At 55.1% G+C, this 57,671-nt stretch carries 48 protein-coding genes (1 of these 48 cut by a window edge); 21 read left to right on the top strand and 27 right to left on the bottom strand.

Annotation, left to right across the window (positions count from 1 at the left end):
- On the top strand, window positions 1–3,284 hold the 3' portion of the coding sequence (nifJ, locus tag K5Y32_RS06015; RefSeq protein WP_222182206.1) for a pyruvate:ferredoxin (flavodoxin) oxidoreductase. The gene continues 244 nt to the left of window position 1, outside the view; the window shows 3,284 of its 3,528 coding nt (coding positions 245–3,528); its start codon lies beyond the left edge, outside the window; the stop codon is at window positions 3,282–3,284.
- A 56-nt stretch (window positions 3,285–3,340) separates the two neighbouring features.
- On the opposite strand, the gene K5Y32_RS06020 is transcribed toward nifJ, so the two are convergent.
- Window positions 3,341–3,541: a DUF2767 family protein gene (locus K5Y32_RS06020; RefSeq protein WP_008106442.1), complete on the bottom strand. Its 201-nt coding sequence runs from the start codon at window positions 3,539–3,541 to the stop codon at window positions 3,341–3,343.
- A gap of 281 nt (window positions 3,542–3,822) precedes the next feature.
- Between K5Y32_RS06020 and ttcA the strand changes: the two genes are divergently transcribed.
- Window positions 3,823–4,758 carry a tRNA 2-thiocytidine(32) synthetase TtcA gene (gene ttcA, locus K5Y32_RS06025; protein WP_101764303.1) on the top strand — a complete coding sequence of 312 codons (936 nt, stop codon included), beginning with the start codon at window positions 3,823–3,825 and terminating at the stop codon, window positions 4,756–4,758.
- Window positions 4,759–4,808: 50 nt separating this feature from the next.
- Here ttcA and K5Y32_RS06030 read toward each other — a convergent pair whose 3' ends face one another.
- The 3 genes from K5Y32_RS06030 to K5Y32_RS06040 all read right to left on the bottom strand — a co-directional run bounded on the left by K5Y32_RS06030 (window position 4,809) and on the right by K5Y32_RS06040 (window position 7,935).
- The gene (locus K5Y32_RS06030; protein ID WP_167391210.1) at window positions 4,809–4,955 is read right to left on the bottom strand and encodes a hypothetical protein; all 147 of its coding nucleotides are present in this window, start codon (window positions 4,953–4,955) and stop codon (window positions 4,809–4,811) included.
- A 255-nt stretch (window positions 4,956–5,210) separates the two neighbouring features.
- Window positions 5,211–6,194 carry a zinc transporter ZntB gene (gene zntB / locus K5Y32_RS06035; protein ID WP_137385861.1) on the bottom strand — a complete coding sequence of 328 codons (984 nt, stop codon included), beginning with the start codon at window positions 6,192–6,194 and terminating at the stop codon, window positions 5,211–5,213.
- A gap of 121 nt (window positions 6,195–6,315) precedes the next feature.
- On the bottom strand, window positions 6,316–7,935 hold the full coding sequence (locus tag K5Y32_RS06040) for an ABC transporter substrate-binding protein (protein WP_222182208.1): 1,620 nt from the start codon (window positions 7,933–7,935) through the stop codon (window positions 6,316–6,318).
- 209 nt (window positions 7,936–8,144) lie between these two features.
- Here K5Y32_RS06040 and mpaA point away from each other — a divergent pair, with 209 nt between their 5' ends.
- Window positions 8,145–8,858: a murein tripeptide amidase MpaA gene (gene mpaA, locus K5Y32_RS06045; RefSeq protein ID WP_222182210.1), complete on the top strand. Its 714-nt coding sequence runs from the start codon at window positions 8,145–8,147 to the stop codon at window positions 8,856–8,858.
- Here mpaA and ycjG read toward each other — a convergent pair.
- Window positions 8,827–9,813: an L-Ala-D/L-Glu epimerase gene (gene ycjG, locus K5Y32_RS06050; RefSeq protein WP_222182212.1), complete on the bottom strand. Its 987-nt coding sequence runs from the start codon at window positions 9,811–9,813 to the stop codon at window positions 8,827–8,829. The genes mpaA and ycjG overlap by 32 nt on opposite strands.
- A 154-nt stretch (window positions 9,814–9,967) precedes the next feature.
- Between ycjG and tpx the strand changes: the two genes are divergently transcribed.
- The 3 genes from tpx (at window position 9,968) to K5Y32_RS06065 (ending at window position 14,169) form a co-directional block, all read left to right on the top strand.
- A complete protein-coding gene (tpx, locus tag K5Y32_RS06055; protein WP_101764298.1) occupies window positions 9,968–10,471 on the top strand; it encodes a thiol peroxidase in 504 nt (167 codons plus the stop codon).
- Window positions 10,472–10,756: 285 nt separating this feature from the next.
- Entirely contained in the window at window positions 10,757–12,136 is a 1,380-nt protein-coding gene (locus tag K5Y32_RS06060) for a glycoside-pentoside-hexuronide (GPH):cation symporter (RefSeq protein ID WP_222182214.1), read from the top strand.
- Window positions 12,133–14,169, top strand: coding sequence for a glycoside hydrolase family 31 protein (locus tag K5Y32_RS06065; protein ID WP_222182216.1), 2,037 nt, complete (start codon window positions 12,133–12,135; stop codon window positions 14,167–14,169). The genes K5Y32_RS06060 and K5Y32_RS06065 overlap by 4 nt, the downstream gene beginning before the upstream one ends.
- A 407-nt stretch (window positions 14,170–14,576) precedes the next feature.
- Here K5Y32_RS06065 and tyrR read toward each other — a convergent pair whose 3' ends face one another.
- The 7 genes from tyrR to pspA all read right to left on the bottom strand — a co-directional run bounded on the left by tyrR (window position 14,577) and on the right by pspA (window position 20,397).
- On the bottom strand, window positions 14,577–16,142 hold the full coding sequence (gene tyrR, locus K5Y32_RS06070; protein WP_222182218.1) for a transcriptional regulator TyrR: 1,566 nt from the start codon (window positions 16,140–16,142) through the stop codon (window positions 14,577–14,579).
- A 213-nt stretch (window positions 16,143–16,355) separates the two neighbouring features.
- Window positions 16,356–17,429 (bottom strand): YcjF family protein, encoded by a 1,074-nt coding sequence (locus tag K5Y32_RS06075; RefSeq protein WP_101764294.1) that lies wholly within the window; start codon window positions 17,427–17,429, stop codon window positions 16,356–16,358.
- The gene (locus tag K5Y32_RS06080; protein WP_222182220.1) at window positions 17,426–18,823 is read right to left on the bottom strand and encodes a YcjX family protein; all 1,398 of its coding nucleotides are present in this window, start codon (window positions 18,821–18,823) and stop codon (window positions 17,426–17,428) included. Before K5Y32_RS06080 ends, K5Y32_RS06075 begins: the two co-directional genes overlap by 4 nt.
- Window positions 18,804–19,052 carry a phage shock protein PspD gene (pspD, locus tag K5Y32_RS06085; protein ID WP_007888070.1) on the bottom strand — a complete coding sequence of 83 codons (249 nt, stop codon included), beginning with the start codon at window positions 19,050–19,052 and terminating at the stop codon, window positions 18,804–18,806. The genes K5Y32_RS06080 and pspD overlap by 20 nt, the downstream gene beginning before the upstream one ends.
- Window positions 19,053–19,099: 47 nt before the next feature.
- Entirely contained in the window at window positions 19,100–19,447 is a 348-nt protein-coding gene (pspC, locus tag K5Y32_RS06090; protein WP_222182222.1) for an envelope stress response membrane protein PspC, read from the bottom strand.
- A complete protein-coding gene (gene pspB, locus K5Y32_RS06095) occupies window positions 19,444–19,671 on the bottom strand; it encodes an envelope stress response membrane protein PspB (RefSeq protein WP_007888081.1) in 228 nt (75 codons plus the stop codon). The genes pspC and pspB overlap by 4 nt, the downstream gene beginning before the upstream one ends.
- A gap of 60 nt (window positions 19,672–19,731) precedes the next feature.
- Window positions 19,732–20,397, bottom strand: coding sequence for a phage shock protein PspA (pspA, locus tag K5Y32_RS06100; RefSeq protein WP_008106471.1), 666 nt, complete (start codon window positions 20,395–20,397; stop codon window positions 19,732–19,734).
- Window positions 20,398–20,561: 164 nt separating this feature from the next.
- On the opposite strand from pspA, the gene pspF reads away from it, so the two are divergent.
- The 8 genes from pspF to K5Y32_RS06140 all read left to right on the top strand — a co-directional run bounded on the left by pspF (window position 20,562) and on the right by K5Y32_RS06140 (window position 29,530).
- Window positions 20,562–21,560, top strand: a complete 999-nt coding sequence (gene pspF, locus K5Y32_RS06105) for a phage shock protein operon transcriptional activator (protein WP_222182223.1) — start codon at window positions 20,562–20,564, stop codon at window positions 21,558–21,560.
- A 464-nt stretch (window positions 21,561–22,024) separates the two neighbouring features.
- Complete coding sequence (gene sapA / locus K5Y32_RS06110; RefSeq protein WP_110866234.1) at window positions 22,025–23,647, top strand: ABC transporter substrate-binding protein SapA; 1,623 nt, start codon at window positions 22,025–22,027, stop codon at window positions 23,645–23,647.
- A gap of 2 nt (window positions 23,648–23,649) precedes the next feature.
- On the top strand, window positions 23,650–24,615 hold the full coding sequence (sapB, locus tag K5Y32_RS06115) for a putrescine export ABC transporter permease SapB (protein WP_101764290.1): 966 nt from the start codon (window positions 23,650–23,652) through the stop codon (window positions 24,613–24,615).
- On the top strand, window positions 24,602–25,492 hold the full coding sequence (gene sapC / locus K5Y32_RS06120; protein WP_101764289.1) for a putrescine export ABC transporter permease SapC: 891 nt from the start codon (window positions 24,602–24,604) through the stop codon (window positions 25,490–25,492). Before sapB ends, sapC begins: the two co-directional genes overlap by 14 nt.
- A complete protein-coding gene (gene sapD / locus K5Y32_RS06125; protein ID WP_222182225.1) occupies window positions 25,492–26,487 on the top strand; it encodes a putrescine export ABC transporter ATP-binding protein SapD in 996 nt (331 codons plus the stop codon). Before sapC ends, sapD begins: the two co-directional genes overlap by 1 nt.
- Window positions 26,488–26,489: 2 nt before the next feature.
- Complete coding sequence (gene sapF / locus K5Y32_RS06130) at window positions 26,490–27,293, top strand: putrescine export ABC transporter ATP-binding protein SapF (protein ID WP_110866235.1); 804 nt, start codon at window positions 26,490–26,492, stop codon at window positions 27,291–27,293.
- A 128-nt stretch (window positions 27,294–27,421) separates the two neighbouring features.
- Window positions 27,422–28,210, top strand: a complete 789-nt coding sequence (gene fabI / locus K5Y32_RS06135; RefSeq protein ID WP_007892455.1) for an enoyl-ACP reductase FabI — start codon at window positions 27,422–27,424, stop codon at window positions 28,208–28,210.
- Window positions 28,211–28,408: 198 nt separating this feature from the next.
- A complete protein-coding gene (locus tag K5Y32_RS06140) occupies window positions 28,409–29,530 on the top strand; it encodes an oxidoreductase (RefSeq protein WP_222182227.1) in 1,122 nt (373 codons plus the stop codon).
- On the opposite strand, the gene K5Y32_RS06145 is transcribed toward K5Y32_RS06140, so the two are convergent.
- Both K5Y32_RS06145 and K5Y32_RS06150 read right to left on the bottom strand, forming a co-directional pair.
- Window positions 29,527–30,423, bottom strand: a complete 897-nt coding sequence (locus tag K5Y32_RS06145) for a LysR family transcriptional regulator (RefSeq protein ID WP_110866237.1) — start codon at window positions 30,421–30,423, stop codon at window positions 29,527–29,529. The two genes, K5Y32_RS06140 and K5Y32_RS06145, sit on opposite strands and share 4 nt — an antisense overlap.
- A gap of 80 nt (window positions 30,424–30,503) precedes the next feature.
- Window positions 30,504–32,093 (bottom strand): PTS transporter subunit EIIC, encoded by a 1,590-nt coding sequence (locus tag K5Y32_RS06150; protein WP_222182229.1) that lies wholly within the window; start codon window positions 32,091–32,093, stop codon window positions 30,504–30,506.
- Between the two features lie 244 nt (window positions 32,094–32,337).
- On the opposite strand from K5Y32_RS06150, the gene K5Y32_RS06155 reads away from it, so the two are divergent.
- The 5 genes from K5Y32_RS06155 (at window position 32,338) to pdeR (ending at window position 41,385) form a co-directional block, all read left to right on the top strand.
- Window positions 32,338–34,644, top strand: coding sequence for an FdhF/YdeP family oxidoreductase (locus K5Y32_RS06155; protein WP_222182230.1), 2,307 nt, complete (start codon window positions 32,338–32,340; stop codon window positions 34,642–34,644).
- 124 nt (window positions 34,645–34,768) lie between these two features.
- A complete protein-coding gene (locus K5Y32_RS06160) occupies window positions 34,769–36,703 on the top strand; it encodes an exoribonuclease II (RefSeq protein ID WP_222182232.1) in 1,935 nt (644 codons plus the stop codon).
- A 184-nt stretch (window positions 36,704–36,887) separates the two neighbouring features.
- A complete protein-coding gene (locus K5Y32_RS06165; protein WP_110866240.1) occupies window positions 36,888–38,954 on the top strand; it encodes a carbon starvation CstA family protein in 2,067 nt (688 codons plus the stop codon).
- Window positions 38,947–39,243, top strand: a complete 297-nt coding sequence (locus K5Y32_RS06170) for a YbdD/YjiX family protein (protein WP_222182234.1) — start codon at window positions 38,947–38,949, stop codon at window positions 39,241–39,243. Before K5Y32_RS06165 ends, K5Y32_RS06170 begins: the two co-directional genes overlap by 8 nt.
- A gap of 156 nt (window positions 39,244–39,399) precedes the next feature.
- Window positions 39,400–41,385 carry a cyclic di-GMP phosphodiesterase gene (pdeR, locus tag K5Y32_RS06175; protein WP_222182236.1) on the top strand — a complete coding sequence of 662 codons (1,986 nt, stop codon included), beginning with the start codon at window positions 39,400–39,402 and terminating at the stop codon, window positions 41,383–41,385.
- Between the two features lie 15 nt (window positions 41,386–41,400).
- Here pdeR and K5Y32_RS06180 read toward each other — a convergent pair whose 3' ends face one another.
- The 3 genes from K5Y32_RS06180 to araD form a co-directional block, all read right to left on the bottom strand.
- A complete protein-coding gene (locus tag K5Y32_RS06180) occupies window positions 41,401–42,267 on the bottom strand; it encodes a crotonase/enoyl-CoA hydratase family protein (RefSeq protein WP_007892438.1) in 867 nt (288 codons plus the stop codon).
- Window positions 42,268–42,412: 145 nt separating this feature from the next.
- Window positions 42,413–43,396, bottom strand: coding sequence for a 2-keto-3-deoxygluconate transporter (gene kdgT / locus K5Y32_RS06185; protein ID WP_007892437.1), 984 nt, complete (start codon window positions 43,394–43,396; stop codon window positions 42,413–42,415).
- 553 nt (window positions 43,397–43,949) lie between these two features.
- Complete coding sequence (araD, locus tag K5Y32_RS06190; protein WP_222182237.1) at window positions 43,950–44,648, bottom strand: L-ribulose-5-phosphate 4-epimerase; 699 nt, start codon at window positions 44,646–44,648, stop codon at window positions 43,950–43,952.
- 246 nt (window positions 44,649–44,894) lie between these two features.
- Here araD and osmB point away from each other — a divergent pair, with 246 nt between their 5' ends.
- Window positions 44,895–45,113: an osmotically-inducible lipoprotein OsmB gene (osmB, locus tag K5Y32_RS06195; RefSeq protein WP_008106509.1), complete on the top strand. Its 219-nt coding sequence runs from the start codon at window positions 44,895–44,897 to the stop codon at window positions 45,111–45,113.
- A gap of 68 nt (window positions 45,114–45,181) precedes the next feature.
- On the opposite strand, the gene yciH is transcribed toward osmB, so the two are convergent.
- The 5 genes from yciH to pgpB all read right to left on the bottom strand — a co-directional run bounded on the left by yciH (window position 45,182) and on the right by pgpB (window position 48,789).
- Window positions 45,182–45,505 (bottom strand): stress response translation initiation inhibitor YciH, encoded by a 324-nt coding sequence (gene yciH, locus K5Y32_RS06200; RefSeq protein WP_110866244.1) that lies wholly within the window; start codon window positions 45,503–45,505, stop codon window positions 45,182–45,184.
- Window positions 45,505–46,212 carry an orotidine-5'-phosphate decarboxylase gene (gene pyrF, locus K5Y32_RS06205; protein ID WP_222182239.1) on the bottom strand — a complete coding sequence of 236 codons (708 nt, stop codon included), beginning with the start codon at window positions 46,210–46,212 and terminating at the stop codon, window positions 45,505–45,507. The genes yciH and pyrF overlap by 1 nt, the downstream gene beginning before the upstream one ends.
- 202 nt (window positions 46,213–46,414) lie before the next feature.
- Entirely contained in the window at window positions 46,415–47,584 is a 1,170-nt protein-coding gene (lapB, locus tag K5Y32_RS06210) for a lipopolysaccharide assembly protein LapB (protein ID WP_110866246.1), read from the bottom strand.
- A gap of 6 nt (window positions 47,585–47,590) precedes the next feature.
- Complete coding sequence (locus tag K5Y32_RS06215) at window positions 47,591–47,896, bottom strand: LapA family protein (RefSeq protein WP_222182241.1); 306 nt, start codon at window positions 47,894–47,896, stop codon at window positions 47,591–47,593.
- Window positions 47,897–48,024: 128 nt separating this feature from the next.
- Entirely contained in the window at window positions 48,025–48,789 is a 765-nt protein-coding gene (pgpB, locus tag K5Y32_RS06220; protein ID WP_222182243.1) for a phosphatidylglycerophosphatase B, read from the bottom strand.
- 228 nt (window positions 48,790–49,017) lie between these two features.
- On the opposite strand from pgpB, the gene ribA reads away from it, so the two are divergent.
- Complete coding sequence (gene ribA, locus K5Y32_RS06225) at window positions 49,018–49,611, top strand: GTP cyclohydrolase II (RefSeq protein WP_097097212.1); 594 nt, start codon at window positions 49,018–49,020, stop codon at window positions 49,609–49,611.
- 49 nt (window positions 49,612–49,660) lie between these two features.
- Here the strand turns inward: ribA and acnA are convergent, their stop codons facing one another.
- The 5 genes from acnA to topA all read right to left on the bottom strand — a co-directional run bounded on the left by acnA (window position 49,661) and on the right by topA (window position 57,388).
- Window positions 49,661–52,342, bottom strand: a complete 2,682-nt coding sequence (acnA, locus tag K5Y32_RS06230; RefSeq protein ID WP_222182245.1) for an aconitate hydratase AcnA — start codon at window positions 52,340–52,342, stop codon at window positions 49,661–49,663.
- Between the two features lie 445 nt (window positions 52,343–52,787).
- Window positions 52,788–52,967, bottom strand: coding sequence for a hypothetical protein (locus tag K5Y32_RS06235; RefSeq protein WP_064738813.1), 180 nt, complete (start codon window positions 52,965–52,967; stop codon window positions 52,788–52,790).
- Between the two features lie 3 nt (window positions 52,968–52,970).
- A complete protein-coding gene (locus K5Y32_RS06240; protein WP_071531660.1) occupies window positions 52,971–53,129 on the bottom strand; it encodes a YmiA family putative membrane protein in 159 nt (52 codons plus the stop codon).
- Between the two features lie 493 nt (window positions 53,130–53,622).
- Window positions 53,623–54,597, bottom strand: coding sequence for an HTH-type transcriptional regulator CysB (gene cysB / locus K5Y32_RS06245; protein ID WP_222182246.1), 975 nt, complete (start codon window positions 54,595–54,597; stop codon window positions 53,623–53,625).
- Window positions 54,598–54,790: 193 nt separating this feature from the next.
- Window positions 54,791–57,388 carry a type I DNA topoisomerase gene (gene topA / locus K5Y32_RS06250; RefSeq protein ID WP_222182248.1) on the bottom strand — a complete coding sequence of 866 codons (2,598 nt, stop codon included), beginning with the start codon at window positions 57,386–57,388 and terminating at the stop codon, window positions 54,791–54,793.
- Window positions 57,389–57,671: the final 283 nt, after the last annotated feature.

Genomic DNA, 57,671 nt, shown 5'->3' on the forward strand with positions numbered 1-57,671 from the left:
CTTCGCAGGGATTGCTGTTGATGATCCCGACGCTCTACAAACTGGCGGGCCAGCTGACGCCGTTTGTGCTGCACGTCGCGGCGCGGACCGTGGCGACGCACGCGCTGTCGATATTTGGCGATCACTCCGATGTCATGGCAGTACGACAAACCGGCTGCGCGCAGCTCTGCGCCTCCAGCGTGCAGGAAGCGCAGGATTTTGCCCTGATTGCCCAAATCGCCTCACTGAATAGCCGCATCCCGTTTATCCACTTCTTCGATGGCTTCCGCACCTCGCACGAGATCAACAAGATCGTGCCGATCAGCGATGAAACCTTGCAGGCGCTGATGCCCGCCGAGGCAATTAACGCCCATCGCGCTCGTGCATTAACGCCAGATCGACCAACGATTCGCGGCACATCCGCCAACCCTGATACCTATTTTCAGTCACGCGAAGCCACCAACCGCTGGTACGACGATTGCACGCAGCACGTTGAGGCTGCAATGACCGCGTTTGGCGAAAATACCGGCCGCCATTATCAGCCGTTTGAGTTTTACGGCCATCCGCAGGCCGAGCGCGTAATGGTGATGATGGGCTCCGGCTGCGGCACGGCTGAAGAGGCGATTGATGAAATGCTGCAGCGTGGCGAGAAAGTCGGGCTGTTGAAAGTGCGCCTCTATCGCCCGTTTTCGGCGGCGCATTTGCTGCAAAAGATCCCCGCTTCCGCCCAGCGGATTGCGGTGCTCGATCGCACCAAAGAGCCCGGCGCGCTCGGCGAACCGCTATTCCTGGATGTGATGACCGCGCTGGCTGAAGCTTACAGCCGTGGCGAGCGTGGGTCGCTGCCGAAGGTAATCGGCGGTCGCTATGGTTTGTCGTCGAAAGAGTTCGCACCCGATGCGGTGCTGGCGGTTTTTCGTGCCTTGCTGCGCGAAACACCGCCAGCGCGTTTTACCGTCGGCATTTACGACGACGTCACCCATCTTTCGCTGCCACTGGAAGCCAATATCGTGCCGAATCGCGCACGGCTTGAAGCGCTGTTTTATGGTTTGGGCAGCGACGGCAGCGTCAGCGCCAGTAAAAACAACCTGAAGATAATCGGTAACGCCACGCCGTGGCAGGTGCAGGGCTATTTCGTCTACGACTCGAAGAAAGCCGGCGGCCTGACGGTTTCCCATCTGCGCGTCAGTGAATATCCGATTCAATCCGCCTATTTGATTCAGCAAGCCGATTTCATTGGCTGCCATCAGCTGCAGTTTATCGATAAGTATTCGATGCTCGATCAGCTTAAACCGGGCGGGATTTTTCTACTCAATACGCCCTACAGCGCTGAGGAAGTGTGGCCGCGCCTGCCGCAGGAAGTGCAGAGCCAGCTCAACGACAAACAGGCGCGCTTCTATGTGATCAACGCTGCGCGTATCGCGCGCGAATGCCAGCTGGGTGCGCGTATCAACACCGTGATGCAGATGGCCTTTTTCCAGCTGACCCAGATTTTGCCAGGCGATAGCGCATTAACTGAACTGCAAAACGCCATTGCGCGCAGCTACAGCAGCAAAGGCGAAGAGCTGGTGCAGCGAAACTGGCAAGCGCTGGCGATGGCACAACAAGCGCTGCAGAGGGTGCCGCTGCAGCCGGTAGACGATCGCAGTCCGCATCGCCCGCCGGTGGTGTCCGATAGCGCACCCGATTTCGTCAAAACCGTCACCGCAGCGATGCTGGCCGGCCTTGGCGATAAACTGCCGGTTTCGGCACTGCCGCCTGATGGAACCTGGCCAGTTGGCACCACGCAATGGGAAAAGCGCAATATCGCCGAAGCCGTGCCGATCTGGCAGCCCGATCTCTGTACGCAGTGCAACCATTGCGTCGCCGCCTGCCCGCACTCAGCCATTCGCGCCAAAGTGGTCGATCCTGGAGCGCTGGACGATGCGCCACCTTCGCTCGCTTCACTCGATGTGAAATCGCGCGATATGCGCGGACAGAAATACGTGCTGCAGGTAGCGCCGGAAGATTGCACCGGCTGCAATCTTTGCGTGGAAGTGTGCCCGGCCAGCGATCGCCAGCATCCGGAAATCAAAGCCATCAACATGAAATCACGCCTGGAGCATGTTGAGACGGAAAAGGTCAATTACGCTGCCTTCCTCGCGCTGCCGGAGATCACCGCCGAGCAGCTGGAACGTATTGATATCCGCACATCTCAGCTGATCACGCCGCTATTTGAATATTCCGGTGCCTGCTCGGGCTGCGGGGAAACGCCCTATATCAAACTACTGACGCAGCTGTATGGCGATCGCCTGCTAATTGCTAACGCCACCGGCTGCTCCTCCATTTATGGCGGCAATCTGCCTTCCACGCCTTACACCACCAATGCAGAAGGTCGCGGTCCGGCGTGGGCGAATTCGCTGTTTGAAGATAACGCCGAATTTGGTCTGGGCTTCCGCTTGAGCGTCGACCAGCAGAAACAGCGCGCACTGAGGTTACTGGAGCAATGTGCTGCGCAGCTACCGGCGGCATTGGTTAATGAACTAAAAGGTGACAATGTCACCACATCGCAGCGACGCGAGCAGATTACACAGCTGCGCGCCCTGCTCGCGGCTTTACCGCAGCCTGAAGCCAAAGCGTTAAACGATGCAGCCGATGCGCTGGTGGAGAAATCGGTCTGGCTGATTGGTGGCGATGGCTGGGCGTACGACATTGGCTACGGCGGCCTCGATCACGTGATGAGCCTGAGCGAAAACGTCAACGTGCTGGTGCTGGATACGCAGTGCTACTCGAACACGGGCGGCCAGGCATCAAAAGCGACGCCGCTCGGCGCGGTGACCAAGTTTGGCGAACAGGGGAAACGCAAGGCGCGCAAGGATCTCGGCATGTCGACGCTGCTGTATGGGCATGTGTATGTGGCGCAGATTTCGCTGGGCGCGCAGCTCAATCAAACCGTGAAAGCGATTCAGGAAGCGGAAGCCTGGCCGGGACCCTCGCTGATCATCGCTTACAGCCCGTGTGAAGAGCATGGTTACGATCTGGCTTATAGCCACGAGCAGATGCGCCTGTTGACCACCAGCGGTTTCTGGCCGCTTTATCGTTTTGATCCTCGACGCGCCCAGCAAGGTAAAGCCGCGCTGGCGCTGGATTCGCGTTCGCCGACCTCGGAACTCGAACAAGCATTAATGAACGAGCAGCGTTTCCGCCAGTTGCAAACTCAGCGGCCAGAAGAAGCGTCGCAGCTGTGGCGTGATGCAACGGAAGCCGCCAGTCAGCGTTATCAGCGGCTGGCCGAGTTAGCCGGGAAAACCGAGAAAAGTGAGTAGATGAAAAAGCCCGGCGCGATGGCCGGGCGTTTCTTTGCTGGGTTAATGTTGATGGATTAACAAGGCTTGAGCTGAACGATGGCCATCTCTACCGCCCGATTCGGTGAGCCGGTGAGTTCACGATAGCGCAACTGTAGATTGCGCAACTCGCTGGCTAACACCTCTTTTTCGGTTGCTGCGCCACGCTGTGCCAGCTCCAGATAACATTGCCCCACCAGCCGACATGCCTCTTCAAAAACCATATCGTACGTTTGCATTTGCCGCTCCTCACCTAAAGAAAGTAAAAAAAGCACTTCGGCCATCCTGTCAGGCCCAGATGAGGTAAATATTTGCCCAGATCAATAAATAGCCAGATTGTTCTGACAAAGTGTGCGTCTATGTCTCAAGCGCAATGAGTTATCATCAGAAAGAGATCACTTCAGGCTAGCATTCGCGCCCGCAATCCGTACCATACGCAGTCATGTTTATAGGGTTTATTGCCGTTGAAGATTGCTTCAGCCGCTAACGGCCCTCGCCTTCACTCTCAAGCGTGAAAATAATGTCAGAAAATCAAGAAGTAACAAAAAAAGAGCAGTACAACCTCAACAAACTGCAGAAGCGTTTGCGTCGCAACGTTGGCGAAGCCATTGCTGACTTCAACATGATTGAAGAAGGCGATCGCATCATGGTTTGTCTGTCTGGTGGTAAAGACAGCTACACCATGCTGGAGATCCTGCGTAATTTGCAGCAGAGCGCACCGGTGAATTTCTCGCTGGTAGCAGTGAATCTCGACCAGAAACAGCCCGGTTTCCCGGAGCATATTCTGCCAGCCTATCTGGAACAACAGGGCGTTGAGTATCACATCGTTAACGAAGACACTTATTCCATCGTTAAAGATAAGATTCCTGAAGGCAAAACTACCTGCTCGCTCTGTTCGCGTCTGCGCCGCGGTATTCTGTATCGCACCGCCACCGAGTTGGGTTGTAGCAAAATCGCCTTAGGTCATCATCGCGACGATATTCTGCAGACCATGTTCCTCAACATGTTCTACGGCGGCAAGATGAAAGGCATGCCACCAAAACTGATGAGCGATGACGGTAAACATATTGTGATTCGTCCGCTGGCATACTGCCGCGAGAAAGACATCATTCGTTTTGCGGAAGCGCGCCAGTTCCCGATCATTCCGTGCAACCTGTGCGGTTCGCAGCCGAATCTGCAACGTCAGGTGGTTGCCGACATGCTGCGTGACTGGGATAAACGTTATCCAGGCCGTATCGAAACCATGTTTACCGCGATGCAGAATGTGGTGCCATCACACATGGCCGACATTAATCTGTTCGATTTCAAAGGCATCAAACACGGTGATGCCGTGGTGGATGGCGGTGATTTGGCGTTTGATCGCGAAAGCTTGCCGGTGCAGCCCGCGGGCTGGCAGCCAGAAGAGGATGATGCGCCGAATCTCAGCGTACGTCTTGATGTGCTGGAAATTAAGTAATAGGTTTTGCTGTGAAAAAGGCGCGTCGCTTCGGCTACGCGCCTTTTTTATTAACGGTGCGGCGGTGGATCCTGGATCGGTGGGAATTCGGGATCGTGCGGTGGCTGTGCGGGTGGTATCGGCTGCGGTTGTGGAATCGGTTCGGGAATCGGTGGTGGATCGGTAGGAATCGGTTCGCTGGCAATGATCTCTTGCATGCCCTTCTCCTTGTCGCTGAATGTCCTTTAAGCATAGGAAAGGTTGGCCGAGCAAGCCAGGCGGGCAAAAAAAAGCCGGCGGATAAGCCGGCGTCGTACGAATCAAATGTGCTATGCAGTAATTCAAAAAAGGAAGTAAGACAATATGGAGCGCAACGCCCATCGCTTGACGTTGCATTCACCTGCGGGAAAGAGTTTGCCCCGATTGCGCTGGCGGGATATTGATATCGATCAGGTTTAATCCGCTTTTCTGCCTTACAACCATTTCCGCCGTTTCAGCCATATTGCCACGCCGCCAACCATTACCAATAGCAGCACGCAGAACGCGGTAAAGCCCAGCGCCCAATTGCCGCCCGGAATGCCGCCGAGGTTGACGCCGAATAAGCCGGTAAGGAACGTGGCCGGTAAAAAAATCATCGCCATCAACGACATGGTGTAAGTGCGGCGGTTCATCGATTCCGCAAGGATTGACGCCACTTCATCCGCCAGAATCGAAGTACGCGCCACGCCCGCATTAAGATCGTCCAATCCGCGACCTAAGCGATCGGCAACTTCTTGCATACGGCGACGATCGTCGTCGTTCATCCACGCCATCTTCTCGATAGCCAGCCGCGCATACACATCGCGCTGTGGTGCCATATAACGACGCATCACAATCAGCTGCTTACGCAGCAGCGCCAAATCGCCGCGCGCTGGTACTTCCTGATTCATCAGCGCATCTTCCAGCTCGATAATTTTATCGTGCATCTCTTCGATAAATTCGCTGGCGTGATCGGTTAACGCATCGCACACATCCACCAGCCAGCTGCCGCCATCAACCGGACCGTTACCTTGTTGTAGATCGGTCAGCACGGCATCAATGGCGTACACTTTGCGCCGGCGCGTCGAGACAATCAGCTTATCGTTGATAAATACGCGCATCGCCACCAGCTGATCGGGACGTGAATCGGCGTTATGGTTAACGCTGCGCAATACAATCATGAAGCCGTCGCCGAGCCTTGTCACGCGCGGCCGCATGCTGTCGCCCGCCAGCGCATCACGCACCGAATCGGGGATCAGCGGCGTGTTTTGCAGCCATTCCGCACTTTGTCGTTGGGTGTAATTGAGGTGCAACCAGCAGGGACGTTCGCAGTTGATGACGTCTTTATCTTCGATGGGGATCATGCCGCCTGCGCCATCCAGCTGACAGGACACAATGGCATCGGATACTTGTAACGCTTTTCCTTCAATGACGTTCACGAACTCGCCTCACTATCAAAATCAATACGATACAGTCTAGCGTGGCGCAGACCAGTTGCAATCATCAGGCTGTGAGCAAAGATGACAGGCGGTGACAATCACCGCCTGCGGATGTGCGGGGTTAATGCTTCTCAATCCAAAGCTCGCGGCTGTACGCCACGTCTTCAGGATTGGTGATCGGATAACCTTTCACCCACGGCTTGATTAAGCGGCCGTTGGTGTATTGGTAGATCGGCGCGATCGGCGCCTGATCGGCGATGATCTGCTCGGCTTTGTTGTAATCGGTGTTACGCGCCGCCACGCTGGTTTCAGTGCTGGCTTTGGTGATCACCGCATCGTAATCGGCACTGCGGAAGCGCGCGATATTGCCGGTGTGGGTCGAGGTCAGCAGACTGAGGAAGGTTGAAGGCTCATTATAATCGCCGATCCATGACGCGCGGATCACATCGAAATTGCCGCTGTTACGGCTGTCGATATAGGTTTTCCACTCCTGATTTTGCAAGGTGACATCCACGCCAAGATTCTTCTTCCACATTGACGCCACCGCGATAGCAATTTTCTGATGGCTTTCCGAGGTGTTGTAGAGCAGCGTCAAATGCAGCGGTTTGCCCGGTCCATAACCTGCCGCTGTCAGCAATGCTTTGGCCTGCGCGTTCAGCTCCTGCTGGCTATGTTGCTGCAGATAGCTCTTCATCGGGGTGAAACCGGCGGTAACGTCCGGCGTGAAGTGCCAGGCCGGTTTTTCGCCGGTGCCCAATACTTTCTCCGCAATGATGCGACGATCGATGCTCCACGACAGCGCCTTGCGTACGCGTACATCAGCGGTTGGCCCTTTCTCGGTATTGAACGCGTAGTAATAGGTGCCAAGCTGATCCGGCGTATACACCTGACCAGGCAACTCTTTTTTCAGCAGCGCGTACATGTTTTTCGGGAAGGATTCGGTGATATCGATATCGTTGGCACGATAGCGTTTGGTAGCACTGGATTCTTCATTAATCGGAATAAACGTGACTTTCGTCAGCACCGATTTTTGGTCATCCCAATAGTTAGCGTTGCGCACCAATACAATTTTTTCGTTCACCACGCGATCCTGCAGCTGATAAGCGCCATTGCCCACCAGCTTGCCCGGTGACGTCCAGCTATCGCCCTCTTTTTCAATTACTTGCTTCGATACCGGATACATAGCGGCGTTGGCGACCATGCTCGGGAACCACGGCACAGGACGTGACAACGTCACCTTAAGGTGGGTCGCATCGGTTGCCGTCACGCCCAGCTTATCGGCGCTCATCTGCCCTTTAGTGATCGCTTCGGCGTTTTCAATGCCGCTCAAGGCGGCGAACCAGGCAAACGGCGAGCTGTTCTTCGGCTCAACTAAACGTTGCCAGCTATAGACAAAATCCTGCGCAGTAACCGGCTCGCCATTTGACCAGCGCGCATATTTGCGCAGGGTAAACATCCAGGTTTTGTTGTCGTTGCTGCTCCAGCTTAGCGCCACGCCCGGCACGATTTTTCCGTGGGCGTCCTGATTGGTCAGCCCTTCAAACAGATCGCGCATCACCTGAATTTCTGGCAAGCCAACCGCCTTCATCGGATCGAGTGAAGCGGGTTCATCTTTAATATGGCGAACAATTTCCTGGGTGCTGGCCAGCTGTGCGCCCGGCGGCACGTTGGCGGCGAATGCGGGTGAGGCTGCACTGGCTACAATTAAGGCAGTCAGCGTTTTGCGGAACGTTAGTTTCATCACCACTCCTTTACGCGAAAAAAATGGCGACCGCGAAGAGATTGTGTCGCCAGCAACTTTTGGCACTTTATCGCAAATTGCTGATTGATATATAGCTATTTCCCCGCAGGCTATTTACCGTTATGTTGAGGCTGGATTCCCGGTCACATTTTTACCTTGAGCGCCAGAAAGCTTTTGGCGGTGTTGGAAGCATTTCATAGAGGAACGTCATGTCGTCATACCATCCACGTCCGCTGCGCGGCAAGCTGGACGCTGTCTGGCAACAATACGGGCAATCGGTGCTGGGTGCACCGCTGCTGTGGTTTCCGGCACCCGCCGCCGATGCCGAAAGCGGGCTGATTATTGCTGGCACGCACGGCGACGAGAATGCCGCGATTGCCACCTTATCGGGCGCGATGCGCACCTTGCCGGACGGGCTGCGGCGTCATCACGTTGTTCTGGCGGTCAATCCCGATGGTTGTCAGTTGGGGCTGCGCGCCAACGCCAATGGCGTCGATCTCAACCGTAACTTCCCCGCCGCTAACTGGCAGCATGGCGACACGGTGTATCGCTGGAACAGCGAAGCGGATGAGCGTGATGTGGTGCTTTCAACCGGATCAGCGCCCTCTTCCGAACCAGAAACCCGCGCGCTGTGCCAGCTGATTCATCAGATCAAACCGCGTTGGGTGGTTTCGTGGCATGAACCGCTGGCCTGTATTGATGATCCGCACCACAGCGATTTAGCGCAGTGGCTGGCGCAGCAGACCGCGCTGCCGGTGGTGAGCAGCGTGGGTTATGCTACGCCGGGTTCGTTTGGCAGCTGGTGCGACGATCTCGGCCTGTTATGCATTACCGCCGAGATGCCGCCGATTTCGGTGGACGAAGCCACCGAAGTCTATCTGGAAGCGATGATCAATCTGCTGCGCTGGCAGCCAGCGGCTTGAGTACGCCGTGAGAGAAATGCAGCGACGGTTCAACATCGGCCGCAAGCCAAGTTGGACCGTCGAGATCCGCGAAGGTCGCGCGCGCCGTCAGCGGTAATGCCGCACGAATCGCCCGCGACGTGCAGAGCATGCAGCCGAGCATAATCGCGAATCCCTGCTGCTGCGCCGCCTCTGCCAGCGCCAGCGCTTCCGTTAATCCGCCGGTTTTATCCAGCTTGATATTCACCATCTCATAGCGCCCTTTCAGCTGCGGCAGGCTTTCACGCGTATGGCAGCTTTCATCGGCGCAGATTGGCAGCGGATGGATAAAGTTGCCCAGCGCGCTGTCTTCTGCGGCCGGTAGCGGCTGTTCCAGCATCGCGACATTGAGGTCGGCCAGCAGCTGACAGCGTGCCGCCAGGCCTTCGGCATGCCAGGATTCGTTGGCATCGACAATCAAAGTCGCGTCCGGTACCGCGCTGCGTATCGCCACCAAACGTTCGCTGATCAGGTGATCGTCCATTTTAATCTTCAATAAACGCGCGCCATGTTGCCACAGCGCCTGCGCGCTGCTGGCCATCGCATCTGGCGTATCGATGCTGATGGTATGTGCGGTGACAATCTCTTCAGCCAGTGGTACCGCGCACAATTGCACCAGACTTTCGCCCTGCTGCTGTCGTGCCAGATCCCACATTGCGCAGTCAATCGCGTTGCGTGCCGCGCCTGCCGGTAACGCCTGTTGCAGCGCTTCTCGCGTCATGCCGCTTTGCAACGCGCTTAGCTGCGAGGCGATCTGCTTGAGCACCGACTCCTCACTTTCACCGTAGCGCGCGTAAGGCGTCGCTTCGCCAACACCTTTAACGCCATCCTGCTCGATTTCCACTACCACAACATGCGCCTCGGTGCGGCTGCCGCGCGAAATAACAAAAGGCGAATGTAACGGCCAGGCTTCCGGATAACTCTTCACTGTTCTCATTATTTCTCCTTAAATCCGTCGCTTTAATGCGAGCCGGCTCGATTATCGGCAGGAAATGCGCTCGTAAACCCTTAAAAATTATGTCATAAACAAGCGCTATACCTGTTCTGACGTTCCAAAAGTCAGATATTTCATCGTTAAAAAAGGAAATCGCATGTCTCAGACTGTTCACTTTCAGGGCAATCCGGTGCCGGTTGCAGGCCAGTTCCCACAAGTTGGCGAGCAAGCTAAACCTTTCAACCTGGTCGCAAAAGATCTTACTGACGTATCCCTGGCTAATTATGCAGGCAAACGCAAAGTTCTGAACATTTTCCCAAGCATTGATACTGGCGTGTGTGCGGCATCGGTGCGTAAGTTTAACGAGCGTTCAGGTGAAGCGAACAACACGGTTGTGCTGTGCATCTCCTCCGACCTGCCTTTCGCTCAGTCACGATTCTGTGGCGCAGAGAACGTCAGCAACGTGATCACGCTCTCTTCCCTGCGCGGCGCTGAGTTCAAAGAAAACTATGGCGTGGCGATTGCTGATGGCCCGCTGAAAGGCCTGACCGCACGTGCGGTTGTGGTGCTGGATGAAAACGATAAAGTGATTTACAGCGAGCTGGTGAATGAAATCACCGAAGAGCCAAACTACGATGCCGCGCTGGCTGCGCTGAAGTAAATCTCTCGCCTGCCAGGCGAAACAGAAAGCACCGAATGATTAACGCGTCGGTGCTTTTTTTATGCTCACCTTCAGGATGGCTCAATTTTCAACCTGTTGATTTATCGCGATACGTAGCACTTCTTCCCGCCATGTTGCATTTTTACTGTGATTCTTGTTACCCGTATCACATTAATTAAAAAACATAAAACCCGTAACAAATCCCGCAATTGTTCCCATCAGCATCGCTACCTATAACTAACCGTCAATTGCACTTAAGCGATTCAAAGACAGGCGGGAATCTTTATGCAAGCAAGCTTATCCATTAAAGAAAAGTTCAGTTACGGCCTCGGTGATATGGCCAGCCATATCGCCATCGATAACGTCATTATTTTTCTCACCTTTTACTACACCGATGTGGTGGGTTTGCCCGCAATCTTTGTTGGCACGCTGTTTTTACTGGCGCGCGTCGCCGATGCGGTGATCGACCCGGCGATGGGGATGGTGGCTGACCGAACCCGTTCACGCTGGGGCAAATTCCGTCCCTGGCTATTGATGCTCGCGGTACCGTTCGGCGTCAGCTGTATGTTGATTTATGCGGTGCCGGAAAGCCTGTCGCTGACTGGCAAGATGATTTACGCCGCCGTGACCTACAGCCTGATGATGCTGATGTACACCGCCATCAATATTCCTTACTGCTCGATGGGGGCGATTATCACCGCCGATGATAATCAGCGCATCTCCCTGCAATCATGGCGTTTCTTCCTCGCCACGCTGGGCGGCGCGATGTCCACTTTCCTGATGATCCCGCTCGCCACCTGGCTAGGCGGCGGTAACAAACTGGACGGTTACTTCGCAGCAATGTCGATAATGGCGACGCTGGCAACCCTGCTGTTTTTTATCTGTTTTCTCAATACACGCGAACGCATCAATGCTCCCGCAAACCACGGCAACTTTCTTGCCGATCTGCGCGATTTGCTGCGTAACGATCAGTGGCGCGTGGTCGCGTTGCTGGTGTTCTGCAATATCTCATTCGGCGTGGTGCGGCTCGGCGCGATGATGTACTACGTCACCTATTTTCTGGGTGATGCCAGCCTCTTCATGTGGCTGCTGGCCGCGCATATTGTCGGCAAAAGCGTCGGTAGCGTGCTGGCGAAACTGCTGACGCGCCGCCTGAACAAAATCACCGCCTTTACGCTCAGCGCCATTACTGCTGGCGTGCTAAGCATCAGCATCGTGTTCCTGCCCGGCTCGCTGGCGCTGTTGGTTGGCATGACATTCATCGTCTCCAGCTTCTATCAAGTCACCACCACGCTGATGTGGGTGATGATGGCCGATGTGGTGGATTACGGTGAATATCGTCAGGGAAAACGCCTCGATGGCACCGTCTTCTCGACTCTGCTCGCCGTATTGAAAATGGGCATGGCCATTAGCGGCGCGATTGTCGGCTGGACGCTTGGCCTGAGCGGTTACGTCGCTCAGGCACCGCATCAGCAACCCGCCGCCATGATGGCCATCGTGGCACTGTTTTCGGTAGTTCCCGGCCTGCTGTCGCTGTTAAGCGCGCTGGCGATGCGCGGCTACAAACTAAACGATGCCACCATGCGCACCATCAATCAGCACAAAGTGTCAGCCCAACCGACTGCCACTGCTTCCCCCCTTTTACAACCACAGGAGTTGTCATGAGTGAATTACGCGCCGAATCCCAGCGTATTATCTGGACATTTGACCGTCAGACGCTGGTTATCGAACCCTGGGGCGCGCATAGCCTGCGAGTACGAGCCACCTGTCAGCCCGAACTGATCGACCATGACTGGGCGTTGTTATCGCCTGCGGCTTGCGAGGTGGAGATCCAGCGCGAGCATGAATCTCTCAGCCTGCGTAACGGCAATATCACCGCCACGCTGAATATTCGCGGCCAGCTGGCTTTCTATAATCAGCACGGCGAATTGCTGCTCGAGGAGTTCTGGCGTCAGCGCAGCACCGTGGGCATCGGTGCCAGCGAAAAGAGCCAGGACAAATACATCAGCGCCCTGAAGCTGGATGCGCGCGCCTTTCGACCGATTCCGGGAGGGAAATATCAGCTGAGCGTGCGCTTTGAAGCGCGTGCCGAAGAGAAAATCTATGGCATGGGCCAGTATCAGCAGGATTGTCTCGATCTGAAAGGCTGCACGCTTGAGCTGGCACAGCGCAATTCGCAGGCAAGCGTGCCGTTTATGGTATCCAATCTGGGCTACGGCTTGCTGTGGCATAACCCGGCCATCGGCGAGGTGACCTTTGGTAAAAACGGCACGCGCTGGCAAGCCGAAGTAACCGATCAGATGGATTACTGGATCACCGCAGGCGACACACCCGCTGAGATCGTGCGTCAGTATGGCCGCGCCACCGGCACAGCTCCGATGATGCCCAGCTTCGCGACCGGTTTCTGGCAATGCAAACTGCGCTATCGCACTCAGCAGGAAGTGCTGGAGGTCGCGCGCGAATATCGCCGCCTGCAGCTACCGCTCTCGGTGATCGTCATCGACTTTTTCCACTGGCCAAATCAGGGAACCTGGTGTTTCGATGCGCGCGACTGGCCGGATCCGCGTGCCATGGTGCAGGAGCTGAAAGAGATGGGCATCGAAACCATGGTGTCGGTGTGGCCCACGGTGGATAGCCGCAGTGATAACTATCGTCTGATGAAATCCAAAGGCTTGCTGGTTAACAGCGAGCGCGGCGTATCGGTGAACCTTGATTTTATGGGCAATACCACCTTTTTTGACGCCACGCATCCCGCCGCACGCGAGTTCGTCTGGCAGGAAGTTAAGCGCAACTATTATGACCACGGCATCCGCACTTTCTGGCTCGACGAAGCAGAGCCAGAATACCGCGCCTACGATTTTGATAATTACCGCTATCATCTCGGTCCGGTACAGGAAGTGGGCAATATCTATCCGCAGCTGTTTGCCCGCGGATTTTATGAAGGTCTGCAACAACAGGGCGAGAGCGAGATCGTCAATCTGGTGCGCTGCGCCTGGGCGGGCAGCCAGCGTTACGGCGTGCTTGCCTGGTCGGGCGACGTTCACTCCTCGTTCCATGCCTTACGTAATCAGTTCACTGCCGGGCTGAATATGGCGATGGCAGGTATTCCATGGTGGACCACCGACATCGGCGGTTTTCAGGGCGGGAACATTCATGATCCGGCGTTTCATGAACTGTTGATCCGTTGGTTCCAGTGGGCGGTATTCTGTCCGGTGATGCGTCTGCATGGTTACCGCGAGCCACAAATTGCACCTGACGAAGCCTGGCGCGATGGCATTGCGCAGTGCAATAGCGGCTCACCCAATGAAGTATGGAGTTACGGTGAGGAGAATTACGCGCTGATGAAAAGCTGCCTGCTGCAACGTGAGCAGATTCGCCCCTATATTGATGGCCTGATGCGCGAAGCGCATGAGCTCGGTGATCCGGTGATGCGCCCGCTGTTCTATCACTACCCGCAGCAGCCAGAGAGCTGGCAAGTGGAAGATCAGTATCTGCTGGGCCGCGACCTTCTGGTCGCGCCGGTACTGCACGCCGGGCAGCGTGAACGTGAAGTGTGGTTACCTGCTGGTGAACAATGGATTACCCGCAATGGTGAGTGCTATCAAGGCGGCCAACGCATCAGCGTCGCCGCGCCACTGAGGGAAATTCCGGTGTTTACGAGAGCAGGAAGTCAGGTAGACATCCGCGTGCCAGAGTAGATGCAGATTTACGAAAGGTCGCCATGAATGGCGTAATGCTTGTCAGTTAAGCCCACGATGAATCTTCAGTGAGTGCTGCTGAAAAGGGCTCATTTGCCAGAGGCGCTGGCGCGTCTGCTGCGGCAAAAGGGCCATTCGCAGCGCTGAGGCTTTTACGTTGGGCCAGGAGCCTCGCGCATGGATGCGCGAGGCAGTTCGGGGCCGGCCAGGACGGCCGATCCGCGAACGGTCCGTTTCGCACAACGTGAAAGCCGAAGGTACCGCGCTAGCGGCGCGAGGACGGCCCGTGACGCAGCAGATGTGTCAGAGCCCGCACCGAATTTAAAGCAAAATGCTTCCTTAACTGACAGGCAACGCCATAAATGGCGACCGCATGCAGAACGGCGTTGCGGGATGCACGCGCTCTATTACTCGCTCTCGTTGCGCTTCTGCCCTAACCCATATTCACGCAGCTTATTGGCAATCGCGGTATGCGACACGCCGAGGCGTTTCGCCAGTTTGCGCGTGCTGGGATAAGAGAGATAGAGACGCGTCAGCACCGAACGTTCGAAACGGCTGGTGATATCGTCCAGCGAACCTTCCATCGCCTCTTCGCCCAATGACACATCCAGCGCCTGCTCTGGCAACACAATATCTTGTGGTCCCAGCTCGTAACCTTCCAGCTGCGTCAGCGCGCGGTACAGCGCATTCTTTAACTGGCGTACGTTACCGGGCCAGTTATAACGCGTCAGGAATGGCGTCAGCTGCGATGAGAGTCGCGGACGCGGCAAGCCTTGTTCATCGGCGAAACGCGCGACAAACATTTCGGTGAGCGGCAGAATATCCAGTGGACGTTCACGCAGCGGCGGCAGATTGAGCGTCAGCACATTCAAGCGATAAAACAGATCTTCGCGGAACTCACCACGCTGCACCAGCTCAATCAAATTCTTCTGCGTGGCGCAAATCACGCGCACATCAACGTGGACTTCATGCTCTTCACCCACGCGGCGGAACGTGCCGTCGTTGAGGAAACGCAATAGTTTGGTCTGCATGCGTGGCGACATTTCGCCAATCTCATCCAGCAATACCGAACCGCCGTTAGCCTGCTCGAAGAAGCCTTTCTTGCCTTCCAGCGCATTGGGATAAGCACCGGCAGCGTGACCAAATAGCTCGCTCTCCGCCACATCATCCGGCAATGAGGCGCAGTTCAGCGCCAGGAACGGTTTTTTGCCGCGCGCGCTACGCAAATGACAGGCGCGCGCCAGCATATCTTTGCCGGTGCCGGTATCACCCACGATCAACAGCGGCGCATCGTGCATCGCCAGCTTGCGCGCCTGATCCATCACCTGACGCATTTTTGGCGTAACCGCCACGATATGATCGAACTCCGATTCATCGGTAACGGTAAGATTCTGCAACTGTCGGCCCATACGCGCCGTCGATTTCAGGGTGATCATCGCGCCGACCGGCAGGTCGCTCTGGCCCTCTTCTTCTGCCAGATAAATCGGTCGCGCTTCCATCAGGAAATCGCGCCCCTGAATCACCACATGCTGCGCCTGTGCGTCAACGCGATCATTCTCCAGCCAGCGCTGGAAATTGAAGCCGGTGATTAAAGTGCCAACGTTTTGATTGCGCAGCTTCTGTTCATCAAGGGTAAACAGATTTTGCGCTGCCGGATTGGCCAGCTCGACTTTGCATTTCAGATCGATGGATAACACCGGTTCTGGCATCGCCACCAGCAGCGCGCTCAATGCGCGATGCTCGCGTTCAGATGGCATAAACGAAACGGTACGCACATCTGTCACGCCAGGTGTACGGCGGATTTCCGCCATCAGATTGCTGAAGGGTTCAAACTCCAGCGCGGTAAAATTGAGGTAAATGCGACCGAGTGGCGCAATTTCGATGCCGCGCAGGTCGATATTGCGGGCAACCAGCAGGTCGAGCAACTCGCGCGCCAGACCGATTCGGTCCTGGCAGAAAACTTCCAAACGCATTGCGATGAGCCTTAGTCAGGTTTTGATTTTAGTGATAATACGCTAACTTGCAGCGCCTCAGAAGAGGCCTGTCAGGAAAAGTTGACAGCCAGAGGCAGGTGATAAAGGGAAGTGTAACGGAGCGACCAACAAAAATCCCGCCGAATATGCGTGGTAACACAGATAATTTTACCTTTCACGCCAGTTCCAGCGTGAAAGGTACGCAAGTGCTGATTATTTAGCAGCCTGCCCTGCTTTATCCCCACTTTTTACCAGGGATTCTTTCAGCTGACCAATTAACTCGCGACGGAAATCCCCCAGACGCGGCTTATCATCTTCCAGCCACGGTAATGGGCGACACAGCTCCATGGCTTTAATGCCGAGACGTGCGGTGAGCAAACCGGCACCGATCCCTTGCGCAGCGCGGGTTGACAGCCGCGCGGCAAGATCCTGTGACATCCAATCCATCCCGACTTCGCGCACCAGTTCGGAAGCGCCCGCAAACGCCATATTGAGCAGCACTAAGCGGAACAGGCGGATGCGGCTAAAGTAACCCAGCTCAATGCCATAGATCGCCGCGATGCGATTGACCAGCCGCAGATTGCGCCAGGCGATAAACGCCATGTCGACCAAAGCCAGCGGGCTAACGGCGATCATTAACGTCGATTCGGCGGCGTGACGGCTTATTTCCCGGCGCGCCTGACGATCCAGCACCGGCTGCACCAGTTGGGCATATAAGGTGACAATTTCACGATCGTTGTGGGTTTCATGCAGCGCCGCATGCCAGCGCTGCAGTGCAGGATGCGCCTGATCAAGCTGCGCCTGTTGCGCCAGCTTTTCACAGAACGCACGACCTTTGCCGACGCCGTGACTGTGCAGCAATTCGCGGCCAATATCGCGCTCTTCGGCCCGCTGACGCAGACGATATAAACGCCGCCATTCGCCAATCAGCGCACCCGCCCCCGCGGCGACAATCAATGTGCCCGCCACGCCGGTGCCGAGGGTAAACCAGTCGCGCAGCAGCCACGCATCGTGCAGCGTTTGCGCGCCCTGCGCCACCACGCTGACGCCGAAAATAGCGAGGCCAACGCCCACCATTTTACGCCACAGGCTGCGCTTCGGCCGAAGCGCGGCTTCCACCACTTTTTCGCCTTCGCCCTCTTCCAACGGCTCGGCTTCCGCCGTGGCGAGAAAGGCTTTCTCGCTGTCCGCGCTAAAGGTTTGTGCGGCGCGCAGCGGTTTTTCCGCTTCCACCGTCAGCGGACGGGCAAAATCAATGCGTCCTTTCAAAGGTGTTTCGTCGCTCATCGCAATTTATCTCCCAGTAAAAATTCCAGCGCGGCATCCATGCGAATATGCGGCAGCGGGCGATCAACATCCAGCTGCTGCGGCCGGAACTGTTCAAACTGAAATCCCTGCTGCTGCCAGAAATTGTGGCCAGGCAAGCGCGGCGGCACTTCGCCAGGATAGAACGTCAGCGCTTCATTATCGGCAAGACGATGACCGCGCAACGCCGGTAATTTCTCGCCACGATGATCAACCAGCCCACTTTCTGTGGCCTGCACCGAGGCTAAACCGAGGCAATCCATATTGATGCCTTCGAACGCAGCATTCTGCCACGCGTCCTGCACCAGTTGCTGCAGCAGCGACACCATATTGGCGTGCTGATCCGAAGTCACATGATCGGCTTTGGTGGCGGCAAACAGCAGCTTATCGATCACCGGAGAGAACAGACGGCGGAACAGCGTGCGCTGACCGTAGTGGAAACTCTGCATCAGTTGCGTCAAGGCGAGACGCATATCGTTGAACGCTTGCGGCCCGCTGTTAAGCGGTTGCAGACAATCGACCAGCACGATTTGGCGATCGAAACGCAGGAAATGATTTTTATAGAATCCTTTCACCACGTGCTGGCAGTAATAGTTGAAACGCTGCTGCAGCATGGCGAAGTTGCTGCCTGCTGGCGCTTGCGCCAGCTTGCTAACCTGCATCTCGTCGACCTGCGGCCACGGGAAGAACTGCAGCGCCGGCGCGCCGGCCATATCGCCCGGCAATACAAAGCGGCCCGGCTGGATAAAGTGCAAGCCTTCGCTTTTGCATTGGTGCAGATAATCGGTCCAGGCAGCGGCAATGGCTGCCAGACGATTTTCATCGGCGGGCGCAAAAGGATCGAGATCGGCGCACAAGCTGCGCCATTGCGCTGACCAGCCCGCGCGATCGCCCTGCAGCAAGCCCACCATCTGACGTGACCAGCTGAGATAATCCTGCGCCAGCATCGGCAGATCCAGCAGCCATTCGCCGGGATAATCGACAATTTCAAGGTAGAGCGTGGCGGTATCTTTGAAATGGCGCAGCAGCGATTCATCCGGCCGATAGCGCAGCGCCAGACGCATTTCGCTCACACCACGCGTCGGCGTCGGCCACATCGGCGGCGTGCCGTACAGTTGCGCCAGACCTTCGTCGTAGGTGAAACGCGGCGTGCCGAGTTCACGCTGCGGCACGCGCTTGACGCCCAGCAGGCGATCTTCGCGCACCACGGAAAACAGCGGCAAACGTGCGCCGCTGTGGACATTGAGAAGCTGGTTAACCAGCGAAGTGATAAACGCGGTTTTACCGCTACGGCTTAAACCGGTTACAGCCAGGCGCAGATGGCGGTCAACACCGCGGTTCATCAACGCCACAAATTCATTTTGCAGTCTTTTCATCGTTCTCCCTGATGAATCGTGCCGATAAGCGTTTAAACGCTTTGCTCAGCAACGGTTCCAGGGCGGCCGCCAGCAACAGGCGCAGCGGACGGCGCGCCACCGATTTCACCGCCCAGCCAGCGATACCGCCGGGCCCGTAAGTTACTGCACTAATGATGATAAATTTCCCCGCCGACATCAACGCAGGTGTCGCGCGACGGCGCAGAGCAGTAAAACGTTGAGTTTGCATAGAGCCTCTTATCACAATAGAAGAAGTGGGCCCGAAAGCCCGGGAATTTAGATCTGGCGGAAGCGGCTGCGCACGCTAAACGTCTCTGAAGTGACGTAGCGTTCTACTTCACGCACTTTTCGCTCATCGCTTTGCAGCGTTGTTTCCAGCTCGTCGAGCAGTTCACGTGCGCTGGGTGCCCGTTCAGATGCAGCATCATCGGGTTTCTCGTCCAGCACAAAGCCCAGAATAAAATAGGCGACGATGGTGAACATAAACAGTCCAAGGAACAGCGACAGCACCACAATCACACGCAGCAAGCGCACCGGAATGTCGAGGTGCTCGGCGATACCCGCGCAGACGCCGCGTACTTTGCCCTGCTGCGGAATGCGCCACAGTTTACGGCCATTCATCATGGTTGCCTCCAGTTTGGATGTTCGGCATCCAAAATGGCTTCCAGTGCTTCAACACGCTCACGCATGCGGCGCGCATCCTGGGTAATTTGTTGCAAACGCTGCAGGTCACTCGACGATAGATCGGCGCCGCCGTTGCGTTTGTTGCTGTAATGCAGCCATAACCAAATTGGTGCGACAAACAGCACGAAAATCGTTAAAGGTATGGCTAAAAAAAGTGCGCTCATTGACTCTCCTTAATCACTAACACCATTTTTAACTCGGGCCCGCAATCAGGCCCGTGGCGATCACTCAGGGCGGTTCATTTTAGCTTTCAGCGCGGCCAGCTGCTGGCTGATTTCATCATCGGCTTTCAGCTCGGCGAACTCCTGATCCAAACCTTTTGGTTTACCAAAACGCTGGCTTTCTGCTTCTGCTTCCATGTGATCGATGCGACGTTCAAAGGATTCGAAACGTGCCATCGCATCATCAATCTTGCCGCTGTCGAGTTGACGACGCACATCACGTGATGACGATGCTGCCTGATGGCGCAGCGTTAACGCCTGCTGACGCGCACGGGTTTCAGTGAGTTTTTTCTCCAGCTCACCGATCTCGCCTTTCATGCGGTCCAGCGTCTCTTCAACCTGAGTCGATTCCTGCTGCAGCGCAGCAATCAAATCGGTCAGCTTTTGCTTCTCAATTAAAGCAGCACGCGCCAGATCTTCTTTACCTTTATTAATCGCCAGCTCCGCTTTTTCCTGCCATTCGGCCTGCTGAATTTCAGCCTGCTCGCTGCGGCGCAGCAGCTGTTTCTTTTCGGCCAGCGCACGGGCTGAGGTTGAACGGACTTCTACCAGCGTGTCTTCCATTTCCTGAATCATCAGGCGTACCAGTTTCTGCGGATCTTCGGCGCGCTCCAGCAGAGAGTTGATGTTAGCGTTCACGATGTCGGCGAAACGAGAAAAAATACCCATAATGATGTTCCTCAAATTTTGTATGTAGGTGCGCGAGGCGCTCATCACTAATACAATTCGCGTGCCAACTTTTAATTTATTGATTTTACGCAATTTGTTTATTTTACATCCGCCAGAACATCCCTTAAGGTAGTGAAATTGATTAATCAGTGGCGAATTTCATCATGTCGAACAGTTCAGACAACCTTTTGGGTGAATCCAATAACTTTCTGGAAGTATTAGAGCAGGTTTCCCGCTTAGCGTCGCTGGAAAAACCGGTGCTGGTGATTGGCGAACGCGGCACCGGCAAAGAGCTGATTGCCAGCCGCCTGCATTATCTGTCAAACCGCTGGGAAGGGCCGTTTGTTTCGCTGAACTGTGCTGCGCTGAATGAAAACCTGCTCGATTCCGAACTCTTCGGTCATGAAGCCGGCGCGTTTACCGGGGCGCAAAAACGCCATCTGGGACGCTTCGAACGCGCCGATGGCGGCACGCTGTTTCTTGATGAACTCGCCACCGCGCCGATGCTGGTGCAGGAGAAATTGCTGCGCGTGATTGAATATGGCCAGCTGGAGCGCGTTGGCGGCAATCAATCGTTGCAGGTGAATGTACGTCTGGTGTGCGCCACCAATGAAGATCTGCCGGCGCTTGCCGCCGCCGGAAAATTCCGCGCCGACCTGCTCGATCGCCTCGCCTTTGATGTGGTGCAGCTGCCGCCGCTGCGTGAACGTCGCAGTGACATTCTGGTGATGGCCAACCATTTTGCCATTCAGATGTGCCGCGAACTGGGCTTGCCGCTGTTCCCTGGCTTCAGCGATCGCGCCCAGCTGACGCTGCTGAATCACAGCTGGCCCGGCAACGTGCGTGAACTGAAGAACGTGGTCGAGCGTTCGGTTTATCGCCATCACAGCGCCGACGATGAGCTGGATAACATTATCATTAACCCGTTCGCCCCCCGCACGCCGCCCGCCGACGTCATTGCCCAGGCGGACGTATCTGCCTTGCCTTCCCTGCCGCTGGATTTGCGTCAGTGGCAAAATCAACAGGAACGCGAGCTGGTTGAAGCGAGTTTACAGCAAGCCAAATACAACCAGCGCCGCGCCGCCGAGTTATTGCGTGTGACGTATCACCAATTACGCGCCATGATGAAAAAGCACGGTATTCAGGCCCGTGACGAGGATTAACCAGGTCGCCATAAATGGCGTGTATTAATTTGATTTTATTTTTTTTAAGCAAATCGCACGGTGTTTTTTTCTAACTGTTTCGAGTAGATGCAAGGCGGCAAGCGAGGACATCCCTGGGAGCATACATAAGTATGTGACCAGAGTGGACGAGCGCAGCCAACGCAGCAGCCGCTCGAAACAGGACGAAAAAAGGCCCGCGGGTTAACGCGGGCAACTAATACTGGAAGCAATGTGAGCAATGTCGTGCTCTTCTTCGGTAGAGCCACCGTCGAAGCGCAGAAGAATAATAATCATTCTTATTATCATCTGTAAACCCTTAATTGAGAATTTTTCTCATCTCCACACAGAGATTGTGATTACCCCATCGCCAGTTTGGCGAAAAACACAACAGAAGCGTCGCGAATTTGGGGAGTACGTGACGTTTAAGATACACTCACGCTATTGCCTCAGAATCGTTGAGTTCTATGCCAAAATTATTCCCCTCTCTGCTGCTGGGTCTCAGCATGATGAGCGCGTCAGCGTGGGCCGCGCCAACGGACAACATCCGCAACAGCGGTTTTGTCTATTGCGTTAACGGCACGGTTAATACCTTCAATCCACAAATGGTCAGCAGCGGCTTAGTCGTCGATACGCTGGCGGCGCAGCTGTATGACCGGCTGCTGGACGTGGATCCTTATACTTATCGGCTGATTCCCGACCTCGCCCAGAGCTGGGAAGTGCGGGATAACGGCGCAACCTACCGTTTTCACCTGCGTAAAGATGTCGCCTTCCAGCACACCAACTGGTTTAAACCGACGCGTAAAATGAACGCCGATGATGTGGTGTTCAGCTTTGCACGCATGTTTGATCGCAAGCATCCGTGGCACAACGTCAACGGCGGCAGCTATCCCTATTTTGATAGCCTGCAGTTTGCCGATTCGGTGCAGAGCGTGAAAAAGCTCGATAGCGATACGGTTGAAATCCGCCTGAACAGCCCGGACGCCTCTTTCTTGTGGCATATCGCGACGCATTACGCGCCGATTTTGTCGCAGGAGTACGCCAATAAACTCAGCGCTAAAGGCCAGCAGGAACAGCTGGACCGCGAACCGGTCGGCACCGGCCCGTTCCAGCTGAGCGAATACCGTACCGGGCAATATCTCCGCCTGGCGCGTAATCCGCAGTACTGGAAAGGCGTGCCGCGTCTGCAGCAGGTGGTGATTGATTTGGGCGTCGGCGGCACCGGAAGGTTATCCAAACTGCTGACCGGCGAATGCGATGTGCTGGCCTATCCCGCCGCCAGCCAGCTGAGCATTTTGCGTGACGATCCGCGCCTGCGCATGACGCTGCGTCCCGGCATGAACATCGCCTATCTGGCGTTCAACACGCGCAAACCGCCACTGGATCGCCCGGAAGTGCGTCACGCGCTGGCGCTGGCGATCAATAACGAACGCCTGATGGAGTCGATCTATTACGGCACCGCTGAAACTGCCGCCTCCATTTTGCCGCGTGCGTCCTGGGCGTATGACAACGATGCGCGCGTCACCGAATACAATCCGGCTAAAGCGCGTGAAGAGTTGAAAGCGCTGGGGCTGGAAGATTTGCATTTACGTTTAGTGGTGCCCTCTTCCTCACAGTCGTGGAATCCCAGCCCGTTAAAAACCGCTGAATTGTTGCAAGCGGATTTGGCTCAGGTTGGCGTGCGCGTCACTATCGCGCCGGTGGAAGGCCGCTTCCAGGAAGCGCAGTTGATGGAGATGAATCATGACCTCACGCTCACCGGCTGGGCAACCGACAGTAACGATCCCGACAGTTTCTTCCGTCCACTGTTAAGCTGCGCGGCGATCCGTTCGCAAACCAACTACGCACACTGGTGCTCGCCCGCTTTTGATGAAGCGTTGCAGCACGCGCTGTTGTCCCAGCAGCTGTCGGCGCGCATTGATAGCTACGACAAGGCGCAGCAGATTTTGGCGCAGGAGTTGCCGGTGCTGCCGCTGGCGTCATCGCTGCGTTTGCAAGCCTATCGGCATGACATCAAAGGCCTGGTATTGAGCCCGTTTGGTAACGCCTCGTTCGCTGGCGTTTACCGCGATGAGAGCAGCGAGGAGTAAGCATGATTATCTATATTCTGCGTCGCGTGGTGCTGCTGCTGATCACCCTGTTTTTGCTGTCGCTGGTTAGCTTCAGTCTGAGCTACTTCACGCCAAACGCCCCGCTTGAAGGTGCGTCGCTGTTTGATGCTTGGTGGTTCTGGTTTAAGGGCTTGCTGCAGTTCGATTTTGGCGTCTCCAGCACCAACGGCCAGCCGATTGATCTTCAGCTGCGCGAAGTGTTTCCCGCCACGCTGGAGCTGTGCGTAATGGCATTTATTCTGGCGCTACTGGTGGGGATTCCGCTGGGAATTTGCGCCGGCGTGATGCGCAAAAAATGGCAGGATAAAGCCATTAGCGCACTGGCGCTGCTTGGCTTCTCGATGCCGGTATTCTGGCTGGCGCTGCTGTTTACACTGTTCTTCTCGTTAACGCTCGGCTGGTTGCCGGTGTCCGGACGTTTCGACCTGCTCTATCCGGTGCAAAACGTTACCGGCTTTGCGCTGATTGATGCCTGGCTGAGCCCGTCGCCGTGGCGTCATGAAATGCTGGTCAGCGCCTTAACGCACATGATTCTGCCGGTGGTCGTTCTCGCCGTTGCGCCTGCTACCGAAATGATCCGCTTACTGCGCAGCAGCACCAGCGATGTGATGGACAAAAACTACGTCAAAGCCGCCGCCACGCGCGGCCTGTCGCGCTTCACGGTGATCCGCCGCCACGTGCTGCACAATGCGCTGCCGCCGGTGATTCCGCGCCTTGGGCTGCAATTTTCCACCATGCTGACGCTGGCGATGATCACCGAGGTGGTGTTCAACTGGCCGGGCCTCGGCCGCTGGCTGATTAACGCCATTCGCCAGCAGGATTACGCGGCGATTTCCGCTGGCGTGATGGTGGTGGGCGGTCTGGTGATTCTGGTCAGCGTGTTATCCGATATTCTGGGTGCGGCGCTTAACCCGCTGAAACATAAGGAATGGTATGCCCTTAGATAATGTCTACGACGAGAAGCGGCTGCCCAGCACGCTGCGTCGCAGCTGGCAGCGCTTGTATCGTGATACCAGCGGCATGGTCGGCTTGTACGGCTTTGGCCTGCTACTGTTCCTGTGCCTGTTTGGCGGCCTGCTGGCGCCGTATGGCATCGATCAGCAATTCCTGGGTTATCAGTTGCTGCCGCCATCGTGGTCGCGCTACGGCGATGTCTCCTTTTTCCTCGGCACCGACGATTTAGGCCGTGATGTGCTGAGCCGCCTGCTAAGCGGCGTAGCGCCGACCGTCGGCTCGGCGATTCTGGTGACGGTGCTGGCGGCAATTTGTGCGCTGGTGCTTGGCGTGTTTGCCGGTATCACGCACGGCATGCGCTCGGCGGTGATGAATCACGTGCTGGATACCTTACTGTCGATTCCCTCGCTGCTGCTGGCGATTATCGTGGTGGCATTTCTCGGCCCGCGCCTGGAACACGCGATGCTGGCGGTGTTTCTCGCGCTGATCCCACGTCTGGTGCGCGAGATCTATACTGCTGTGCATGATGAGATGGAAAAAGAGTATGTGGTGGCGCTGCGTCTTGATGGCGCGCGCAACCTGAATATCTTGTGGAATGCGGTGCTGCCTAACGTGCTGCCGCTGCTGGTGAGCGAATTTACCCGCTCGCTGTCGATGGCGATTCTGGACATCGCCGCACTCGGTTTCCTCGATCTTGGCGCGCAGCTGCCCTCACCCGAATGGGGTGCGATGCTGGGTGACGCGCTGGAGCTGATCTACGTTGCGCCGTGGACGGTCATGCTGCCGGGCGTGGCGCTGATGGTCAGCGTGTTGATCGTTAACCTGCTGGGCGACGGCATTCGTCGCGCTGTAGAAGCGGGAGTTGAATAATGCCGCTACTGGATATCCGTAACCTGACCATCGAATTTATGACCGCTGACGGTCCGGTCAAAGCGGTTGATCGCATCAACCTGACGCTAAGCGAAGGCGAAATCCGCGGTTTGGTGGGTGAATCGGGTTCAGGCAAAAGCCTGATCGCCAAAGCAATTTGCGGCGTCACCAAAGATAACTGGCGCGTCACCGCCGATCGCATGGTGTTTGATGATATTGATCTGCTGCGCCTGTCACCGCGCGAACGCCGTCGGATTGTCGGCCATAACGTGTCGATGATTTTTCAGGAGCCGCAATCCTGTCTTGATCCGTCAGAAAGTATTGGTCGCCAGCTGATGCAGGCGATTCCGCGTTGGACGCACAAAGGCCGTTGGTATAAACGGCTGTGGTTCTGGCGCAAAGTGCGCGCCATTGAGCTGCTGCATCGCGTCGGCATCAAAGATCATAAAGACATCATGCGCAGTTTCCCGTATGAACTCACCGACGGCGAATGCCAGAAAGTGATGATCGCCATCGCGCTGGCCAATCAGCCGCGTTTGCTGATTGCCGATGAACCAACCAATGCGATGGAGCCGACCACGCAGGCGCAGATTTTCCGCCTGCTGAGCCGCCTCAATCAGAATAACAACACCACCATTTTGCTGATCAGCCACGATCTGCGCACCATGAGCCACTGGGCCGACCGCATTAATGTGATGTATTGCGGCCAGACGGTGGAGATCGCGCAGAGCGAAGAGTTAATGGATACGCCGCATCATCCTTACACGCAGGCGCTGATCCGGGCGATGCCCGATTTCGGTAGCGCGCTGCCGCACAAAAGCCGCCTCAACACGCTTTCTGGCGCGATTCCGTCGCTGGAACATCTGCCGATTGGCTGTCGTCTGGGGCCGCGCTGCCCGTATGCGCAGCGTAAGTGCATCGAAACACCGCGCCTGACCGGCAATAAAGCGCATCTGTTTGCTTGTCACTTCCCGCTGAATATGGAGAGCCAGTAAACATGGAAACGCTGCTGGAAGTGCGCAACCTGAGTAAAACCTACCGCTATCGCACCGGTTTGTTCCGTCGTCAGCACGTTGAGGCGGTGAAAGGCGTCAGTTTTACCCTGCGTGAAAAACAGACGCTGGCGGTGATTGGTGAAAACGGTTCGGGAAAATCGACGCTGGCAAAAATGCTCAGCGGCATGGTCGAGCCAAGCGAGGGCGAGATGCTGATTGACGATCATCCGCTGGAGTACGGTGATTATGGTTATCGCAGCCAGCGCATTCGCATGATTTTTCAGGATCCCTCAACCTCGCTGAATCCGCGCCAGCGCATCAGCCAGATACTCGATTTCCCGCTGCGCCTGAATACCGAGCTGGATGATGACGCGCGTGAAAAACGCATTATCGCCACGCTGCGTCAGGTCGGTTTGCTGCGCGACCACGCCGGATACTATCCGCACATGCTGGCGCCGGGCCAGAAGCAGCGCCTGGCGCTGGCGCGAGCGCTGATTCTGCAGCCAAAAGTGATCGTCGCCGATGAAGCCCTCGCCTCGCTGGATATGACCATGCGTTCACAGCTGGTGAACCTGATGCTGGAACTGCAGGAGAAGCACGGCATCGCCTATATTTATGTCACGCAGCATCTCGGCATGATGAAGCACATCAGCGATCAGGTGCTGGTGATGCATCAGGGCGAAGTGGTCGAGCGCGGCGGCACCGCCGATGTATTGGCCTCGCCGCTGCACGATCTCACCAAACGCCTGATCACCAGCCACTTTGGTGAAGCCTTAACCGCTGAAGCCTGGCGCCGCGAGCGTTAAGGCGCCGAAAACGCGGTGCGATTTACCGCATTTATAGAGACGTGCTAGACTTCGCACGAGATTAACGTCGGTCGCCTGTTTTTCAACCACCGCGACCGCCAACAACAATGACCAAAAGGATTACAGCTATGGGTTTTCTTTCCGGTAAGCGCATTCTGATTACTGGCGTTGCCAGTAAACTCTCAATCGCCTACGGTATTGCGCAGGCGATGCACAAACAGGGCGCAGAACTGGCTTTCACCTACCAGAACGACAAACTGAAAAGTCGTGTGGAAGAGTTTGCTAAAGATCTGGGTTCAGACATTGTTCTGCCATGCGATGTGGCTGAAGACGAGAGCATCACTGCGCTGTTCACCGAACTGGCAAAAACCTGGCCGAAATTTGACGGTTTCGTTCACTCCATCGGTTTCGCCCCTGGCGATCAGCTGGATGGCGACTACGTGAATGCCGTGACGCGTGAAGGCTTCAAAATCGCTCACGACATCAGCGCGTACAGCTTTGTGGCGATGGCGAAAGAGTGCCGTGCGATGCTGAACCCGAATTCCGCCCTGCTGACCTTGTCTTACCTGGGTGCAGAGCGCGCTATCCCGAACTACAACGTGATGGGTCTGGCGAAAGCCTCTCTGGAAGCTAACGTGCGCTACATGGCGAACGCGATGGGCCCAGAAGGCACGCGTGTTAACGCCGTTTCTGCTGGTCCAATCCGTACGCTGGCCGCGTCAGGCATCAAAGATTTCCGTAAAATGCTGGCGCACTGCGAAGCGGTTACCCCGATTCGTCGTACCGTTACCATCGAAGATGTGGGTAACTCAGCTGCATTCCTTTGCTCTGATCTGGCGGGTGGTATCACCGGTGAAGTGGTACACGTTGATGGCGGCTTCAGCATTGCCGCAATGAACGAGCTGGAACTGAAATAAGATTTCCCCAGGGTCGCCATTCATGGCGACCTCTCTATCAAAAAAATCCCCCCTTATACTCGTAAGCTATTAATTATTCCCCATCATTCTTTTGCCGTGGACAGCCGTTCAGCGACGATAAGCTAGCCCTTTGTTGCATGCCTGCTTTTCAGATTCGCACGCTGTGCAGCAAGTCCGTTTTTAGCGCAAGGAATGACCATGGAACAACGCCGTTCTCCCGGCCATGACCACTGGTTTTATGAAAGCCAGACTCGCCCGAATAGCACCGCCACTGCGCCGCTGGTGCCCGAAGCCGCCTATATCGACGATCGTTTCTTACTCGGTTTGCAACAGGAAGCGACCGCGTTACAGCCGCTGTTGTCGCGTTTTCAGCCTGCGTTATTGGCCGCGCGCGATCTCAGCCAGATTATGTTTCCCGATACGCTTGCCACCAGTTTGACCCACACCTTAACGCTGTACGATCGCCTCAGCACTGCGCTGACGGTGGCGCAGGTCGCAGGTGTGCAGCGCTTGTGCAATCACTACTCCGCCCGGCTCAATCCGTTGCCGGGTCCGGACTCGTCACGTGAAAGTAATAATCGCCTGACGCAAATCACCCAATATGCGCGTCAACTGGCGATGCAGCCGGAACTGATCACCGCCAGCAGCATCAGCGCGCTGGACGCGGTGGGCTTAACCGAGCCCGATATCGTCACGCTGAATCAACTGGTGGGATATGTCAGCTATCAGTCACGCGTGGTGGCATCGCTGCAGGCGATGATGGGCTTGCCGGTGCGCTGGATTCCGGGCGTAACACCGCCGCCGGACGCCAGCGCAGCGCTGTTTACCGGCAACGACGGCTGGCAGCACGCGTTGAAACCGGTTGAACTGCGCTATGCCAGCGCCGATCAACTGGCGGCGGTTACTTTCTGTCAGGGTATTGAGGGATTGGATGATGCCATTTGGCTGCTGGTGCACGATGCGCAAGCGCTGTATGGCTTCGCCACGCTAAAACAGCGGCTGAGTGAACATTTTGCCGGAGATGAAGCGTTGGCGCAGGCGGTTAGCGCGCGCGTGCTGGGTTGTCGACGTCAGTTTGATTTTGTTACCGATGAATGGCGTGCTGCACTGGTGCAGGATGTCGAAAGCGCTGGCGCAGCATCGCCGGTGATTTTACTCAGCGCCCAGCTCACTCGCCTGCCCGATCGCTTCAGCGCTGCGCATTTGCAGCCGCTGCTGAACGCGGGCTGGGGCAGCGAACGCATCTTCACACTGTTGCAAGCGGTGGCTTTCGCCAGCTGGCAGGATCGCTTGCTGATGGCGCTTGGCGAAACCCGTTAATCGGGCAGATGCCGCCGCGCTTCATCAAAGAAATGCTGAGCCAGCGGCGATGCTCTGCCCGGCTCGGCAATCACTAATGCCGCCTGCCGGCCCATCGGCGCCATCTCAATCGGCCGCCGCGCCAGATTCTGCATCAGCTCCGGCAACAGATGTCCGCATGGCGACACCATCACGCCCAAACCAACCTGCGCACTTTGCAGCAGTTGCATGATCGACGCGCTCTCAACAATCACACGTGGGATCAAGCCGGTTTCCCGCAGCTGCCCATCAAGATAGCGTCGAAAATAGCGCGTGGGTTCTGCCAGACACAGCGGCTGGCAGGCAAGCGTGGCGAGCGAGATGTTCTCTTGTTCCAGCAGCGCCGGAAAGTGCGCCGGATTGAACAGCGCCTCGACACCAGGATCTTTCAACAGCGCAGTTTGAAAATGCAGCTCGCGCAGTGACGTCAGTTCAAAAAAGCCGATACCGCCATCCACGGTGTGGCTGTTGAGCGCTTCCAGCAGTTGATCGGCGCTCATCGCGGCCACGCGATAATCCAGCTGTGGATAACGCGCTTCAACCGCTTTCAACAACGCAGGCAGCGCCACGCTGCACTGCGGCATAACGCCCAGCCGCAAGGTGCCGTTGACGCCATGCTTGAGCGACTCCACTTCCAGCTTCAATCCCTGATACACCGAAACAATTTCCCGCGCCCAGGTCAGCACGCGCTCGCCTTCCGGCGTAAAGCCATCGAAATTATTACTGCGGTTGATCAGCGACAGCCCTAATTCGCGTTCGAGGTTTTTCAGGCGCATCGATAGCGTCGGCTGGCTGACAAAGCTGACCTCTGCCGCGCGGCCAAAGTGGCGTTCGCGTTCAAGATTTGTCAGATAGATTAATTGTTTGATGTCCATGGAAAGCAGAATTGGCTGGAAAACAGCAGTGTATCATGGCGGTTGCCGCTGCGCTGCGTCCACGCGCAGCGGCCATTGTGTTACGCCACACCTAAGGCACTTTTTACGTCGTTGGCGATCTTCTCGACCTGCGGGCCGTAAATTACCTGGATATCGTGTTCGCTGACGCGATTGATGCCGTTCGCGCCGGTGGTCAGTAACGTTTGATCGACCACCTCATTCATCTGTTTGACCCGCACGCGCAGCCGGGTGAAGCAGCAATCGACGTCCTCTATATTGGCTTCACCGCCCAGCCCGCTGATGATCACTTTGGTGCGCTCATCCGCCGCCACCTGTTCGGGTTTGTGCTCCTCATCGGATTCCCGTCCCGGCGTTTCAACCCGCATCCGCGTGATGACAAAACGGAAGCCGTAGTAGTAAATCGGCACATAAATTACGCCGAGCACAATCGTCCACCACCAATGCGTTTTGCTGCCACCGAGAATGCCGAACACCACCAGATCGATGGCGCCGCCCTGCACGTTGCCAATCATCAAATGCAGCATCGACATCAACATAAATGACAGGCCGGTTAATAGCGCATGCAGGATATACAGCACCGGCGACACGAAGATGAAACAGAACTCCAGCGGCTCGGTGATGCCGGTGGTAAAGGAAGTCAGTGCACCGGCCAGCACCAGCGCTTTAACGCGCTGCTTATGCTCAGGGCGCGCGGTGTGGTAGATCGCCAGCGCGGCGGCTGGTAAGCCAAACATCATTACCGGAATTTTGCCCTGCGCGAGGAACTGCGTCGCGCCGCGCACCGTATCGTCCGGGATGGCGCCGGGATGCGTTAGCGAGGTGTTGAAGATGTTCAGCGCGCCGACGATGCTTTGTCCATCAACCGTTGCCATGCCGCCAATTGGCGTGAAGCGCACGGTTTCGTTGAGGATATGGTGCAAACCGGTGGGAATCAGTAAGCGTTCGCTGGTGCCAAGCAGGAAGGCGCCGTATTGCCCGCTTTTACCAATCATCAAACCCACCCACGCGATGCCTTCGCCGATGGTCGGCCAAATCAACGCCAGCAGCACGCCCACCAGCGGCAGCACCACCACGGTCACGATCGGCACAAAGCGGCGTCCACCAAAGAAGCTGATCGCCGTCGGCAGTTGCTGAGTGTAAAAACGGTTATGCAGCAGCACGGTAATCAATCCAGCAATCACGCCGCCCAGCACGCTCATGTTGTAAGTAAAGATGCCGAGCATGTCGATGTATTCGGCCGACGTCATCATCGCTGCGGTTTGATCCATACCCGCTTTCTGCAGCGCTTCTGGCGTGGTGGTAGCGGCCGTCAAACCTTTCGACGCCAGCGTGGAGCTGATTCCGACATTCATGGCGATATAGCCAATTACGGCGGCAAAGGCGGCGGTCGGTTTCTCCGCTTTCGCCAGCCCGATGGCACTGGCCACCGCAAAGAACAGCGGCAAATTGGCGAACAGCGCGCCCGCCACCTTGCGGATAAACCCGATAATCAGCTGTGGCACCTGCAGATTGGCGAAGGCATCGCCGGTGATGGCCGGATTTTGCATTGCGGCGGCCAGGCCAAGAAAGATCCCTGCGGCAGCAATCACCGAAATGGGCATCATTAAGGCTTTACCGAAGGCGTGAATTTGGCTTGCCAGATTCTTCATGCTGCGTGCCCTTTTCAGAATGGAAAGAGCAATTATTAGTCAGTTATCTCAGCAGCACGTAACTGCCGCCCCTTAACAGCCGGGGAAGTTTGACTTAGGTCACGCTTTGCGTGCGTTTCACGATAAACGCCGCCTATCGCACCATTAAACCAATCAATTAGACAACTTTTAAGGAGAGTCGCACACTTCCCGCTAACAGAAGACATATTCTGATAACAACTCATAAACAAATAAGCCTGCAACTATGAAATTTAAACGTAAGATTCAACCCTATCGCGCTGCTGCGGGCGGCTGGGGTTCATTGGAAGCCACCACCCGTTTCGTCCTTGATAGTAAAGCTGCCCTGAAGAACATGCGAAACCTGATGCGCATGAACAAAGCGCGCGGTTTCGACTGCCCAGGCTGCGCATGGGGCGATGACAACAAAAGCACCTTCAGCTTCTGTGAAAATGGGGCGAAAGCGGTGACGTGGGAAGCCACGCGTCGTGTGGTTGAGCCGGAGTTTTTTGCCCAGCACAGCGTCAGCACTCTTTACCAGCAGAGCGATTACTTCCTTGAGTATCAGGGACGCTTAACCCATCCGATGCGCTACAACAGCGCGACTGACCACTACGAACCCATCAGTTGGGACGATGCGTTAGCCTTGATTGCTCGCCACCTGCAGGCGATGGATCATCCAAATCAAATGGAGCTTTACACCTCCGGCCGCGCCAGTAATGAAGCTTCCTGGCTGTATCAGCTGTTTGGCCGCGTGATGGGCACCAACAACTTCCCCGACTGCTCCAACATGTGTCACGAAGCCAGCGGCACCGGCCTGAAGCGCAGCATCGGCGTGGGTAAAGGCACCATTCGTCTGGACGATTTTGATCACGCTGACGCGATTTTCGTGTTGGGTCAGAATCCGGGCACCAACCATCCGCGCATGCTGCACAGCCTGCGGCACGCGGCCGATCACGGCGCGAAAATCGTCACCTTTAACACGCTGCGCGAGCGCGGCCTCGAGCGTTTTGCCGATCCGCAAAAGCCGCTGGAGATTGTCACGTCGATGGCCGGCACCATCAGTTCCGCCTATTACCAACCTAATCTGGGCGGCGATATGGCAGCGGTGCGCGGCATGGTGAAAGCCCTGCTCGAGCTACAGCGTGCACGGTTGGCAGCCGGTGAAGAAGGCATTTTCGATCAGGCGTTTATCGATGCCAACACCCACGGTATTGACGCGTATCTTGCCGCCGTCGATAACACCCGCTGGGACGATATCGTGCGCCAATCTGGTCTGAGCGAAGTGCAGATTCGCGAAGCGGCGGCGATTTATCAAAGTGCTGAACGCGTGATTGTCACCTGGGCGATGGGCATTACCCAGCATAAACACTCGGTGGATACCGTTCGCGAGATCACCAACCTGCAGCTGCTGTTTGGTCAGTTGGGCAAGAAAGGCGCAGGCCTGTGTCCGGTACGCGGCCACAGTAATGTGCAGGGCAACCGCACCATGGGCATCGATGAGAAACCGGGCAAGCCGTTCCTTGATGCCCTCGGCGCGCACTTTGATTTCGAGCCTCCACGCGAGCACGGTCACAACACCGTTGAAGCGCTGAACGCGATGCTGCGTGATGAAGTGAAAGTGCTGATTGCGCTGGGCGGCAACCTCGCGGCGGCCGCACCGGATTCACCGGTCACTGAAGAAGCGTTGCAGCATTGCGGTTTGACCGTGCACATCAGCACCAAACTCAATCGCAGCCATTTGGTGCCGGGCCACGAAGGGCTGATTCTGCCGACGCTGGGCCGTACCGAACGCGATCGCCAGGCAAGCGGCAATCAGTACATCACCGTGGAAGACTCGTTCAGCATGGTGCACGCTTCAGAAGGCGTCGGCATTCCCCTGGCAGAGACGCAGCGTTCTGAAACCGCGATTGTGGCTGGCATCGCCCATGCGACGCTAGGCAGCGATAAAATCGACTGGCTGGCGATGGCAGGCAATTACGATCTGATTCGCGATCACATCGCCGCCACTATTCCGGGCTTTGCTGATTTCAATAACAAGTGCGACATTCCGGGCGGTTTCTACCTGGGTAGCGCTGCTGCCGAGCTGCGCTTCAATACGCCGAGCAAACGCGCCGAGTTTAGCGCCGCCGCCCTGCCAACTTCGCTGTTCCCGCAGTTAGGCGATGTCGCGGTGCCGTTCACGCTGCAAACGCTGCGTTCACACGATCAGTACAACACCACGATTTACGGCCTCGATGACCGTTATCGTGGCGTGTACGGTCAGCGCGAAGTGGTGTTTATCCATCCGGATGATATGACGTCGTTGGGCTTCACTGAAGGCCAGTTGGTGGATATCGAGACGCTGTGGAATGACGGTTTAACCCGTCGCGTCAGCGGTTTCAAGCTGGTGCCCTACAACATTCCGCGCGGTAACCTCGCGGCGTATTATCCGGAAACCAACCCGCTGGTGCCGCTCTCGAGTTTTGGCGACGGCAGCGGTACGCCGACCTCAAAATCGGTGCCGGTGAAGCTGGCATTAAGCGCCGCCACACCGTCACAACGTATCGCCTGACCAAAGCGTTATCAGAAGGTAAAAAGCCGCGTAAAGCGGCTTTTAAGCCTGTTTTGGCCTTGCCGCGCGGACCCGATTCGCGTAAAACTGTCAGCCGCTCTTAGGCCACGAAACTAGATAAATTATGTTCCAGGATAACCCGCTGCTCGCGCAGCTTAAAGAGAAGCTTCACGCGCAGACTCCGCGCGTCGAAGGTGTTGTTAAAGGTACGGAAAAAGGCTTTGGCTTCCTCGAAGTTGATGCCCAGAAAAGCTACTTCATTCCGCCACCGCAAATGAAGAAAGTGATGCACGGCGACCGTATTACGGCCGTGATCCACACCGATAAAGACCGCGAGAGTGCCGAGCCGGAAACCCTGGTTGAGCCGTTCCTGACCCGTTTTGTCGGCCGCGTGCAGAAGAAAGACGATCGCCTGTCGATTGTGCCGGATCATCCGCTGCTGAAAGAGGCGATTCAGTGCCGCGCCGAACGTGGCGTGACTCACGATTTCCAGACCGGCGATTGGACGGTAGCAGAGATGCGTCGTCACCCGCTGAAAGGCGATCGCGGTTTCTATGCTGAACTGACCGAATTCATTGTCACTGCGGACGATCACCTCGCGCCGTGGTGGGTAACGTTGTCGCGCCATAACCTCGAACGTCAGGCTCCGGACGTCGGTTTTGGTGAGATGCTCGACGAAAATCTGCAGCGTGAAGATTTGACCGCACTGAACTTCGTCACCATCGACAGCGCCAGCACCCAGGATATGGATGATGCGCTGTACGTGGAAGAAGCTGCCGACGGCAATCTGATTCTGACCATCGCCATCGCCGATCCGACCGCTTATGTGCCGGAAGGCAGCGAGCTGGATAAGCTGGCGTCGAAACGCGCGTTCACCAACTATCTGCCGGGCTTCAACATTCCGATGCTGCCGCGCGAACTCTCTGACGACATCTGTTCCCTGCGTCCGAACGAGCGCCGTCCCGCGCTGGCTTGTCGCGTTACCGTGCTGAAAGATGGCAGCCTGGCTGATGACGTGCATTTCTTTGCTGCGTGGATCGAGTCGAAAGCCAAGCTGGTTTATGACGAAGTTTCTGATTGGCTGGAAAACAGCGGCAGCTGGCAGCCTGAAAACGACGCCATTGCTCAGCAGATTCGCCTGCTGCATCAGGTTTGCCTGGCGCGCAGCGAATGGCGTCAAACCCACGCGCTGGTGTTTAAAGATCGTCCAGACTACCGCTTTGTGTTGGGCGAGAAAGGTGAAGTACTGGATATCATCTCTGAGCCACGTCGCATCGCGAACCGCATCGTTGAAGAGTCGATGATTCTGGCTAACGTCTGTGCCGCGAAAGTGCTGCAGGAGAAGCTGGGCTTCGGTATCTATAACCTGCACACCGGTTTCGATCTGGCCAATGCTGAGCAGGCCGCTGGCGTGCTGGCAGGGCATGGCATCACCGTGGATCCGCAGGCGATTACCACGCTGGAAGGCTTCCGCCAGCTGCGTCGTCAACTCGATGCGCAGCCAACCCAGTATCTGGATAGCCGCATTCGTCGCTTCCAGTCGTTTGCAGAAGTCGGCACCGAGCCGGGCCCGCACTTTGGTCTTGGACTCGAAGCCTACGCGACCTGGACTTCGCCGATTCGTAAGTTCGGCGACATGATCAACCATCGCTTGCTGAAGGCGATCGTGCGCGGTGAAAGCACTGGCCGTCCGCAGGATGAGCTGACCACCATCATGAGCGAACGTCGTCGCCTGAACCGCATGGCCGAGCGCGATGTTGGGGACTGGTTATATGCCCGCTTCCTTGCACCGTTTGCCGCTACCGATCGTAAGTTCAGCGCCGAGATCATCGACGTGTCTCGCGGCGGCATGCGCGTTCGTCTGCTGGAGAATGGCGCGGTAGCCTTCATTCCTGCGCCGTTCATCCACGCGGTGCGTGATGAGCTGGTGTGCTCGCAGGAAAGCGGCACCGTGCAGATAAAAGGTGAAGTCGCTTACCGTGTCACTGACATCATCGACGTGACCATCGCCGAAGTGCGTATGGAAACCCGCAGCGTGGTCGCGCGTCCGGCCGCCTGAGCATGAAAACTCGCGGGATAACAGCCGTTATCCCGCATTTCTCTCCGCCCGCTTTAGCAAATGTTAAATTTGCTTTCCGCTTCACATTTCTAATGCCTTTGTCTGTCGTTAACAATTCATTACATTACTTTTAACTTGTTGTATTCGATCGCCTCTTTTCCCGGTCCCTACAAGGAGTTAACTCATGAACAACGTCAAAACCAGTCTCATCTGGTTAGCGGTGGCGTTAATTGGCGCGGGCGCATTTGCCATGCTGGCCCTCAGCCGTGGCGAACACGTCAACGCGGTGTGGCTGGTGATTGCCTCCGTCGCCTGCTACAGCATTGCCTATCGCTTTTACAGCCTGTTTATCGCCAAGCGTATTTTCGAACTGGACGATCGTCGTCGCACGCCGGCGGAGCGCTTAAGTGACGGCCTCGATTATGTGCCTACCAATAAATGGGTGCTGTTCGGCCACCATTTTGCGGCGATTGCCGGTGCGGGCCCGCTGGTCGGTCCGATCCTTGCGGCGCAAATGGGCTTCCTGCCTGGCACCATCTGGATTTTGGTTGGCGTGATGTTTGCTGGTGCGGTGCAGGATTTCCTGATCCTGTTTATCTCAACGCGTCGTGATGGCCGCTCGCTGGGTGAGATGGCGCGTCAGGAGCTAGGCTCGTTCGCTGGCGTGGTCACCATGCTCGGCGCACTGGGCGTGATGATCATCATCCTCTCCGCGCTGGCTCTGGTGGTGGTGAAGGCGCTGGCCAACAGTCCGTGGGGCTTGTTCACCATTGCCGCAACCATTCCGATTGCCTTGTTTATGGGCGTGTATATGCGCTTCCTGCGTCCGGGAAAAATCGCGGAAGTGTCGATCATTGGCTTCGTGCTGATGATGGCGGCGATTATTTACGGCGGCAATGTAGCGGCTGATCCCTATTGGGGCCCGCTGTTCACGCTGAAAGGCACCGAGCTGACGTGGGTGCTGGTGATCTACGGGTTTGTCGCCTCTTCGCTGCCGGTGTGGCTGCTGCTGGCGCCGCGTGATTATCTCTCCACCTTCCTGAAAATTGGCGTGATCATCGGTCTGGCCATCGGCATCGTGTTTGCCATGCCCGAGATGAAGATGCCCGCAGTGACCAAATTTATTGATGGCACCGGGCCGGTCTTCTCCGGTGCGCTGTTCCCGTTCCTGTTTATCACCATCGCCTGTGGCGCCATTTCAGGTTTCCATGCGCTGGTTTCCAGCGGTACCACGCCGAAACTGGTGGAGCGCGAAAGTCATATCCGCTTTATCGGCTACGGCGCGATGCTGATGGAATCCTTTGTGGCAATCATGGCGCTGATCTGTGCCTCGGTGCTCGATCCGGGCGTCTACTTCGCCATGAACTCCCCTGCCGCGCTGATTGGCACCACGGTGGAAAATGCGTCGCAGGTGATTAATGGCTGGGGGTTCGTGGTGACGCCCGAGATGCTGAGCGGCATTGCGCGCGACGTCGGCGAAAGCACCATTCTTTCGCGTGCTGGTGGTGCACCAACCTTTGCGGTCGGCATGGCGCATATCATTACCGAAGTGTTTAACAGCCGCGCCATGATGGCGTTCTGGTATCACTTCGCCATCTTGTTTGAAGCGCTGTTTATCCTGACCGCTGTGGATGCCGGCACCCGCGCCTGTCGCTTTATGGTGCAGGATCTGGTGGGCACCGTGGTACCGTCGATGGCGAATAACCGTTCATGGTTGGGCAACATGGCGGGAACCACCGTCGCGGTGGCGGGCTGGGGCTTCTTTGTGTATCAGGGCGTGGTCGATCCGCTCGGCGGCATCAATACGCTGTGGCCGCTGTTTGGTATCGGCAACCAGATGCTGGCGTCAATGGCGCTGATTCTCGGCACCGTGGTGTTGTTCAAAATGAAGAAGCAGCGTTATGCGTGGGTGACAATTGTTCCAACCGCCTGGCTGTTTATTACCTCGATGACCGCGGGCTGGCAGAAGATTTTCCACGAAAAACCTTCGATTGGTTTCCTGGCGCAGGCCAACAAGTTCCGCAAAGGCATTGATGACGGCATCGTCATCGCCCCGGCGAAGAGTGTCGCTGACATGCAAACCATCGTCTTCAGCAATCAAATTAACGCGGCCCTGTGCGCCTTCTTCATGCTGGTGGCGGTGACCATGCTGGTGGCGGCCTTCTTCGTGATTCGTCGGGCGCTCAACAGCACGGTGCCAACCACCCATGAATCTGAGATCTCACTGCGCAAAGAGGTGCGAAATGTCTGAGTTCATTTATCACTGGAGAAAACCCACCGGGGCGTGGCACATTCAGCAGTGCTTACCAATCGCACCCGCCACGGCTGGGCAAAATCTTACGCGCTGGCAGCGCATCTGGCAGGGATTGCAGCAAAGTTTTCGTTTAATGGTCGGCGTTCATGACTATCAAACTTATCTGAAGCATATGCGCGAACATCATCCAACCATCGCCCCCATGGATGAGCGTGCTTTTCACCGTCACTGCCTCGATGCCCGCTTTCCCAGCCAGGCCGGAAAACTGGGTAAGTGCCCTTGCTAACAGAGATCAGCCCCGCTTGTCGGGGCTTTTTCGTGCCATTCTTTAATAAAAACAAAAATATATTTGGATTGCATCTTGTGCTGACGCAGGAGGTTGAATACTGTTGCTAAAATAATGAGATACCGCCCGCTGAGCATTCCCCCGGAGGAAGTTTCCATGACCGATGAACAAGGGCAAACATTGCTATATACCTTGTTTGGCACCACCAGCCCTCATTGGCGTTTAACTTCAGATAGTGATGCTCTGCATTTTGCCGAAGATGAGAACGCGAACACCAATATGGCGGTTCCGCTGACTCCCGCACAGGCCAGTTTATTACGTGCGATGACGGTCATTACCTCAAGTATTAACCTCACGCTGTCGCTGCATGGCGAACCCGTTCCGATGCATTTTGTCGGCCGTAAAGTCAATCAATCTACCTGGGCTGGCACCTCTTCAGCCTGGGGCGATACGTCGTCTGTCGCGCGCGATTTGACGCTGGGTTTATCCTTCGCCGAGCAAGTGGTTTCTGAGGCGAATTCCGTCATCGTGATCCTCGATCAACGCGGCAATATCCAGCGTTTCAACCGTTTGAGTGAAGAGTACACCGGGCTGAAAGAGCAGGAAGTGATTGGCCGCAACGTCTTCCAGCTGTTTATGACCAAGCAGGAAGCGCAGGCATCACGCCGTAATATCGCCGGTTTCTTCCGTGAAGGCAGTTCTTACGAAGTTGAACGCTGGATAAAAACCCGTAAAGGCCAGCGACTGTTTCTGTTTCGTAATAAGTTCGTTCACAGCGGTAGCGGAAAAAATGAAATTTTCCTCATCTGTTCCGGAACCGACATAACCGAAGAACGCCGCGCTCAGGAACGTCTGCGCGTGCTGGCCAATACCGATACCGTCACCGGCTTACCCAATCGCAACGCGATCCATCAGCAGATTAGTCTGGCACTGGAGCTGGCGAATGGCAGTCAAACTGGCGTGGTGTACCTCGATTTAGACAATTTTAAGAAGGTGAACGACGCTTACGGCCATATGTTTGGCGATCAGCTGCTGCAAGCGGTGTCGTTAGCCATCCTCAGCTGCCTTGGCAAAGACCAGACGCTGGCGCGCCTTGGCGGCGATGAGTTTGTTGTGCTGGCGGAACACACCAGCCAGGCAGCGCTGGAAGCGATGGCGTCGCGCATTCTTGAGCGGCTGCGTCAGCCGTTCCGCATTGGCCTGATTGAGGTTTACAGCGGCTGCTCGATTGGTATCGCCCTCGCCCCGCTGCATGGCGAAGATCGCGAAAGCCTGATTCGTAACGCCGATACCGCGATGTATCACGCCAAAGAGAATGGGCGCGGCAAGTTCTGCGTGTTCGCTAACGAGATGAATCAGCGCGTGTTTGAGTATCTGTGGCTCGATACCAACCTGCGTAAAGCGCTCGAGCTGGATCATCTGGTGGTGCATTATCAACCAAAGCTCAATGCCGAGGGCGAGGTTCTGAGCGCCGAGGCGCTGGTGCGCTGGAACTCGCCGGAGCGCGGTCTGGTGCCGCCGGGCGACTTTATCTCCTACGCCGAAGAGTCCGGTTTGATTGTGCCCTTGGGCCGCTGGGTGATGCTCAACGTGCTGCAGCAGATCATTAAGTGGCGCAGCGAAGGCATCTTTCTGCGCGTCGCGGTTAACGTCTCGGCTAAGCAGCTGATCGACCAGAGCATTTACACCGATCTGAAACAGGCATTGAATGAAGCCGGTTTGACCGATTGTCCGATTGATATCGAACTGACGGAAAGCTGTCTGATTGAGAATGAAGCCGGTGCGCTGATGCTGATGAAACAGTTCCAGGAGCTGGGTGCGCAAGTGCATCTCGATGACTTTGGTACCGGTTACTCCTCACTTTCTCAACTGGCGCGCGTCCCGATTGATGCCATTAAGCTGGATCAGAGCTTTGTACGTAATATCAACAAACAACCCGTGGCGCAGTCGCTGGTGCGTGCGATTGTCGCGGTGGCCAAAGCCCTGAAGCTGCAGGTGATTGCCGAGGGCATTGAAACCAAAGCCGAAGAGAAGTTTGTTATGGCCAACGGTGTTGATGGGCGTCAAGGTTATTATTATGCAAAACCAATGCCCGCAGAACAGCTCGGGCATTGGCTGGCTAAGCATCCTGCCCGCGTTTAACGCTGGTCTGCGAGATTAGCCGGCTTTGCGCAAGGATGCGCTATGACGGTTCTGCAGTTGTACCAGTCGTTCCATGTAAGCAATGTCTTTAGGTTCCAGTGTGAAGGCATAATCGACCCAGTCCTCCGTGATATCCATTAGCTCAGCGCGTGATAACTGCAATACGCGTTGACGCGCTTTCAGCATTGCCCGCACGCCGTTCAGTTTTGGACGTAACGTATCGATGAAGGTGCGTGTGGTGCGATAACCATCGCCCGGCTGGAACACCTTGTCGACCAATCCACGCGTTTCATACCATTCCGCGCTATGTGACTCACCTTCCATAATCAGCTCTTCGGCCAGCTTCATGCCAGACCGACGCGCCACTAACGAGTAGCCGCCCATACCCGGGAACAGGTTGAATGCGATCTCCGGGAAACCCATGCGCGCGCTGTTCTGCGCCAGAATGAAGTGATGTGCCAGCGCCGCTTCAAAGCCGCCGCCGAGCGCACTGCCCTCAATCATTGCCAGCGTAACCGCACCGGTATCGAAACCTCGCGCTGCGGAGTGGATGCAGTCGACACAGGCACGCGCATAAGCGCGCAGTGCTTCACGACGGTTATTGCGAATGCATTCCACGAAGAAACGCAAATCGCCTCCGGCGTTAAACATCTGTGGCACTAACGAACCCGTCACCCAAAAATCAATCGGCAGACCGGAACGCTGAGCGGAATAGCTCAGGTTCATGATCTCCTCGATTAATTCGTGGTTAAAACTCGGACGGGGTTGCGCACGCAGCATCATCCACATGGTGCGGCGGCCCTCTTCATAGTAGGCCGCGAGCTGTGTGGTTTGTCCAACTTCGGTGAACAGTCTGCATGTTGGTTGGTTAATTACTGTCATTGTCTCATCCTCTGTTTATGTTTATGTAGTGCGTTAAACGCCACATCAGCGTAATCCAGAGTGAGGCCAGACCAAATGAGAGATTGATTTATAAAGCAAAATCCAGAGATATCCCCGACCAGCGGCCGGGGAAGCATTAGCGGGCTTACTTGATGGCAGCGCGTTGCCCCACAGCAACATGAGAACGCTTAACGCGTCGTGAATAAACCGCGGTGATGATGGGGACAATGACGGAGGTGACAATGACCGAAGTGGCGACTAACGCCGTTGCGGCGGGTGCTACCGGTTTAAACTGTGGCAGCATCTCGGCGATCAACACTGGCGTGGCTACGGCTGCGCCTGCAGTGCTGGATGCCGCGATCCCCGCTGTACCATCGCCACCGCCAATCAGTCGATCGGCAATAATCAGCGGAATGCCGGTGACAATGATCACTGCGACACCCAGCATAATGCCCAGCAGGCCAGTTTGCGCGATGACGGTCAAATCAATGGTATTACCCAACGCGAAAGCAAAGAACGGAATCAGCGTGTGAACCGCTTTGCCAAAGAACTCGCGCAGTTCGGGATCGAGATTACCCAACGCGAACCCGACGATAAACGGCAGTACCGCGCCAACGAAGACATGTGGCTCAAACGACGCAATGCCTGCGGTGCCGAGAATCACCATCGTCATCAGCGGCCCGGACTCCAGCGACATCAAGACAAACGCACCGGCCTCTTCTTTCGAACCGTATTGCTGCATGATGGATGCGTATAAACCGCCATTGGTCATATCCATCGCCGCTACTAAAGCCAGCGTCGAGAGACCGGCAAACATGCCCACTTCCACGCCATTTTCCGGCATCACACGTGAAGCAATCGCCGCGACCACCCACGCCACCGCAATCTTGGTGAGCACGAGCGTGCCCGATTTACGCAGTACTGTGCCGGTGGCGCTGAGTTTGATAGATGCGCCCATGCAGAAGAACCACACCGCAAGAATCGGGACGGTGCCGGTCATCAACCCATTGGTGAACGAACCAAAGTATTTACCTGCGCCCGGAGAGAACGTATGGCACAGCGCGCCCAAAAACAGCGGAATCAGCATCATGCCGCCAGGAATTTTATCGATTGCACGTTTGATATGCATAAAGGTGTCACCTTAACTGAGCCAGAGGGAGGTGTTTTTATGAATTGCCAGATGGCATGGCGAGCAAGATAACGATTGGCAGAAAGGAAAAAAGTGATCGCAAATGCATTTATGAAACGCTGTTTTATTTTTATTGATTGATCATTTTGTATTTATGACGTGAATCGCCATACCAGATGATTGGAAGTTAAAAGAGAGGAGCCGGGAGGCGTTTTTGCTCAAAGGATGGATTATCTTTGCGGGCGCTGACACATCTGCCCTTTTCAACAACTCGCACTGAAGCTTATGAGCAGGCCGGGGGCGCTTTTGTGCCGGCAATCCGCAGCGCTGAACGAAGCGAGGAGGCCAGGAGAGCCCGCAGGACGCGGGCGAAAGGCGGAGCCGGGACAAGGACGTCCCGTCTCCGCCGGTCCGTCAGGCAGACGAACGAAGTGAAGGTACCGCGTAAGCGGCGCGAGGACCACCGGACCAAAAGTGCCCCCGGCCTGCGCGCTCACCATTAGCTTAATTAACTGGCATTACGTCAGCAGGCGTATATGTTTCAGAATTGACTTTAATTCTGCCCATACCAGGCATTTTTACCGTGCTTACGCAGGTAGTGCAGATCAAGCAAAGTTTGCGAAATCGGCGGTAACTCAGTGCGCAGCTGCTCGGTATGCAATGCCATATAGGCCACCTCTTCTAATACCACCGCGCTGTGTACTGCAGCATGCGCGTCTTTACCCCAGGCAAACGGGCCGTGGGAGTTCACCAGCACGGCGGGGATTGCCGTTGGTTCAATTCCGCGCTGCGCAAAAGTTTCAATGATCACTTGGCCGGTATTCCACTCGTATCCCTGCTCAATCTCTTCGCGGTTCATCTGCCGCGTGCAGGGAATGGTGCCGTAAAAATCATCGGCGTGCGTGGTGCCTAACGCGATGATTTCACGTCCAGCCTGAGCCCAAATGGTGGCATGGCGCGAGTGCGTATGCACGATGCCGCCGATCTCTGGCCAGGCGAGATAGAGCGCGCGGTGGGTGGCGGTATCCGAAGATGGGCGCATTTTCCCTTCTATCACCTCGCCGCTGGCGAGATCGACGACCACCATATCGTCGCGCTGCATCTGCTCGTACTTCACACCCGACGGCTTGATCACCAGTAAACCCCGATCGCGGTCCACCGCACTGACGTTGCCCCAGGTAAAGGTGACCAGGTTGTAACGGGGTAAATCGAGATTGGCTTCCAGCACCTGCTGCTTTAACGCTTCCAGCATCTTTTTTCTCCTGCGAACTGTGATAGCTGAATTGTGCGGAGCAGGGAGAAAAAGCGTTATGGATGGAACGGCTGTAAAAGCTGCGGAAAGTGGCTAAGGCGTTAAATGTGTGGCGCGGGTTGGTTTTGATGATTAAACAAGAAGTGGCTTGCAAACTCGCATTTTAGGACCGTTTTACCCTGCCGAGTGCGGTGTAACATCTATACTTATATGGTTACCACGGTGTTAACAATCAAGGAGAAGTTAATGACTACAACAATGAAACGTCTTACTGCTGCCGTATTGGCAACAACACTAGTTGTCGCGCTGAGCGGCTGCTCTAACTGGTCTAAACGCGACCGTAATACCGCAATCGGTGCGGGTGCGGGTGCCATTGGTGGTTCAGTGCTGACCAACGGTAGCGGACTTGGTACCGTTGGTGGCGCAGCTGTCGGCGGCATCATCGGCCACCAGATCAGCAAATAAATTATAATTATCAGGCTACGCAGCGCATCTACTTAACAACGGGCCACCTAAAAAGTGGCCCGAACTGCTTAACCACCCGCCAGCTTGACTTTCATGCCTTTGGCTTCCAGCAGCGTTTTTATCAAATCGCGTTTATCGCCCTGAATCTCAATTACGCCCTCTTTCACTGCTCCACCGCAACCACACTTTTTCTTCAGTTCAGCAGCCAGTTTTTCGAGAGCACTATCATCCAGATCGACACCGGTAATCAGACACACGCCCTTACCTTTTCGTCCACTGGTTTGACGCTGAATACGCACGATGCCATCGCCTTTAGGTCGTGGCGCTTTCTCTTCTTCATGGGTGATACGACCGCTATCGGTCGAATACACCAATCGATTGTCCTGAGCCATTAAGCCTCCTGTAAACTCTGCAGGATTTGCTGCAGCGTGGCGGCCGGATCGGTGGATTGGGTGATCGGACGCCCGATGACCATATAATCCACGCCGGCGTGTTTTGCCTGCTGCGGCGTCATGATACGGCGCTGATCGCCCGCATCGCTGCCGGCCGGACGAATGCCTGGCGTAACCAGCGCGAAATCCTGACCTATCACCTGCTTAAAATGCGCGGCTTCCTGCGCCGAACAAACCACGCCGTGCAGGCCGCAATCGCGGGTCAAACGTGCCAGCCGCTCAGCCTGCGCGGCTGGAGATAAGGTAATGCCTAAACCTTTGAGGTCGTCTTCATCCATGCTGGTCAATACGGTGACAGCAATCAGCAGCGGCGCATCGTTGCCGAATGGCACCAGCGCTTCACGTGCCGCGTTCATCATGCGAGCGCCACCGCTGGCGTGCACGTTCACCATCCACACGCCGAGATCGGCTGCTGCAGCGACTGCATGTGCGGTGGTGTTCGGGATGTCATGAAACTTGAGATCGAGGAACACTTCAAAACCACGTCCCTGCAGCGTTTTCACCAGCGATGGACCAAACAGCGTGAACATCTCTTTGCCCACTTTCAGGCGACACTGGCCTGGATCGATGCGGTCTACAAACTGCAGCGCGCTGTTGAGATCATGATAGTCGAGTGCCACCAGAATAGGTGAAGTGGTTACAGGCATAACGTTTCCTCAGTAACTGGCACCCGCAGGCGCGATGGACAAACGGCAAGCATTCTACCTGCGCAGGCCGGTGCCGACAATCACGCTACCGCCAGAACTTGCCTGTTTGACTGCTGGCTGCACGATGCCAGGGCAGTTTCTTAATCAAACTTAGTAGTATGTTGTAACTAAATAGGTGTACCCAGACGCGTGATGCGGCCATTTATTGGCCGTCGAGTCCACGGATGGGTTTAACTGAAGACCATGCGCGACAAGATGGGCAATGCCAGTACAAAGCATGGGCAGTGAAGCCACATTTCTGGCAGCGATATCGCGGCTTAGTGCGGATCTGCTCGCCGACCATATCGCGCAGCACCATCAAGCTCTCTTTCGCACGTCCGTCTTCCGCTTCGTGTAAGTGGAAATCCATCAAACGATGAAACACACGCATCGTCGGATGACGCTGAAGCTGACGATTGATATACAGCTGTGCCGCTTCCGGTCCCTGCTGTTGCTCAAGAATATCAGAGAGATAAAGCTCTGCTGCGGCGCCGGTATTCTCGTCGACACAACGCTGTAAAAATTGCGCCCAGTTTTCGGGTTGGTTCAGGCGCTGGTAGCAGGTTTCCAGCATGGGTAACGTTTCACTCACCAGCTCTTTGTCCTGCTCCAGCACGCGCTGCAGTCGGCTGGCGGCTTTAGCGTACTCGCCCTGCTCCATCAAAATGCGGCCCATCATGATTGAGACGCGCGCACTTTGATGATCGGCTGACTCGCCCTTCTTCAGCAAGCTCATCGCCCGATCAAGGTCGTCACTGCTTAAAGCCTGCAACGCCAGCTCACAGTAGAAATGGGCAATTTCCCCTTTCTGCTTGTCTTTGCCGAGCTTAACCAGCTTTTCCGCCACGTCGATGGCTTTTTGCCAGTCGCTGGTTGCCTGATGAATCAACAACAATTGCTGCAACGCGCCAATACGGAAATCGGTCTCTTCCACCAGTTGCCCAAACATATCTTCGGCACGATCGTACAATCCGGCTGCCATGTAATCGCGGCCGAGTTGCTGGATCGCCAGCAAGCGCTGCTCGTAGCTGAGCGACGCACTTTCCATTAGGGATTGGTGAATGCGAATGGCGCGATCAACTTCACCACGCGAACGGAACAGATTGCCAAGCGTCAGATGCGCCTCAACCGTGCCGCTGTCCTCTTTCAACATGTCGAGAAAGAGATCAACCGCTTTGTCCTGTTGATTGGAGAGCAGGAAGTTTACGCCGGTCACATAATCGCGCGACAGGCGGTTCGCTTCCTGTTGCTTATCCTGATGTGCACTGCGGCGGCCCATATACCAGCCATACGCCGCAGCAACAGGAAGAAGCAGAAACAGCAATTCAAGCATCGAAAATTAATCCCGACGACTGGCAGTTGGTGATGGGGTCACTGCAGTAGATTGTTCATTCTGTGCCTGCATACGTTTAAGCTTACGCTGTGCATTTGCCAGAGAAACACGTAAGCGTAACCAGAACAGACCACAAATCGCCCATCCCAGCAGGAATCCAGCGCCAAACAAACTGGCGAGCAGTGTTGAAATGCGGAATTCGCCCTGCGCAAGCAGAAAGTTAAAGGTGATGATTTGGTCGTTATGCGCTCCGAGCGTGACGGAGATGATGAAAATGACCAATACCACGAGAAAAATAAGCAAATATTTCACAATGCGTCCTGTCGAGAGGTTATCCAATAGAAGTATGCCAAAAAACCGCCGTCGATGCTGCTTATCCCCACATCAGTTAGCGCTTTTTTCTGCAAGCACAATCAATCATATGGGGATGAATAGCCTAATTACAATCCATCATCACGTTGCGCGATCTCACGATGTTCTTCTGGCGGGATGGTGAGCGGGCCGCAGAAACGCTGAGCCAGCAGCGTAGCAACGGTCACCAATAACCAGGATATTAGCGTTGCCATCACTAAATCACGCGGCCAGTGCATTCCTAATACCAGGCGGCTGCCCATCACCGCGGTTGCCCAAACGAATAATACGGCAACCGTGGCAAAATGGCGGCGCGGCCACAATAAGCCGATGGCTAAAAGCGCCCAGCTGGCGGCAAACATAGTGTGTCCGGAAGGAAATGCATAGCCGGTTTCAAACGCCCAATGATTCTTCAGCCATTGCGGCAGTTGGGTGTCGTTGGCCAGCAAAGTTGAGACCATTTCGCCGCGCTGCTGGCGATGAAGCTGATAAAACTCATCACCGTTAATGCCATGACTTTTTTCCAGCCAGATGACATACGGGCGCGGTTCCTGCACATGCTCTTTGATTGAGGATTTGGTGTACTGACCGGCAAGAATTGCGCCGTTCATAATGAGAAGGAGCAGAATCGCGGGTTTAAGTCGAAAGCGTAAACACCACAACACCCAGGCGCTAAGGATGATACTGGTGAGGATACCCCACGGACTGGTAACGGTTTCCGTCATCCAAAACAGCACGCGAAGTAGAGTGCCGCTTTCCCCGGGTTGCCATTGCCAGTTAGATATCCACACGCCCAACGGCATCAACAACAATAAAAACGCCCCTAAGGTGGTGCGCTGAATGATTTTTAACATTCGCTTCCTTTTAGATCCGCATTAACAGGTGCGTTAAGCATAACTTTAGCTGAAAAAAGAATAACATACCTATTGCGGCTTGGATAATTGTGCTTTATCACTACAATCACTCTGACCGATTAACGGCAGCCGTTCGGGTTGTGGCACAATAGCGTAAGTTTCATCGGGCCACATGGCCCGTGCGTTATCATGATGATAGCGCATCCTCTGAAGGTTCTGGAGAGTCACATGCAGCTTAAACGGGTAGCAGAAGCCAAACTGCCCACGCCATGGGGAGATTTCCTGATGGTTGGTTTTGAAGAACTGGCAACCGGCCACGACCATGTCGCGCTGGTTTATGGTGATATTAGCGATCACAATCCGGTGCTGGCGCGCGTCCATTCCGAATGTCTTACCGGCGATGCCCTGTTCAGCTTACGCTGTGACTGCGGTTTCCAGTTGGAAGCGGCGTTAACGGCGATTGCGGAAGAAGGTCGTGGCATTCTCATGTATCACCGTCAGGAAGGTCGTAACATCGGTTTGCTGAATAAAATTCGTGCTTATGCATTGCAGGATAAAGGCTACGACACGGTCGAAGCCAACCATCAGCTCGGTTTCGCCGCTGATGAGCGTGACTTCACGCTATGTGCAGATATGTTCAAACTGTTGGGCGTCAATGAAGTGCGCTTGCTGACAAACAATCCGCGCAAGGTTGAAATCCTGAGTGAAGCCGGTATCAATATCGTCGAACGCGTGCCGTTGGTTGTCGGGCGTAACCCGAAAAACGCGCACTATCTCGATACGAAAGCCGAGAAAATGGGTCATCTGTTGCCGAAGTCGTAAGCTGTGTTTATAGCAGATAAAAAAAGCCGGGAAATCCCGGCTTTTTCTTTTAGTTCAGCATATTGCGTATCACATAATGCAAAATGCCGTCGTTCTGGTAATAGGTTAGCTCGTTACCCGTATCGATACGGCAGCGCGTTTCCAGCGTCTCCTGGCTGCCATCCGCGCGCGTCAGAGTTACGGTTACCGTGCCACCCGGCTTAAGCTGCGACAGGTTCGCCACATCTATAAACTCTTCACCCGTAAGCTGCAGCGTTTTACGCGTCACGCCAGCCGGAAACTCGAGCGGCAGAATCCCCATACCAATCAGGTTAGAGCGGTGAATACGCTCGAAGGATTCGGAGATTACCACGCGCACGCCTTGTAAGCGCGGCCCTTTTGCTGCCCAGTCACGACTTGAGCCGGAACCGTACTCTTTACCGGCAATCACCGCTAACGGCACGCCTTCCTGCTGATACTTCATCGCCGCGTCGTAAATCGCCAGTTGCTCGTTGGTTGGGAAGTGTTTGGTATAACCGCCCTCCACACCCGGCACCATTTCGTTACGAATACGGATGTTAGCGAAGGTGCCGCGCATCATTACTTCGTGGTTACCACGACGCGAACCGTAAGAGTTGAAATCGGTGCGCTCAACGCCATGCGACAGCAAATAGCGTCCGGCTGGACTTTCTGCTTTGATGCTCCCCGCTGGAGAAATGTGGTCGGTGGTTACCGAATCACCCAGTATCGCCAGAATGCGCGCACCTTTGATATCCTGCACCGGCTTCGGCGTTTTATCCATGTCGTCAAAGAATGGCGACAGACGAATGTAGGTCGAATCGCCATCCCAATCGTAGGTAGCCGCTTCGCTCACTTTGATTTGCTGCCACTCCGGCGTGCCGTCAAACACCTCGGCATACTCTTTGTGGAACATATCGCTGGTCACTTTCTGCACCGCTTCCGCAATCTCTTCCGGCGAAGGCCAGATATCCTTGAGGAAAACATCGTTGCCCTGTCGATCCTGGCCGAGCGGATCGGACTGCAGATTGAGCTTCATATTGCCCGCTAAGGCATAAGCAACCACTAGCGGCGGCGATGCCAGCCAGTTGGTTTTAATCAACGGATGAATACGGCCTTCGAAGTTACGGTTACCCGAAAGCACAGCGGCAACCGTGAGATCGCCCTCTTTTATCGCGCTTTCGATCGCATCCGGTAATGGACCGGAGTTACCGATACAAGTAGTACAACCGTAACCGACCAGATTGAATCCTAACTCGTCCAGATAAGGCGTGAGCTGGGCTACAGCAAGGTAGTCAGAAACCACTTTGGAACCGGGTGCCAGCGAGGCTTTAACCCACGGCTTGCGCATCAGACCGCGTTCAACGGCTTTCTTCGCCAGTAAACCGGCAGCCATCAGCACGCTTGGATTCGAGGTGTTGGTGCAGGAGGTAATCGCCGAGATCACGACCGCACCGTCATTCAGCTGATAGCTTTCTCCGGTTTCGCTATCGCGATAGCTGACGGTTTTGTGCGGTTTTTGCGCCTGATTGACTTCCAGCTCATTGCTGGCATCAAAGGCGGTGGGAACATCACCCAGTGATACACGATCCTGCGGACGTTTTGGTCCGGCCAGGCTGGACTCAACGTCGCCCATATCCAGCGCTAAAGAGCTGGTGAACACCGGCTCATCACCCGCGTTACGCCACATACCTTGTTGCTTAGCATAAGCCTCAACCAGTTCAACCTGCTCCGCATCGCGGCCGGTGAGCGTCATATAACTCAGGGTGACATCATCGACAGGGAAAAAGCCGCAGGTCGCACCATACTCAGGCGCCATGTTGGCGATGGTGGCGCGGTCGGCAAGCGGCAGGTCGGCTAAGCCGTCACCGTAAAATTCTACAAATTTACCCACAACACCATGTTTGCGCAGCATTTGCGTGACAGTTAACACCAAATCCGTTGCGGTAATGCCCGGACGCAATTTACCGGTGAGTTTGAAACCGACTACGTCAGGAATCAGCATCGAGACCGGCTGACCAAGCATCGCCGCTTCAGCCTCAATCCCTCCAACGCCCCAACCTAGTACGCCGAGCGCATTGATCATAGTGGTGTGCGAATCGGTGCCGACCAATGTGTCGGGATAGGCAACCTCTTGCCCATTCAGCGTCTCATGCCAGACAGATTTACCGAGGTATTCCAGATTGACCTGATGACAAATCCCGGTGCCCGGCGGCACTACGCGGAATCGATTGAAGGCTTTTTGCCCCCAGCGCAGGAAGACGTAGCGCTCATGGTTGCGCTCCATTTCCAGGTGCACATTTTCACCAAAGGCTTTGTCATCACCGAAATGATCCACCGTCACAGAGTGGTCAATGACCAGATCTACCGGGGATAAGGGATTGACTTTGGCGACGTCGCCGCCAAGGCGTTTCACCGCTTCGCGCATGGCAGCCAAATCTACCACCGCCGGTACGCCGGTAAAATCTTGCATTAATACACGCGCGGGACGATAGGCAATCTCACGATCGGCGTGAGCATCTTTTTGCCAGGCGACCAGCGCTTCAATATCTTCAAGCGTGACAGAATCACCATCCTGCCAGCGTAAAAGGTTTTCCAGCAGGACTTTCATCGACTTGGGCAAGCGATCGATATTGCCCAGTTGCTGAGCTGCTTTGGGCAAGCTGTAGTAATGATATTTTTTTGCCCGAACATCCAGCGTGTCCTGACTCTGCTCGCGTAACGTTAACGACATAGCGCCTCCATGTAAGTGAATCTTTTTTTTAAACCTCAGTGACTGCAAGGTTTAACTTAAAGATAGACTACATTGCCGTTAACGTTTTGATAACAACACGAATAGACACATTAAAACACAATGAAAAATGCCCCGACGTTTGTCAGGGCATTTATAAAATTCAGTGTAATTTGAGTTAGGGCTTAAATCATCGCCCAGAAGGCGGCGGCCCAAAAAGCCAGGGAAAAGGTATATACGCTCACCCAGGATAATGTTGTTGTATTGATGTTCATGATTCACTCCCTCCCGGATTCCGGGCAAAAAAAGTCCACCGTCTTCAGCGTTGTACTGATGACACCGTTTTTTTAATGCTGAGTGTTAAAGGACGGGCTTTTAACTTGCCCACCGGATAATCCGGCAAAAAGAGGGACTAAACGACTAAATATAGTACGGAACGCATGCTGCGTTATTTCGACTTCATATCCATGAAGGATTCAATAAAGTTGCGCTGATTCTCGCTGAGTTCCCACGAAGTCGGAATGGTGACCTGAGGTTCAGTGGATACAACGTCTTTAACTTTGCACGCAGGCGTTTGCGGCTGACGTGCAGAAACCGGATGCTTACGACTGAGTGTATTTGCCCACATGGCTTAACCCCACATACGCCAAATCATTAACGCCACCACTACCCAGAACAGTGCTGAAGCAGCGAAGACAGTCATCCAAGCTTTGCGACGGGTATTACCAGTACGCTCAACTTTGGTGCTTTTAGTCCGGAAGCCCGGCTGTACAGTTATTCTCGTGTTCATAGTTTTTGATAATCACTCTCAATAAAACGATTGATGACAACGATTAAGATTTAGGACGAATCCTAAACTTGTTAAGACCGAAAATCCAGTTATTTTTATTGAGCACAACGATTAACGCTATTTATCAAAACGCCAAAAATTGATGAGATAAATTTAATTACCAACACAACTATTAATTAAATCGTTACATTGTAAATTTGGGTTAACAGCAAATTAGATCCAATCTAAATTTGAGTTTAATTTACCAAGCCAATTAAAAAGCCCTTCTTCATCAACTCTTAACTAGAGTATGGGAATATTCCTGGCGAGCTGCAAAGCAGCATCGTAAAAATTGTGTACTGATTCGCATTTAATAGATAACAATGAAAAAACATGTGACCCATGTTTCATTTACAAAAAAATAATGATTTTTTTTGAAGTACTCGTGGCGCTAAGCGCTAAGGGATTCCGAAGGTGCCCACTGGACACCTTGGCAAAAGAATGAGTTAGGAATTTACTTGAAGGGTAACTTGATGTCGCGGAACATAGCTTCGATGTCTTCATTGGAGCGCAATGCGACCGCCGCATCCACCACATCACGCGTCAGGTGTGGTGCGAAACGTTGAATGAAATCATACATATAGCTGCGGAGGAAGGTGCTACGTCTAAAGCCAATTTTGGTCGTACTATTCGTAAAGATTTCTGAAGCTTCTATACGCACCAAATCGGGGTCTGCGACCGGATCCACCGCCATGCTGGCAATCACGCCCACGCCCAGCCCTAAACGCACGTAAGTCTTGATTACGTCAGCATCCGTCGCAGTAAAGACGATGCGTGGCGCTAATCCTGCACGATTAAATGCGGTATCCAGCTCTGAACGACCGGTAAAGCCGAAGGTGTAAGTCACTAACGGGAAATCCGCCAGCTCTTCAATCGTCACATTCGATTTTCCCGCCAGCGGATGATCTGGCGTTACCACAATGGCGCGGTTCCAGTGATAGCACGGCAGCATAATCAAATCGTCATACAGATGCAGCGCTTCTGTGGCAATGGCAAAGTCGGCATTGCCCTTTGAAACCGCCTCAGCTATTTGCGTCGGCGACCCCTGATGCATATGCAAAGAGACGCGAGGATAGCGCTCAATAAAGCCTTTTATCACGCCTGGCAGCGCATAACGTGCCTGCGTATGGGTAGTTGCTACATACAGCGAGCCTTTATCTGGCCAGGTGTGTTCACCAGCAACAGATTTAATCGCATCAACTTTGGACAGCACTTCGCGCGCAATCCGAATAATCTCTTCACCTGCAGGCGTTACTTGCGTCAGATGCTTACCACTGCGTGCAAATATCTGCACGCCCAGCTCATCTTCTAACATACGGACTTGCTTACTGATGCCTGGCTGCGAGGTATATAAGCCTTCGGCGGTCGATGAGACATTAAGATTGTGATTAACCACTTCGACGATGTAACGCAACTGCTGCAATTTCATAGTTATATCTTCCTGGTAGCGACAGAGGTGCATTCCCGGCAGGCGTGTTTCCGCTTTAATTGCGGTGAGGGAGGGAAAGCGAGTCAGCGAAACGAAAAGAGTTCTATAACTACTATATCAGTTAAAGGAAGAATGTAGAACGATTAGCTATAAGGATAAGAGAAAGGCCAGCGAATGCTGGCCTTGCGGGGAATTACTTTTTCGCCTCCTGCCATTTGCCATCAATATAGAACATTGACCAGCCAGTGGCTTTGCCATCCTTTTCGGAAGAGACGTATTGCTGTTTGGTCTTGCGACTGAAACGTACCATCGTCTTATTCCCTTCCGGATCGGCGGCTGGCGCTTCTGACAGATATTTCAGCTTTTCTGGCAGACGGTCGGCAAAGCGTTGCAGCTCTTCCACCAGCGGCGCGCGCGTTTCACGTGATTTCGGGAAGGTATTCGCAGCAAGGAACACGCCCGCTGCACCATCACGCAACACAAAGTAAGCATCCGACTTTTCACACTGCAATTCTGGCAGCGGCACCGGATCTTCTTTTGGCGGCGCGACATCACCGTTACGCAGAATCTTACGGGTGTTTTTGCACTCGTCGTTGGTACACGCCATGTACTTACCGAAACGACCCATTTTCAGATGCATTTCAGAACCACACTTCTCGCACTCAACAATCGGACCGTCGTAGCCCTTGATGCGGAATTCGCCCTGCTCAATCTCGTAGCCGTCGCACTCTGGGTTATTACCGCAGACGTGTAACTTGCGCTGGTTATCGATCAGATAGCTGTCCATCGCGGTGCCACACTTCTGGCAACGACGACGAGCGCGCAGCGCATTGGTTTCAGCATCATCGCCTTCCAGCACGTTGAGCACTTCATTTTCCGGGATCAAGTTGATGGTCTGCTTGCAGCGCTCTTTCGGCGGCAAAGCATAACCCGAGCAACCCAGGAACACGCCGGTACTGGCGGTGCGAATCCCCATCGGGCGGCTACAGGTTGGACAATCAATTGACGTCAACACCATCTGGTTCGGCTGCATGCCGCCCTCTTCCGGATCTTTCTCAGCATCATCTAGCTGCTGACTGAAATCACTGAAGAAGGAGTCGAGTACCGCTTTCCATTCGGCTTCATTATTCGCCACCTGATCGAGGCTATTTTCCATGCGCGCGGTGAAGTCATAGTTCATCAGCTCGCGGAAATTAGACTCCAGACGATCGGTAACAATTTCACCCATTTTTTCAGCGTAGAAACGGCGGTTCTCAACACGCACGTAACCACGATCCTGAATGGTGGAGATAATCGAGGCGTACGTTGATGGACGACCAATGCCACGTTTTTCCAGCTCACGCACCAGGGATGCTTCACTGAAACGCGCCGGCGGTTTGGTGAAGTGCTGGCTTGGCATCAACTCTTTAAGATCCAGCATGTCGCCAACGTCTACCGGCGGCAGCGTCAGATCTTCATCATTTTTACGCAGCGCAGGCATCACGCGCGTCCAGCCATCGAAACGCAGCGTGCGGCCTTTGGCTTTCAATTTGAATTCAGCCGCGCCCACGGTCAGCGTGGTGGAGTCGTACTGAGCCGGAACCATCTGGCAGGCAACAAACTGGCGCCAAATCAGCTGATAGAGTTTCTGCGCATCAGCTTCCATATCTTTCAGCTGCTCAGCCAAGATATTCACGTCAGAAGGACGAATCGCTTCGTGCGCTTCCTGTGAGTTCTCTTTGCTGGCATAGGTATTCGGCGCTTCTGGCAGATACTTTTTACCGAAGCTGCTCTCAACATAACCCCGCGCCATCGCAACGGCATCCTGGCTCAGGTTGGTGGAGTCGGTACGCATATAGGTGATGTGACCCGCTTCATATAAGCGCTGCGCCATCATCATGGTCTTCTTCACGCCGAAGCCCAGACGCGTACTCGCCGCCTGTTGCAGCGTTGAGGTAATAAAGGGTGCAGAAGGCTTGCTGCTGGTCGGTTTATCTTCGCGATCCAGCACCTGGTAACGCGCTTTCTGCAAAATCGCCACCGCCGCGTGAGTTTGCTCACGATTAACCGGACGGAACGCTTTGTCATTCTGATGCGTCACCTGCATGGCCAGATCGGCGCCTTTCGGCGTGGCGAAATCAGCATCGATTTCCCAATACTCTTCTGGCACAAAGGCTTTGATTTCGTGCTCGCGCTCAACCACCAAGCGCACCGCAACCGACTGAACGCGACCGGCTGACAAGCCACGAGCGATTTTCTTCCACAGCAGTGGCGATACCATGTAACCCACCACGCGATCCATAAAGCGGCGCGCTTGCTGTGCGTTGACACGTTCGATATTAAGCTCGCCCGGCTTGTCAAACGCCTGACGAATCGCATTCTTGGTGATTTCGTTAAACACCACGCGGCTAAAACGCTTATCGTCCCCACCGATCACTTCCCGCAGGTGCCAGGCAATGGCTTCCCCTTCGCGGTCAAGGTCGGTTGCAAGATAGATATGGTCTGCATCGGCAGCCAGATTTTTCAGCTCAGCGACAACTTTTTCTTTGCCTGGCAGAATTTGATAATCCGCTTCCCAACCATGCCAGGGATCCACACCCATGCGGTTTACGAGTGCGGCTTTCTCATCCTTTTTAACCTTTTTTCCAGGTTTCGTTTTTTCCCCGTCGGCACTTTTACGGGCAGTTGAACCGCTGGTCGGCAAATCACGGATATGACCGACACTGGATTTCACCACGTAGTCATTACCGAGGTATTTATTGATTGTTTTGGCCTTTGCCGGGGACTCAACGATTACGAGTGATTTACCCATATGTACCTTTACCTAAATGAAACGTCCTGATAAACGGGAGAGAATTGGAGGTCCCAAAACCCAATGGGTTCAATATTGCTGCCAGGATTTCGCATTTCAAGGCAGCAGGGATAATCTCAGGTCAGATTGCGTCGACTTCTGCAACTTTATGATTAGGAGCGAGTTTTCCATCTGACAGAACCACACATCCGGGTGTGATCTCCCTGAAAGCTGAATCGCCCACACTCTACCTGATAAAATCCGTTACGCAACTTAATTAGCATTCTGCCTAATTTTGCGCCAG

Origin of the sequence: Pantoea sp. DY-15, from assembly GCF_019795935.1 — a bacterium.
Classification (GTDB): domain Bacteria; phylum Pseudomonadota; class Gammaproteobacteria; order Enterobacterales; family Enterobacteriaceae; genus Pantoea; species Pantoea leporis.

Excerpts from the sequence above, each read along its gene's own strand:
- K5Y32_RS06020 (WP_008106442.1), bottom strand. The coding sequence starts at position 3,541 with ATGCAAACGTACGATATGGTTTTTGAAGAGGCATGTCGGCTGGTGGGG.
- ttcA (WP_101764303.1), top strand. The coding sequence starts at position 3,823 with ATGTCAGAAAATCAAGAAGTAACAAAAAAAGAGCAGTACAACCTCAAC.
- K5Y32_RS06030 (WP_167391210.1), bottom strand. The coding sequence starts at position 4,955 with ATGCAAGAGATCATTGCCAGCGAACCGATTCCTACCGATCCACCACCG.
- K5Y32_RS06040 (WP_222182208.1), bottom strand. The coding sequence starts at position 7,935 with ATGAAACTAACGTTCCGCAAAACGCTGACTGCCTTAATTGTAGCCAGT.
- mpaA (WP_222182210.1), top strand. The coding sequence starts at position 8,145 with ATGTCGTCATACCATCCACGTCCGCTGCGCGGCAAGCTGGACGCTGTC.
- ycjG (WP_222182212.1), bottom strand. The coding sequence starts at position 9,813 with ATGAGAACAGTGAAGAGTTATCCGGAAGCCTGGCCGTTACATTCGCCT.
- tpx (WP_101764298.1), top strand. The coding sequence starts at position 9,968 with ATGTCTCAGACTGTTCACTTTCAGGGCAATCCGGTGCCGGTTGCAGGC.
- K5Y32_RS06060 (WP_222182214.1), top strand. The coding sequence starts at position 10,757 with ATGCAAGCAAGCTTATCCATTAAAGAAAAGTTCAGTTACGGCCTCGGT.
- K5Y32_RS06065 (WP_222182216.1), top strand. The coding sequence starts at position 12,133 with ATGAGTGAATTACGCGCCGAATCCCAGCGTATTATCTGGACATTTGAC.
- tyrR (WP_222182218.1), bottom strand. The coding sequence starts at position 16,142 with ATGCGTTTGGAAGTTTTCTGCCAGGACCGAATCGGTCTGGCGCGCGAG.
- K5Y32_RS06075 (WP_101764294.1), bottom strand. The coding sequence starts at position 17,429 with ATGAGCGACGAAACACCTTTGAAAGGACGCATTGATTTTGCCCGTCCG.
- K5Y32_RS06080 (WP_222182220.1), bottom strand. The coding sequence starts at position 18,823 with ATGAAAAGACTGCAAAATGAATTTGTGGCGTTGATGAACCGCGGTGTT.
- pspD (WP_007888070.1), bottom strand. The coding sequence starts at position 19,052 with ATGCAAACTCAACGTTTTACTGCTCTGCGCCGTCGCGCGACACCTGCG.
- pspC (WP_222182222.1), bottom strand. The coding sequence starts at position 19,447 with ATGATGAATGGCCGTAAACTGTGGCGCATTCCGCAGCAGGGCAAAGTA.
- pspB (WP_007888081.1), bottom strand. The coding sequence starts at position 19,671 with ATGAGCGCACTTTTTTTAGCCATACCTTTAACGATTTTCGTGCTGTTT.
- pspA (WP_008106471.1), bottom strand. The coding sequence starts at position 20,397 with ATGGGTATTTTTTCTCGTTTCGCCGACATCGTGAACGCTAACATCAAC.
- pspF (WP_222182223.1), top strand. The coding sequence starts at position 20,562 with ATGTCGAACAGTTCAGACAACCTTTTGGGTGAATCCAATAACTTTCTG.
- sapA (WP_110866234.1), top strand. The coding sequence starts at position 22,025 with ATGCCAAAATTATTCCCCTCTCTGCTGCTGGGTCTCAGCATGATGAGC.
- sapB (WP_101764290.1), top strand. The coding sequence starts at position 23,650 with ATGATTATCTATATTCTGCGTCGCGTGGTGCTGCTGCTGATCACCCTG.
- sapC (WP_101764289.1), top strand. The coding sequence starts at position 24,602 with ATGCCCTTAGATAATGTCTACGACGAGAAGCGGCTGCCCAGCACGCTG.
- sapD (WP_222182225.1), top strand. The coding sequence starts at position 25,492 with ATGCCGCTACTGGATATCCGTAACCTGACCATCGAATTTATGACCGCT.
- sapF (WP_110866235.1), top strand. The coding sequence starts at position 26,490 with ATGGAAACGCTGCTGGAAGTGCGCAACCTGAGTAAAACCTACCGCTAT.
- fabI (WP_007892455.1), top strand. The coding sequence starts at position 27,422 with ATGGGTTTTCTTTCCGGTAAGCGCATTCTGATTACTGGCGTTGCCAGT.
- K5Y32_RS06140 (WP_222182227.1), top strand. The coding sequence starts at position 28,409 with ATGGAACAACGCCGTTCTCCCGGCCATGACCACTGGTTTTATGAAAGC.
- K5Y32_RS06145 (WP_110866237.1), bottom strand. The coding sequence starts at position 30,423 with ATGGACATCAAACAATTAATCTATCTGACAAATCTTGAACGCGAACGC.
- K5Y32_RS06150 (WP_222182229.1), bottom strand. The coding sequence starts at position 32,093 with ATGAAGAATCTGGCAAGCCAAATTCACGCCTTCGGTAAAGCCTTAATG.
- K5Y32_RS06155 (WP_222182230.1), top strand. The coding sequence starts at position 32,338 with ATGAAATTTAAACGTAAGATTCAACCCTATCGCGCTGCTGCGGGCGGC.
- K5Y32_RS06160 (WP_222182232.1), top strand. The coding sequence starts at position 34,769 with ATGTTCCAGGATAACCCGCTGCTCGCGCAGCTTAAAGAGAAGCTTCAC.
- K5Y32_RS06165 (WP_110866240.1), top strand. The coding sequence starts at position 36,888 with ATGAACAACGTCAAAACCAGTCTCATCTGGTTAGCGGTGGCGTTAATT.
- K5Y32_RS06170 (WP_222182234.1), top strand. The coding sequence starts at position 38,947 with ATGTCTGAGTTCATTTATCACTGGAGAAAACCCACCGGGGCGTGGCAC.
- pdeR (WP_222182236.1), top strand. The coding sequence starts at position 39,400 with ATGACCGATGAACAAGGGCAAACATTGCTATATACCTTGTTTGGCACC.
- K5Y32_RS06180 (WP_007892438.1), bottom strand. The coding sequence starts at position 42,267 with ATGACAGTAATTAACCAACCAACATGCAGACTGTTCACCGAAGTTGGA.
- kdgT (WP_007892437.1), bottom strand. The coding sequence starts at position 43,396 with ATGCATATCAAACGTGCAATCGATAAAATTCCTGGCGGCATGATGCTG.
- araD (WP_222182237.1), bottom strand. The coding sequence starts at position 44,648 with ATGCTGGAAGCGTTAAAGCAGCAGGTGCTGGAAGCCAATCTCGATTTA.
- osmB (WP_008106509.1), top strand. The coding sequence starts at position 44,895 with ATGACTACAACAATGAAACGTCTTACTGCTGCCGTATTGGCAACAACA.
- yciH (WP_110866244.1), bottom strand. The coding sequence starts at position 45,505 with ATGGCTCAGGACAATCGATTGGTGTATTCGACCGATAGCGGTCGTATC.
- pyrF (WP_222182239.1), bottom strand. The coding sequence starts at position 46,212 with ATGCCTGTAACCACTTCACCTATTCTGGTGGCACTCGACTATCATGAT.
- lapB (WP_110866246.1), bottom strand. The coding sequence starts at position 47,584 with ATGCTTGAATTGCTGTTTCTGCTTCTTCCTGTTGCTGCGGCGTATGGC.
- pgpB (WP_222182243.1), bottom strand. The coding sequence starts at position 48,789 with ATGTTAAAAATCATTCAGCGCACCACCTTAGGGGCGTTTTTATTGTTG.
- ribA (WP_097097212.1), top strand. The coding sequence starts at position 49,018 with ATGCAGCTTAAACGGGTAGCAGAAGCCAAACTGCCCACGCCATGGGGA.
- acnA (WP_222182245.1), bottom strand. The coding sequence starts at position 52,342 with ATGTCGTTAACGTTACGCGAGCAGAGTCAGGACACGCTGGATGTTCGG.
- K5Y32_RS06235 (WP_064738813.1), bottom strand. The coding sequence starts at position 52,967 with ATGTGGGCAAATACACTCAGTCGTAAGCATCCGGTTTCTGCACGTCAG.
- K5Y32_RS06240 (WP_071531660.1), bottom strand. The coding sequence starts at position 53,129 with ATGAACACGAGAATAACTGTACAGCCGGGCTTCCGGACTAAAAGCACC.
- cysB (WP_222182246.1), bottom strand. The coding sequence starts at position 54,597 with ATGAAATTGCAGCAGTTGCGTTACATCGTCGAAGTGGTTAATCACAAT.
- topA (WP_222182248.1), bottom strand. The coding sequence starts at position 57,388 with ATGGGTAAATCACTCGTAATCGTTGAGTCCCCGGCAAAGGCCAAAACA.